The organism is Rhodococcus sp. UFZ-B548 (assembly GCF_903819475.1).
GTDB classification, from domain to species: Bacteria; Actinomycetota; Actinomycetes; order Mycobacteriales; family Mycobacteriaceae; genus Rhodococcus_F; species Rhodococcus_F erythropolis.
In genome coordinates, this window is the sequence record NZ_CAIJDS010000001.1 from 343,527 (window position 1) to 401,197 (window position 57,671).

A 57,671-nucleotide genomic window follows, 5' to 3' on the forward strand; every position below is an offset into this window, starting at 1 on the left:
GCTCGTGAACTGCCCCACGCGAAACGGCGCGCTCTGTGACGCGAGAAGCAACGCACACACGGCAGCCACCAGCAGAACCAACTGGAGTATCCGGTACGACGTCGATCCGGCGACCACTACCCGCGGTCGCCTGACTGCCTTTTCGGCGACGGTGGGTTCATTTCTCTCGGCAAGCGTCGTCATACCCGCTCCAGTTTCTTGGTACCGAACAGTCCATTGGGTCTGACGAAGAGGATCACCACGATGATCAACAGGGCGGATGTCTGCTGCAGCGAGCCGCCGATGACCGAAATGTAGCCGCTGAGCATCGATTCCAGGACACCGATCGTCAACCCGCCGACCACGGCGCCGACGAGACTGTCCAGGCCGCCGAACAGCGCTGCGGCGGATGCTGCGATGAAGATCGGGAACATGGTCGTGAGACCGAGTTGTTGCGGCGAGAGCGGAGTGACCAGGACACCGGCCAGGGCACCGATGGCAGCTGCTACTCCCCAACCGATTGCGAGTATCCGGCTGGTCGGAACTCCGGCGAGAGTGGCAGATTCGGCATTGTCCGCGACGGCGCGCATGTGCAGACCGACTCTCGTCTTGCGAAAGAGCAAGGACATCAACACAAGTAGGACAACGAGCGCCACCAGTACGCCCAGTGCGTCGCCGTAAACACGCGCACCCCCCACCGAGATGTAGTCGGTCGGACCGTTGGGGAACGGGCTCGGCATGATCTTCGTATCGCTCCCCCACAGCATTCCGGCCAACGAGTTGAGCCCGGTGAACAATCCCAGTGCCACGATCAGCACTGCCATGTCGCTTCGACGCTGAACCGGCCGGATGAGCAGACGCTCCATCAATGCTCCGAGCAGGAACCCCAAAGCCAGGGCCGCTCCGATCGCCGACCAGATCGGCCAGGACATCGTCGTCAGCCACCAGGCGACAAAGGTTGTGAACAGGGCCAACTCGCCCTGAGCGAAGTTGATCGTGCCGGTGGCGCGAAACACCACCACTAGTGCCAGCGCGAGAATTGCGTAGATCGACCCGTTGGTCAATCCGGAGATGAGTCGTTCGAGAAAGAGTGTCACCGTTTACTCCTGGTACCCGAGGTAAGCGCTGCGCACGACGTCGTCGGAACGAAATTCCTCGGGCGTTCCGGCAGCGACGATGGTGCCTACGTCGAGCAGGAAGACCTTCGACGCGAGTTTCATCGCGAGATCGGCGTTCTGTTCCACGATCAGCAGTGCAGTTCCGTCGCTGCGGTTGATCGCACCGAGCGTGTCGAACAATTCGGCAATGACGATGGGCGCCAGCCCCAGGCTCGGTTCGTCGCACAAAAGAAGGGTGGGACGGCTCATCAATGCCCGTGCGACCGCGAGCATCTGCTGTTCACCGCCTGACAGCGAACCGGCCAACTGTGTGGACCTCCTCGCGAGCACGGGGAATGTCTCACACCACCGCTCGATGTCGGCTTCGATCTCCGCTTTGTCCTTACGAAGGGCAGCGCCGACGAGCAGGTTGTCACGCACCGACAGTTGACCGAGAGTTCCGCGGCCCTGTGGGACAAGGCTGACGCCGGCGGCCACGGCGCGTTCAGGTTTGGATCCCAACGGCGAACCGTTGAAGGTGATCGTTCCCTGATGCGGGATCAATCCGGCAAGCGCGCGCATCATGGTGGTCTTGCCTGCACCGTTCGCGCCGAGGACGACAGCGACCCCGCCGGGTTCCACGTCGAGCGAAATCCCGTGCAGTACATTGCCTCGCCCGTAACCGGCGTGCAGATCGTCGACGCTCATCAGGGTCATGCGGCACGTCCCAGGTACGCGTTAATCACGGCGTCGTCCTGCTGGATCTCCGCCGGGGTTCCCTCGGCAATTTTGTGACCGAAGTTCAGGGCGACAACGTGATCGGAGATCCCGAGCACCAATCCCATGTGGTGTTCGACCAGAAGAGCGCCGAAGCCGAAGTCGTCGCGGAGCGAGACGATCAGTTCTCCCAGTTCTTTGACTTCACTGTGCGTGAGCCCGCCGGCAGGTTCGTCCAGCAGAAGCAGCGAGGGCTCGGACATCAATGCCCGTGCCAGTTCGACACGCTTGAGAGTTCCGAACGGTAGACCGGACGCGGGTGCGTTCGCGACGTCGACGAGTTCGAGACGTTCGAGCAGGTACCAGGCCTTCTCTCGAAGTTCTCGGACTCGCGCACGCGCCGGAGGCAGGCCGAGAAGCCCACTCACGAGCCCGAAGCGACCTCGCGACGATCCACCGACCATGGTGTTGTCGAAGACACTCATGCCGCCGAACAGCGCGAGATTCTGAAAAGTTCGAGCGATTCCTGCAGATGCCAACGCATACGGACGCAATCCCAACAGGTCGGTTCCTTGCCAGGTGATGACACCGCGACTCGGTTCGTAAATCCTTGTGATGCAGTTGAACAGCGTGGTCTTACCAGCGCCGTTCGGCCCGATGAGTCCGCAGATCTGTCCCGCGCGGACGTCGAATCCGACGGCGTCGAGAGCCGTGACTCCGCCGAATTCGATCGACACATCGGAAAGCGTGAGTACGACCGGTGCATTCCCAGGTTGTGCGGGTGGTGTGTTTCCAAGCATTGGTTTCACCTCCTCGTGACACTTCAATTAACAGTGTGATAGAGATTACTACAGTAAACAGAGGCACTCCGTCAACGTGCGGCCCCCGATCCGGAGCCGAGAAGGGACATCATCGTGAGGTCCAACAACATTCACGCAGTCGACAGCGGCGGGGGCCCAGACGTCAGGGACTACAGCCCGGTCGACGCTCTCGTCGCCAAGCAGGAAATCTACGAGGTTCTGGCTCGTTTCCTCCGAGCCGCAGACCGCGGCGACGTCGAGGACGCCAGGCGGTGTTATCTGCCCGGCGCAACCGAAGACCACGGGGGTGTCTTCACCGGCACCGCCGACGACTACATCGACCACATCGCCGGGGCCATCACCCACCCACGGTCACTGACCACCCACGCAATGACCAACGTCTTGGTCGAACTCGACGGGGATACAGCACACGTCGAGTCCTACGTGCTTGCCTTCGCACGAATCAAGACCGCGGACGGCATAGCCGACACACTCACCGCGGCGCGCCTGATCGATCGCTTCGGTTTCGAGGACGGCAGGTGGGGAATCCGCCACCGCGCACTGCGGTGGGACTGGAACCACGACATGGCCACAGCCGAAGGCTGGATCTTCGGGATGCTCGCGCCTGAAACGTCATTGAAGAAGAGCAAGAAATTCCCCGACGACCTCATCTACACCCGACAGACACAGGAGAACTCATGACAACCTTTCGCGGAACTCCGGTCGAGGGTGCGACCGTCCTCGTCACCGGCGCCAATCGAGGCCTCGGGTTGGCCTTCGTCCAACAGGCGAAGTTGATGGGCGCAGCCAAAATCTATGCGGGGGTGAGAAATCCCGACGAGGTGCCGGCCGAGCTCCGAGCCACCGGTGCGCACATCGTCGAACTCGACGTCACCGATCCAGGACTCGTCGACACTGCCGCCGCGGCGTGCGGTGACACCTCGGTCGTCGTCAACAACGCCGGGCTGTTCACCGGGAATCGGCTGATCGAGGCCGACGACCGAGAGGCCGCTCGAGCCGAGATGGAGGTCAACTACTTCGGACCGCTGACGATGATCCGAGCCTTCGCGCCGGTCCTCGCCGCCCGCGGCGGTGGATCGATAGTCAACGTCTTGTCAGTCGCCGCAATCGCACCAACCGCCTTCATGGGCGGCTATTCACCGGCCAAGGCGGCTGCTCTGTCGCTCGGCGGCATCGCCCGTGCCGAACTCGAACCGCACGGCATCACCGTCACCTCGTTGATCGTCGGCAGTGTCGACACCCGCATGGCTTCACACGTGCAGGGCCACAAGGAAAATCCCCTCGACATCGCCGCGACCGGACTCGCCGCCATGCAACGCGGCGAGTGGACGTGCGACACCGATTTCATGGCAATCGACGCCCGTGCGCGTCTGGCTCGAGACCCGATTCGGTACGAACGCGGACTGGGCAAGCTCCTCTTCGCCGGCGAACTGACCACTCGATCATGAGCGATCCGATTCGTGTTGCCCAGTGGGCGACCGGCGCCATCGGCAAGACCGCGCTCCGCGGAATCATCGATCGTCCCGACCTCGAGTTGGTCGGCCTGTACGTCTACAGCGATGCCAAGGTCGGGCGCGATGCCGGCGACATAGCCAGACGCGCGCCGACGGGCGTGATCGCCACACGCGACGTGGACGAGATCATCCGCTCGCGCCCCCAGGTTCTCATCCACAGTCCGCGTTTGCAGATTCCGTACGAACGCCACGACGACGATTTGTGCCGTCTGCTGCGCGCCGGGATCAACGTGATCACGACGGCCGGGCAGCACTTCCCCCGCGCACACGGCACCGAGCGCGAGCACATGTTCGCCCAAGCATGTAAGGAAGGCGATTCGACGCTCTTCGGCGTCGGAGTGAGCCCGGGCGTCATCGGTGAGCGATTGGCGTTGGCTCTGACGGGAACATCGATCGAACTGGACCGCATCACGATCGACGAGGTGCTCGACGCTCGCGGCATGCCTGACCCCGACTTCGCATTCACCGTCATGGGAATGGGCTCGCCCCCGGAGGAACTGGACGGAACCGGGCCGTTGCCCTCGCTGTACGCGTCGCTGTATCTGGAGACCATCGCGTTCATGTGCGAACGTCTGGGGATCACCTACGACGAGGTCGTATCCGATCACAGGGTCGTTGCGGCGCGAACGGATCTCGACGTGGCCGCCGGACGCATCGCCGCCGGAACCGTCGGAACCACCGAATGGCGCTGGCACGCAATGGTCGACGGAAAGCAGTTCCTCACTCTGGCCATCATCTGGACCATGGAACCCGATCGTGAGGAATACGCGGGGCGCGATCAGTGGGAAGTCCACCTGTACGGCAAACCCGAGATCGTGATGACCGTCAATCTCGTCGAACCACAAGATCCGAACAGCCGGACAACTGCCGGTCAGTTCATCACTGCGGGCCCGGCACTGCGCGCCGTCGAGCATGTACTCGCTGCTCCCACAGGCATTTTCGAACCCCCTGTCTTTGCCCCCTTCAGATTGGAGCATTCAGCATGACCACTCAGCCGACGGCCGTAGGTTCGACTGCCACCCGTGAACCCGCCACCCGCGAACCTTCTGTGAACGCACTCCTACCCGATGGTCGCCCCGTGCAGAATCTCGAAGACTTGCTGCGCAGCCGGGCGATTGCCAGTCCGGAGAGCACCGCCGTCATCTCCGATGACGGCCGTACCAGTTTCCGCGAGCTGGACATCGAAGCAAATCGTGTCGCGAATGCACTTCTACGCGATGGTGTTCGAACAGGTGACCGGGTGGCGTACATCGGCGCCAATGCACCGTCTTTCCTCTCCGTCCTGTACGGATCTTCGAAGATGGGCTCGATTCTGACGGCCGTCAACAATCGGCTGGCACCGGGCGAGGTCGACTACATCCTGAGCAACAGCGAGCCGACCGTCGTCGTACTCGGAGCAGGCGATGAGGGCCTCTCCGACGTCGCCGCGGCGGTCGGTAGCGTCCGGACCGTCGTCACGGTGGACGGTTCCGCAAACTCGGTCTCGTGGAACGACTGGCTCTCCGGTGCAGGGGACGACGACCCAGGAGTGTCACGCCTTCCCGACGATACCGCGCTGATCTTCTACTCGTCGGGAACCACCGGCCACCCCAAGGGAATCGAACTCACCGGCGCGAACCTCGGCCGCGCCCTCGCGACCATGTATCACCTGCTCGATCTCGACACCGATTCCGTGGCCATGTGCCCGGTCCCGTTCTTCCATGTGGCGGGGCTGGGTCTCGCTCTCGTCACGACGCTCGGCGGTGGCGCTCTACTTCTCAAGACCATCGCCGGTCCGCTGGAGCTGGTGGCGCTGATGCAGGAGTACCGGGTGACTCATGCGGTCGCTGTTCCCGCGGTGATCAGCGTCCTCACCTCCCTTCCTGCTGTACGCGAGGCGGATTGGAGTGCCCTGCAGTTCCTGGTCTACGGAGCGGCGCCCATGCCGCTACCCCTGTTACAGGACGCCACCAAGGTTTTCGGATGCAGTTTCCTGCAGGCCTACGGACTCACCGAGTCGACTGGCGGCGTCACCATGCTGACCCCCGAAGATCATCGGGCGACCGACGAGTCGACCGCGCATCGGTTGAAGTCCGTCGGGCAACCGATGTTCGGCGTACCCATCCGCATCGTCGATCCCGTGACGCTCGAAGACGTCCCGGTCGGTACTCGCGGCGAGGTGGTCATCGGCGGCGCTCATGTCATGAGGCGCTACTGGCGCAACGAGGCAGCCACTGCGGCCACCATGTTGGACGGCGACTGGCTCCGAACAGGAGACGGCGGATCGTTCGACGAGGACGGGTATCTCTACCTCCACGACCGCCTCAAGGACATGATCGTCTCCGGCGGTGAGAACGTCTATCCCGCCGAGGTGGAGAGCGTTCTCTCCGGCCACCCCGGCATTCGGGAGGTCGCGGTAGTCGGCGTTCACTCCGATCGGTGGGGTGAGACTCCCATTGCGGTGGTCGTTCGTTCCGGCGATTCGGCTGTCACCGAAGCGGAGATCATCGAGTGGTCACGCGAGCGACTGGCACACTTCAAGTGCCCCAGTGCAGTTCAGTTCATCGAGGAACTGCCACGCAACGCGAGTGGGAAGCTTCTCAAGACTCGTCTGCGACAGGACTTCGCTTGAGTCCATGACAAGAATTCGGGGCCGGTCGCTTTGAGCGATCGGCCCCGATTTCTGTCGTTCGATGTGAAGCTCGCTCAGCCTGGGTGAATCCGGAATTCGACGCCGCCGACGATCAGGCCGGGCTCGACGGTGTTCGCTCCGATCGACGCCGCCAGATCGACCGCACTGAGCATCGACCGCTCGCCCGGAACGAACGACACGGCGCGCGACCCCAGCGCAATCGAGAGTGATTGCGCCGAATCCAGTTTCTTGCCGAACACTTCGGCCCACAGCGCCGCCGTCTTGGCCGGATCGGGAGAGGACACGTCGACGCCGAGAATGTCGTCGACCCGTGGATCGAGGGAAACCTCCTTCTCCGTCTGGTCCCAGAACCACTCGTCGGCGTCGGGAATCTCGTCGAGTTCTACGAGAAGTCCGAGATCACCGGGATGAAGTTGGACGATCCGGTGACCGTAGGCCTCGAGATCTGCCACCGTCCGAACACCGGCCGCAGCTGCACGTTCCAGATAGGGCTCGATGTTCGAAACCTGGATCGAGAGTGCATAGCCGCCCTCCCCTCCGCCCTTGCGGATCCATCTCGCCAGCGAGACCGTCTCGTCGACCGGTGCGACGATCTCGAGAAATGCCTGCGGCCCGACGGCCAAGGTCTCGTCGGCCAAACCGATGTCTTCGAGCAGTGGATCCGCGAATCCTGATGCCAGACTAAACGCTTCACGTAATTGTTGACCGGTCTTGTCCAGGTCTCGTGCACCGATCACCACCTGCCGCAGGATCTCCCAGGTGCCCGCGTCGTGCGTGCCCGTCACAGTCCGACCGCTTCGGCGGCGGTGTCGGCACTCTGCCAGCGTCGGAGCTCGGCACCCGGCGCCCACGTCGAGTGGGTGCCACTCGAAATCCGTTCGGGAAGGCGAAGTTTGCACAATGGTCCGTCTCCGACGCGGGCAGCGTCGAAGATCAGGCAGAAGGACGCGTCCTCGTTCATGTCGGTGGTCAACGTGATGAGATAGCCGTCGTCTTCGGCGGTACCACCCACGCGTGGTGCCATCGAGGTCTCGCTTCCATACACGCCGTCACCGAAGGAGAATCGTTCCTCGTTCCCCGTCAGCAGGTCGTGTTTGACCAAGCCGTCGAACAGGAACCACGACGGCTTACCAGAAGCCGCATAGGCGTATCGGTACTTCTCACCCGCGAAATTGCCGTTCATCATGCCGAATTCGGTGATCGAGTCACTGAGTTGCTCTTCACGCGTGGCTCCGGTGACCAGGTTCAAACGCCAGCGGTGAAGCCGGGTCTGCATGCGATCGAGAGCGAGGAAACGGAAGGCGCGCTCCCACTGATTGCCCATACCGTTGTCCGACGGCTCCGGATCACCCTGGTAGAAACCGTCCAGAACAATCTCGTCCCCCTCTTCGTAGGCGTTCACGAAGTGCAGGACGTAGGTCGGATCGGCCTCGAACCACTTGATGTCAGCGGTGTTTCCGCGGCGTGGGATGACTCCGAGACGGAGCGGGATATCGGGATGGAAATTCGCGACGTGCGCGCCCTTCTGCAGTAGAACCGGATCCCAGAACAAGGGGCAGTCGTTGAGGATCGCGTAGTTCTCCGTGAAGGCCATGTCGTGTGGCAACCGCGGACCGGGAAGCGGGACGTCGACGTAGTGGACCAACTCGTTGGCCGAGTCCACGACGCCGTAGTGCATGTACGGCGCTTCCTTGCTGTAGTTGAAGAACAGCATTTCTCCGGTCTTGTCGTCCACCTTCGGATGCGCGGACACACCCCATTCGAAGGGGAACTTGCCGTTCCAGCTTTCCTTTCCAAGTGTCTCCGCCGACATCGGATCGAGACGATACAGATCTCCGCACTGGTAGAAGCTGGTGAGAGCAGTCCCCCGGTGAACGACGACGTCGGTGCTGGACGCGTCCTTCATCCGGGTGCGCGCACCCTTGCCGCCCTCGGGGCGACTGAGTTTGGGAGACTCGGCGAGTCCGGCCCACAAGGCGCCGCCGGCATCCTGCTCGGCCGCCAACCCGTCAGTCCGTACGAATCGATTGCGGTAGAATGACTCTCCGTCACGAAAGCCCACGATGTGAATCATTCCGTCGCCGTCGAAGGGATGATAAGCCTTCATCGAGGGATGGAGCGGATTCTCGGTGTTGCGCAGGTAGACACCGTCGAGGTCTTTCGGAACCTCACCGAATACGACTTCGAGGTTGTCCGCTTTGAACTCGGTGGTCTGGGGTTGCCACGGGCCGGTGCGATACGGGTGATCGTCATCGGCGGGAAGGGTGGACAACAACTTGCCTACGATTTCGACGTCCATGGAATTCTCTTTTCGACTGATGGGGAAAGGCTGGGCTGCACTTTCAGGAAACTGCGTCGACGACAAAACTGACGGTGGTGGCCGTACTTCCACCGAAGTTGAGCGTCGCAAAGCGGCTCGCACCCTCGACTTGGAAACCGCCGGCCGTTCCCGTCACCTGATGGGCCGCGTCGAGAAGCATTCGAACACCACTGGCACCCACCGGATGACCACCGCCGATCAGACCGCCGCTGGGGTTGATCGGTAGCTTGCCGCCCATGGCGATGTCACCACTCTCGATGGCTTTCCACGACTCGCCGGGCGCGGTCAGACCGATGTGGTCGATCGCGAGATACTCACTCGCCGTGAAACAATCGTGTGTTTCGATCCCGTCTATCCCGGCCAGGTCGACTCCGGCCCGGGAGAAGGCACCCATCACCGCATCCCGAACGTGTGGCATCACGTAGGGATTATCGGCGTCGCGTGCCAGCTTCTGCTCGAGACCTAAACCAACAGTCCGGTGACCCCAGCCCGCGATCTGGGCAAGCGGAGTCGCCGCGGCATCAGGATGCTCACGGAGGTACTTGTCCGTCACCAGCACAACCCCGGCGCCACCGTCGGTCACCTGGCTGCAATCGAATCGTCGAACACCGCCTTCCACAACAGGATTGGTGGCGTCGTCGCCGCCTGCATTCCCGAGTAGATCGGGTACCGCCCAACCGCGTGTCTGCGCATTGGGGTTGTTCTTCGCGTTCGCGAAATTGATCTGCGAGATCGCGCGAAGGTGAGATTCGTCGATCCCGTAGCGCCGTCCGTACTCCTTCGACACACGATCGAACATGTACGGCCACATGAATTTTGCTTCCCGACCTTCGTGTCCGACCCAGGCTGCAGCGCCCAGATGTCCGGCCGCGTCATCACCCGGAACCGTCTTCTCCAGTTCGATACCCATCACCAGAGCCGCGTCGTAGTTGCCGGCGCGCAGGTCTGCCATCGCGGCGAGTACGGCGATACTGCCCGATGCGCACGCCGCCTCGTGCCGGGACGAGGGCACGCCCCATAGATCTGGATGCACGGTGGCGGGCATCGCACCCAGCTGACCTTGGCCGGCAAACAATTGACCGAAGGCGTTACCGACGTGGATCACCTCGATGTCGGTGGCAGGAACCTTCGCCGCGGCCAGGGTGTGGTTCACCACCTCTTCGGCAAGGTTCGCGAAATCGAGTTCCTCACGGGTGAAGTTCCGTGCGAAGTCGGATTGGTACCCGCCGAGAATCCAAATGTTCGAAACAGTCATGACCTCTCCCCTTGCCGATCCGGCATCGGTGACGTCACCGAGATACCCGTGCATCGGCGGTTGTAATTTCATCGCAACCGTACTACAACTAGCAGAGTAACTCTACTAATTGAAGGGTTGAAAATGACTGATGCTTTTGTCCTCGACTACGTGCGCACACCGCGCGGCCGAGCATCGACGCGAGGTGCCCTCCACGAACACAGCCCAGTCGATCTTGTCGTCCACCTGGCCAAGGCTTTGCAGGGTCGAACGAACCTCGCCGCAGAGCAGATCGACGACGTCGTTCTCGGTTGCGCATCGCAGGTGGACGAGCAGGGCGCGAACATCGCGAGAACTGCCGCACTCCTTGCCGGTTGGGGCGATTCCGTTCCCGGCGCGACCCTCAATCGTTTCTGCGCATCCGGCGTCGACGCAGTCGGCCAGAGCGCAGCCCGCATTCGCAGCGACGACGTCTCCCTCGTCGTGGCCGGTGGCGTCGAAAGCGTCTCCCGCACTCCGATGTTCAGTGATCGCGGACCGCTGTGGATCGACCCGGCAACCATCGCGCAGATCGGCTCCATCCATATGGGTGTTGCCGCCGACTTGAATGCCACGATCGAGGGGTACTCCCGCGACGAGTTGGATGCGTACGGCGTCGAAACCCAGCACAAGGCTGCCGAGGCCTGGCGCAACGGCGCATTCGAGCGGTCCGTTGTGCCCGTTCCCGGCAGAAATGGTGAGGCCGGAATCGCGCACGACGAACTGGTCAGGGCAGAGACGACGGCAGAGGGACTCGCCGCGCTGCCTCCTGCCTTCGAAGGGCTCGGCGCCGCCGGTCAGGATGCACTCGCGCTCGCCGCCTACCCTGAGGTCGGCAAGATCGAACACCTGCACACCGTCGGATCCTCTCCCGCCATGGCCGACGGCGCAGCACTACTACTCCTCGGATCCGAGAAAGCCGCGGCCAGAGCCGGCCTGACCCCTCGCGCACGGATCATCGGATCCGCCTCGACTTCGGTGAATCCAGTTCTCATGCTCACTGCGGGTCAGAGCGCCGTGGAGGCAGTCATCGCTCGAGCCGGGCTTCGTCCACAGGACATCGACGTGTTCGAGTTCGCAGAGGCCTTCTCCGCGCTCTGCCTACGGTTCCGCCGCGATCTTGACGCCGGGCCGGACCGCATGAACCCCAACGGAGGCACGATGGCGATGGGCCATGCATTCGGCGCCACCGGAGCAATTCTCGTCGGCGCGTGCGTCGACGAACTGGTACGGAGCGACGGACGCTACGGTGTGGCCGCGGTCAGCGGCGCCGCCGGTGTCGGAGTCGCGGTGCTCGTCGAACGGATCGCCTCGTGACCGCCAGTTCACTCTCGGGCCGCATTGCCGTCGTCACGGGAGGGGGTAAGGGCCTCGGCCGTTCCGTCGCACTGCATCTCGCGAGCCGAGGGGTCACGGTGATCGTCAACAATCGAAATCGCACCGTCGACGCGAGCGGCCGGGGCCCTGCAGATCAGGTCGTCGACGAAATCCTCGAAGCCGGTGGCCACGCCGTCGCCAACCACGACGACGTCACCGACCCCGAGGTCGGTCGAAAGTTGGTGGACGACGCTCTCACTCGGTTCGGACGACTCGACTTCTGCATCACCAGTGCCGCGGTCAGCGGTCCACAGATGCTCCATCGCACCACCGCCGAGAACCTCAGCACCGTCATCACGACAAACGTCGTCGGGACCGCGCTGGTTGCCGCCGAAGCCTCCCGAGTGATGCGCGAGGCCGGATTCGGGCGCATCGTGATGATTGCCTCGACCGCAGGACTGCACGGCGAACCCACCGTATCCGCCTACGCCGCCAGTAAGGGTGCCGTCATCGCATTGGGCCGCACCGCGGCCGGCGAAGGCGCGAGTCGCAATGTGTTCACCAATGTCGTACTGCCCTATGCCACTACGCAGATGACCGAGTCCGGAATGGACCCACGATTCATCGACATCATGGGGGCCGACCTGGTAGCCCCGGTGGTCACTGCTCTCGTCGATCCCGAGTCCACGACCAACGGGCAGGTGATCGTCACCGCAGGTAACGGAGTGCGTTCGGCCGACGCCGTCGAGGGCTCGACCGAATTCTTGCCCACCACCACAGAACTCGATGCCAAAGCGCTCGACGCACTGCTCGTGACCAGCCGGCTCGGCACTCCTCACACCTATCCGAGCGCACAGGAAGCCTTCGCGGACTTCGCTTCCGAACTGCTCGACCACCACAATCAGAAAGCGCGCGCATGACCGACATCCCATTGGGCGACCTTGCACTGAACTTCGGTGTGAGCGCACTCGCCGTACTCGTCTTCATCGCAGTCGTGATGGCCGTAGCCATCCGGATGAACAATCACTCGATCATCGACATCTGTTGGGGGCCTGGCTTCGCCGTCGTCGCCGTCGTCTCGTACCTGACGTCCATCGGATCGGACGGCAACGATCTGCGTCGCCTCGTGGTGCTGGCACTGACCGTGGTGTGGGGAATGCGACTCGGCCTCTACATCGGTTTCCGAAACCGTGGGCACGGGCAGGACAAGCGCTACACTGCCCTGCTCAAACATCAACAGGGACCGCTGGTTCCGTTCCTGATTCGCAAAATCTACGGCCTCCAGGGCGTTCTCATTCTCGTGGTGTCGCTGTCGGTCCAGTTCGCGATGTACGAGTTTCGCGCCCTCGGAGTCCTCGGCGCGATCGGCATCGCAGTCTGGACCGTCGGCTTCGTCTTCGAATCGGTTGGTGACTACCAACTTTCCCGCTTCAAGGCAGATCCGGCCAATTCAGGAATGGTGATGGATCGTGGACTCTGGGCCTGGACCCGGCATCCCAACTACTTCGGTGACGCATGTGTCTGGGTCGGACTGTTCATCCTCGCACTTGGTGATCCATTGGCGCTGATCACGATCGTCTCGCCGATCGTCATGATCAAACTGCTGGTGAGCTACAGCGGTAAGGCCCTTCTCGAACGCGGCATGCGCAAGAGCAAGGGGCAGGCCTACGACCACTACGTCGCCCGGACCAGTGGCTTCTTTCCCCGTCCACCCCGTCCGGCACGAAACCACGCGTCGTGAGCGCCCCCACGAGTGGTCTCGCTGACGTCTTCGATCTGGAATCGACCGGCCCGGACCGGTGGCAAGGGTCGAACGACGGTGTTCGGCTACCTCAGTTGTTCGGCGGCCAACTGGTCGCCCAGTCGATTCTCGCTGCCGGGCACACGGTTACCGACGGCAAAGCGATCAGTTCCGTCCACACACACTTCCTTCGCCCCGGGTCGACGAATCGCGCGACCGAGTTCTCGGTAGATCGCCTTCGGGACGGAAAACGCCTGTCCACCAGAGGCGTCGACGTCCACCAGGACGGACGACTCGTCTGCCGTTCGACGGTATCAGCCTCCTCGATCGACGAGGGCATCACTCACAGTCGAGCCGTACCCGCCGCGCTCCCGCCCGCTGAGTGCGTGACGTTGCAGGAGTTGGCCGAGGCAGACGGTGGGCTGGGCGAGGTGTGGGAGGAGTTCTCCGCCATCGAGATTCGTGTGTCCCCCCTCGATTCGCAGTCCCCCACGACGCATTCGGCGGCGCCTCCGCGCAACATCTGGATGCGTTCGGCTCAGCGACTGAGCGACGATCCGCTGATTCACGTCGCTGCTCTCGCCTATGCCAGCGATTTGATGCTGATGGCAACCGCGCTGACTCCGCACGGCTACGACATCGGGCAGGAGCACTCGCTCGATACGGATTGGACGGGCGTGTCCCTCGATCACACGATGTGGTTTCAGCGTCCCGTGCGAGCGGACGAGTGGCTCCTCTTCGAGCATTCGACACCCACTGCTCATGCCGGCAGAGCAGTCGTGAATGCCGCGGTCTTCGATCAGTCCGGACTCCAGATCTGCCAAATCACCCAGGAAGCGTTACTCATTGCCCGTATCGAGTGATTCCCGACTCTTTCTGCAGACCACTCGGTACGGTCTCGCGGTGCCGCAGGGTTCGCGGCCTATGATTTCGGGGTGGTACGAGTGAATGCAACCGGATCTTCGGCGTCGGCCGGATCTCCGACACCCACGCCGTCGGTGGGCGTCACCGAGTTGCCTGCGGGCGGACCCAACGCACTGGCGGTCACGCTCGGGCTACTGGGAGACGAGTGGAACCTCTGGATTCTGCGGTTCGCCCTTTTGGGGTCGCGTCGATACAACGACTGGCTGGCTCTCGGGGGAATCTCCAACTCGGTGCTGTCCTCACGGTTGGCAGTCCTGACGGCCGGCGGAATGCTCGAGCGCCGGGAGTACCAGCAGAACCCGCCGAGGCACGAATACTCGGTCACTCGCAAAGGCCAGTCGATCTGGCCGGTCCTCATCACCATGTGGTCGTGGGAGAAGCAGTGGGCACCGAATGAAATCGCGCCACTACCGCCGCTGCGGCACAGCACCTGCGGAAACGATTTCACTCCGATCCTGCGTTGCAAGGAGTGCGGCGAGGACGTGGACGTGCGATCCCTGGACTCCCAAATGGGGCCGAGTGGGGACTTCTCACGCAGTGTGCCCGAAGCAACGTCGAGGCGCCGCTCCACCAAGTCCGAACGCCGACCGGAAATCCTGGCTCACACGATGGAACTCGTCGGCAATCGCTGGTCGGCAGCGATCATCGGGGCAGCTTTCCGAGGTGCCCGTCGTTACGGAGAGTTCGCCGAGATCACCGGTGCGCCGCCGGCAATCGTCGCCGATCGGTTGAAGCACCTCACCGAGATCGGTGTGATGGAAACGCGGCCGCTTCCGGATCGCCCACAGTGGTCGGAGTATCGACTCACCGACAAGGGAACCGCCTACTTCCCCGTCGTGATGTGCATGATCTCGTGGGGTCAGCGCTGGTTCAGATCCGCGGACGGTCCGGACATCGTTCTCCATCACAAGGCGTGTGGAAAGCGGTTCGAAGCAAGGCTGGGTTGTAGTGCGTGTGGTGAGGAACTGAGGTCTTCGGACATCGAGGCGATCGACCTCACCACCTCGGTGCACGTGCCGGGGTCCGGCTGGTCCTGAGATCCCCACTCAGCCGGCAGTGCGGATCCGGTCGAAGCTCCGGCCTCGGTGTTCGAGCGGCAGCCTGTCCCCTCGCCCGAACAATTTGTTGCGCAGCGTCCCCGCTTCGTAGTCGCTCTGGTAGGCGCCCCTCCTCGTCAGCTCCGGAATCACATGCTCCACAATGTCTTCGAAGGTTCCAGGAGTCACCGCGTACGCGAGATTGAAACCGTCGACGTCGGTCTCGGCGACCCACTCCTGCAACTCGTCGGCGACCTCCTCGCCGGAACCGACGACGATCGGGCCCAGCCCGCCGATACCCGCCCACTCCGCGATGTCTCCCACCGTCCACTCGCCGCCCTTCTCGTCCGCCTGACGAAACGATGCGACCGCGGATTGAATGGCGTTGCTCTCGACGTTCCCGATCGGCTCGTCCGCTCGGTATCCGGAGAGATCAATTCCCATCCACCCCGAGGTGAAAACGAGTGCGCCTTCACTACTCGCGTAGCTGCGGTAGTCCTCGAGCTTCGCCTGGGCCAACTCGGGGGTTCGGTCGGTGATGATCGTCAACAGTGTGAAGATGCGGGCCGAGTACGGATCGCGCCCGACCTTCGTCAGTTCGTTTCGGATTCGGGCAACGGTGTCTTTGAGAATCGCCTTTGTCGGTGCACCCACAAAGATCGCCTCGGCATTCTCGGCGGCGAACCGAACCCCGCGTGGCGACGCGCCGGCCTGGAAGATGACCGGCGTCCGCTGCGGAGAAGGTTCGGAGATGTGGATGCCCGGAACCGTGAAGTGCTTGCCTTCGTGCTCGATCGGATGAACCTTGGAGGGGTCCGTGTAGACCCCGGTGGTTCTGTCACGCACCACCGCGTCGTCTTCCCACGACGTTTCCCACAACTTGTAGAGAACTTCGAGGTACTCGTCCGCGTGGTCGTAGCGATCGTCGTGCTGGAGTTGGTCGTCCTCGCCCATGTTCCGTGCGGCCGACGGGAGGTATCCGGTGACCACGTTCCACCCGATTCGCCCGTTCGTCAGGTGGTCGAGGGTGCTCAAGCGCCGAGCGAACGGGTACGGATGCTCGAAAGCTGTACCTGCGGTGATACCGAAGCCCAAGTGCTCGGTCACGGCCGCCATCGCCGAGGCCAGCAGTAGCGGGTCCGAGACCGGTACCTGCGCGCCCTGCCGCAGCGCTGCGTCGTGATTGCCGCCGTACACGTCGTACGTTCCCAACACGTCGGCCAGGAACAGCCCGTCGAATCGTCCACGCTCGAGGAGTTTCGCCAATTCCGTCCAGTACCTCAGATCCGTGTACCTGGACGACTGGTCCTCCGGGTGGCGCCACAGACCTGGCGATTGGTGGGCGACGCAGTTCATGGCAAAGGCGTTGAAGCGGATTCTGCGGGTCATTCCCGCACCATGCCGTGCCTGCACCGCAGTGACCACCATTGCGATCAGTGCGATCGGTTCGGCTCCTGCTTGCACCCGGCGATACCGTCGACTTCGCGACCTCGTCGGCGGGCCGCTACACTGACTAGCGCAGCTGTGACGCCCGAGGCTTCGTGCCGACAGGTCGAGCGGATGCAACAGCAGTATCGGGAAGCGAAAACCCCGGCAGCACAGGGTTTTCAGCACTTGTCGGTACGCTCCCCGCCCTCGTAGCTCAGGGGATAGAGCATTCCTCTCCTAAAGGAAGGGTCGCAGGTTCGAATCCTGCCGAGGGCACCACACCGGTTTTCGGCCTTACGGCGCGCTCCGATTGCAAGAATTCGGACAGTCCACTAGGTTTCGGAAAGTGTCGCCCCAACTCGTTTCAGTAGTTATCCCGACCTACAACGCAATCGACACTCTCGATGCGCAGTTGCAAGCATTGGCTGCGCAAGATTATCCGAACCCGTTCGAGGTCATCGTCAGCGACAACGGTTCGACGGACCACCTCGAGGAATTTGTGGCATCACATCCATTGACAGATCATCTCGATCTCAAATGGGTATCCGCGGCGAGTGTGCAGGGCGCATCGCATGCAAGAAATGTGGGCGTCGACAACGCGCGTGGCGATTTCATCGCCTTCTGTGACGCTGACGACACGGTCCATCGCGATTGGCTGACGGGTCTGACCGAAATAGCTGCTCGATACGATCTCGTGGGTACCGCTGTCGAGACGGACTCGCTCAACGATGAAAAGACCCGAGAAGCAGCTGGGATCGCATCCGCGTCCAGCCAAGGCCAGTCGATGTTTCTACCCTACGTCAGCGGCGCCAGCATGGGGTGCAGCAAGTCTGCCTACTTGTCCGTCGGTGGGATGGACGAATCACTCTCCGCCAGTGAGGACCTCGAATTCTCCTGGAGGATGCAACAGGCGGGCCTGAGCCTCGGCTACGTCCAGAAGCCCCTCGTGTCGTATCGACTTCGGTCCGGCGTCAAGAGCGCATTCCGTCAAGCATTCAAACTCGGCGCCGGCTCCGCACGCGTGTGCTCGATGTATCGCGCCGCGGGTTGCCCCCGGATACGGATCAGGGACAGCCTTGGACCGCTTCTGGTTCTGTCTGTCGCGAATCCCGTCTTCCTCAAGCCGCTGTCACGGAATTCTGGCCAGTATTGGGCTCGCCAGGTCGGTGCACATCTAGGACTGATCTACGGAGGGCTGCGGCACGGGGCCTTTCGGCGCTCCGGGTAAATGTCCTTCGTGTAATTGTTGAGGGCACTCGGTGGGACTCTCCCCGCATCGGCGTGACCAACGTGCCATTCTTGAATTCATGACGACGCCCCACTCCACGGCAACTCCCCCGAAGAACATGTCTTTGATCCCGGGTGGGACGTACTGGATGGGCTCCGAAGACTTCTATCCGGAAGAACGCCCAGTTCACCAGGTCACCGTCGACGGATTCTGGATGGACACGACGGCGGTGACAGTCGCCGAGTTCCGACGCTTCGTGAAGGCAACCGGCCACGTCACCACTGCTGAAATCGCCCCGGATGCCGCCGACTATCCCGACGCCGATCCAGCCCTCCTCGTCCCGGGATCGTTGGTCTTCACTTCACCACCCGGCCCGGTCTCACTCGACGACTACACCCAGTGGTGGTCGTTCACCCCCGGCGCCGATTGGCGCCATCCCGAGGGCGCCGACAGCAACATCGGGGGACGTGAACGGCACCCCGTCACCCACGTGTCGTACTTCGACGCCCAGGCCTACGCCGCGTGGGCCGGCAAGGAACTCCCGACCGAGGCCGAGTGGGAGTTTGCCGCCCGCGGCGGACTCGATCGCCAGGCCTACGTGTGGGGCGATCACGACTCTCCGGGCGGGCGGCCCGGTGGCAACGTATGGCAGGGCCAGTTCCCCTGGGAGAACCTGCTCGAGGACGGGTACGAGCGCACCGCTCCGGTCGGAAAGTTCCGGCCCAACGGCTACGGACTGCTCGACATGGCCGGGAACGTGTGGGAATGGACGGCCGATCACTACACGTCCGACCACGCCCACAGTTCCAAGAACGTCGCGCCGGTCTCGTCGTGCTGCATTCCTCGCAATCCCCGCGCGGAGTTCGCCACCGAGGCCTTGGCCGGCGAACCCTACGCACGACGGGTGATCAAAGGCGGCTCACATCTGTGTGCACCGAACTACTGCTTGCGATATCGCCCCGCCGCGCGGCAGGGCGAATCCGAGGAGTCCTCGACCTGCCACGTCGGCTTCCGGTGCATCATCCGCATTCCGCAGGAGTAGATCAGAAGGGCCGGTCCCCCAGGATGGCCACCCGCTCCATGACGCGGCGATGAGGGAAGTAGTCGCTCGCAGCGTAGTGCTGGGTGGCCCGGTTGTCCCAGAAGGCAATGGAATTCGGCGCCCACTTGAAGCGGCACTGGAAGTCCGGGACCTTGACCTGCGCGAACAGCAGGTTGAGCAGATCGTTGCCTTCGACAGGATCCATATCCGGAATGTGGGTGGTGAAGAGGCTGTTGACGAACAGAGTCTTACGCCCGGTCTCCGGATGCTTACGCACCATCGGATGCAGAACCGGCGGGTACTGCTCCTTCATCTGCTCCAACTTCTCCGGACTCATGCCGCGTCCGAAGGACGGTACAAAATCGTGGATGGCGTCCTTGCCGTCGATCAAGTCCTTGATCTCGTCGGGGAGGCAGTCGAAGGCGTTACCCATATCGGCCCAGAGCGTGTCACCACCGGCAGGCGGTACGTCGATCGCCCGAAGTACTGAACCGAGCGGCGGCGTCTTCGTCCAGGTGACGTCGACGTGCCAGATGTTCTCGGTTCCTGGACTGTCCTCTCCGCGTTCGAATCTGACGACTGCCGGAACCTCTCCCTGCGGGAGAAGTGGATGAACCTCGAGTTCACCCCAATGGGCCGCGAAGTCACGATGATTCAAGCTCGAAATCGGCTGGTCCCGAAAGAACACGACCTTCCATTCGAGGAGGGCCCGGCGCACGTCCTCGATCTGCTCCTCCGACGGATCACGCAAGTCGATATCGCTGATCTCGGCACCGATGAACGGTGTGACGGGTGTCAGAGTGAACCGCTCGTACGGCCTCGATTCAACGCCTTCCGGATTGCGCCTCATTCCGCGTGGTCCGAATTCGATTGTGTGATTGCCGATTTGGACTGTTCGTGATGATGTAAGGGTAGCCATCGAATGACTCCGTCCTGTCGTGTCGTGTCGCGGGGTCACACGTCAGTCGACGCGTGCACCCGCTTTGCTCGTGTGCGTTTGTGTGCGCTTTGGGGCGCGGTCAGTGCTCCTACCGCGAGATCGACCAGATGATCCACCGTCGTATCGAAATCTGCCTGCACAACGGGGTTTTCGTCTTCGCGGCGCTGCTCGAAGATGGCCAGAGCAGAGACGCTCATGTTGAACGTCAGATCGATCCGTTCAACCGCGACGCGGCGGGGCAGATGCGGCAATGCCCGCGTCAACCTGCCGACAACCTCGTTGATTCCTTCACTGACCTCGCGAAACTCAGCACTCTGTGTATCCACTGACGGTGAAATTCTCGCGATGAACCGCGCATAGTTGGACCCGTCGACCGTCGCCATGAAATCGGCCAGCGGGTACAGGAAGGCTTCGACCAAAGCACGGACCAGATCGGTCCGCCCACTGGCGTCGACGTCGTCGAGATACGTCAGTCGCGCTGCATTGATCTGATCCATCCGATGCCGGAATACGGCCAGCACCAGACCGTCTCGCCCACCGAAGTGATACTGAACTGCAGAGTTGTTGCGCTGCCCGGCCGCAGTCGCCACGTCCCGCATGGACACTTCGTGAATACCGTGCTCGGCGAACATCCGCTCGGCGACGGCGATCATGGCGTTCTTGGCATCCAACGAGGCGGGCATATACCGACCATATAAGTCACTGACTTAATTCCGCAAGACCCACCCCTGTGCGCGGTTAGGGAGTGCAGGGACTCCTTAACCACTCACAGGGGTGATTGTCCCAGTCAGCGAGACCGAGACTGCTAGTGAAGTCGTGACCGTTACGCTCCAGATTAAGACGACTGCTTAATCGACCCGGTTTTGCATACGCCAAGGAGCCTGCTGGTGAATCGCCATTCCATCCCGATCATTCCCGAGACGCCGAACGTCGCGGCCGCCGTGTACTACCCCGATCAGAATCCCCCGTACACCCGCCCGGAACCGCTTCGCCCGCCGGCCGGGGCCCCGAACGTGCTGCTGATCATGATCGACGACGTCGGATTCGGCGCACCCTCCGCGTTCGGTGGCCCGTGCCGCACCCCCACCGCCGAGCGTTTGGCCGAAACCGGCGTGAAATACAGCCGATTCCACACCACGGCTCTGTGCTCGCCGACGCGTGCCGCCACACTGACCGGGCGCAACCACCACAGTGTCGGTATGGGTGTCATCTCCGAAATGGCCAACGCGGCACCGGGATACAACGGGACCCGCCCCGCCTCTGCCGCCACGGTCGCACGCGTCCTGCAGGGAAACGGCTATGCGACGGGCGCTTTCGGCAAGATGCACCAGACCCCGACGTGGGAGACCACCGCTGCCGGGCCGTTCGATCGGTGGCCGGTCCGTGAGGGTTTCGACAAATTCTACGGTTTTCTCGGTGCCGAGTCCGATCAGTTCACCCCGGTTCTCTACGAGGACTTCACGATGGTCGACTTACCCAAGACGCCACAGGAGGGTTACCACCTGTCCGAAGATCTCGTCGACCACGCGATCGAATGGGTCGAGGGCGTCAACACGATGGACCCGGACAAGCCGTGGTTCTGCTACCTCCCCTTCGGCGCGTGCCACGCTCCACTTCAGGTCCCGGACCGCTACCTGGACAAGTACGTCGGCGAATTCGATCACGGGTGGGATCGCCAACGTGAGATCACCCTCCACAAGCAGAAGGAACTGGGCGTCGTCGCTCCTGACACCGAGTTGGCCCCGTGGGCTCCGGGGCTCCCACACTGGGACGAACTCGACGACGACCAGAAGAAGGTCTCGGCCCGTTTGATGGAGTTGTACGCGGCATTTCTCGAGCACACCGACGACGAGGTAGGCAGGCTCGTCGACCGGTTGCAGGAAATGGGTGTACTCGACAACACTCTGGTGCTCTACATGATGGGTGACAACGGCGCCTCCGCCGAGGGCGGCATGGAGGGCTCGTTCAACTACCTCGCCGGCCTCAACGGTTACAAGAGTGCGACATCCGACGTACTGGCGCGCTACGACGAATTGGGGACCGAAACCAGCTACCCGCACTATCCGGCGTCGTGGGCTCTGGCTCTCGACACCCCGTACCAGTGGGCCAAGCAGGTTGCGTCCCACTACGGCGGTACCCGAAACGGTCTGATCGCCCACTGGCCCAAGGGGATCGACAAGCCAGGCATCAGGGAGCAATGGCATCACTGCGTCGACATCACGCCGACAATCCTGGAAGCTGCCGGCATTCCGGCACCGACCAGCGTCGACGGGGTCACCCAGAAACCGATGGAAGGCGTGGCGATGAACTACACCTTCGCCGAGCCCGACGCCGAAGAGCGCCACACCACACAGTATTTCGAGATCTTCGGCAACCGCGGAATCTACGATCACGGTTGGACCGCAGTCACGGCCCACCGCGCACCCTGGCTGATGGCCACTCACGGCCTCGAGCTCACACCGATGAGCGAAGACCGTTGGGAGCTGTACGACACCTCGGTCGACTGGTCGCAGGCCCGCGATCTCGCGGACGAGCATCCCGAGATCCTGGCCCGGCTCAAGGAAAAGTTCCTCGTCGAGGCGGCCAAATATCAGGTGTTGCCGCTGGACGACAGAACGGTCGGTCGCCACGCCACCGCGGAATCACGACCCCCGCATCCGATGATGGGCCGCAAGACCCTCACGCTGTACCCACACATGAACGGTCTGGTCGAGAAAGCCGCGCCGACGTTCTTCAACCGCTCGTACACGCTGACCGCGAGTCTGGGTAGCGTCGCCGACGGCATGCTGGTCAGCCTCGGTGGCCGGTTCGGCGGATTCGCTTTGTACATACTCGATTCCGTCCCCGTCTACTGCTACAACTTCAGCGGCGGTGGTCGGACCTTCGTGCGTGGGCGCAACCCGCTGGCACCCGATGCGCGCGAGGTGTCCGTCCACTTCGAGTACGACGGCGGCGGAATCGGCAAGGGTGGAACCGCCACCCTGAGCGTCGACGGCGAGGTGGTCTCCGAGGGCCGGATCGAGAAGACCACTCGGGCGATCTTCAGCATGAACGAACAGCTCGACGTCGGCATCAACCGGGGAAGCCCGGTCGCGGAAGAGTTAGCGGACAAGGGCACGTTCCGCTACGGCGGCAAACTCAACAGCGTGACGATCGACTTGCGCTCCACCCGCGACGTGGTGTCCGCGGAGGAACGGGAGAAAATCTCACTCGCCGTGCACTGATCGAACAGGCGACGCTCGCCGATTGTGCAGCCGCGCGCGATATCTGCCGTGCGGCTGCACAATCGCCCTGCGTCTATCCGACCGTGTACATCTGCAGGCACGGCCCCACCGGGCGAGCTTCCAGGATGTCGCGCGCCTTCTCACGCGCAGCGTTGAACTCCCAGGGCGCAGTGGTACCCGGCACTCCGAATCGATATCTGCTCAAGGCACATGAACGCTGCGGTTCCGGTATACGATCCAAGGCAGGTACCGCGTCGACAGAGAGCCCGTGCAAGTAGGAAACGTCGATGCTCTTGCCGCCCTCGAACCGCTCCACGTTCTTTTGCGCGATGTACGCATCGGGGTTGAACACCGCGAAGGCCAGCAGCGCGACGGCCGAAGTGGCGAGAACGGCTGTGGGCAGCCACTTCCCGGACATCCGAATACCTGCGACGAGCAACAACACGAACACGAAGCCCAGAAGCAGCTCTGTCGCGAAGACGCTGACCCGGAGCACCGTGAAACCGTACTGATTCTCGTACAACCACATCCGGTGCACAGCGGATGCCACGATCACCAGACTGAAGAGGCACAGTGCACCCAACAGTCCGCGGGCAAGACGCCTCGATCCAGCGTCGCGGCGGTCGATGTACCGCACTGCGACGGCGATGACGAGCAGCGTCAGCACGGTAACCGCCATGAGCTGCCAGAAACCCTCACGCGCGTAGTCCGCGTAGGTCAGTCCGTCGGTCACCTGTACGTGCTCGTCTCCCCCGAACAGCGTCTTCGTCTGTACTGCAACAAAACCGAGGAACAGCACGTTGAGCACTCCGAGCGGGACCGCCCACTCCCACATCGGCAACGGCGTCGCCGGCGCAGGTGCAAACGCGTCCACCGTCGGCGTTCTGCGACGCAGGTACACCGCAACCAGCGTGCCGAACGCCATCACGACGCCGGCAAAGATCCGTGCTCCCGGGTTCGACACCGAGATGGCAGGAGCGAAGCCGCCGAAGATCTTCGCGAACTCCGGATCCGCACTCACGAACAAAGATCCGAAAATCAGCAGGAGAAGAATCGACACTGCGCTCACGACGACAACTCGCGCCGCCGGCACCCGCGGAGCGGAGCGGGTAGCAAGTTTTCGACGACGAACGAAGTTGACCGTACGGTGGGGTGCCCGCCAGGGAGCGACCGTTCCCAGAAGTATTCCGGTCCACGTCCGCCCGCCGATCAGAGTCCACGTGAACAGAACCCACGCAGCTACGACGCAGAGGAACACCAACCACTCCGCACCCCGAACGGCGGCAACGCCCAGAAGTGCGAGCATCCCCATCGCGGCGGCCCACTGCGTCGTAGACATCCGCGGCGGCGTCAGAATCCCGAACACGATCACCACGCCGACACCGACGATCACGTACGCGATACTCACGAACCCTGGATCGAGGATCAGGGCCGCCAGCGCCCCAACGCCGCTCGCGCCGACGAGCATCGAGCGGGTGGCCATCGACGAGCGATCGGGACGCCAGAACTGGCTGGGTCGCTTGGGTTTTGCAACCGGTATCGGCGCTTTCGGCGGAATGACTATTGGAGCGCTCATGTGATCTCCCATGTTTCGGGTTCAAATTTCGGGTTCGGAACTACGGGCGAATGCCTGATGAAGGCATGCGCCATCGCGAGATCTCTCGATCTCGTTGGAAACTTTGATTCAGCTCTGCGGCAGCACTACTCGAATGCAGCAGCCCGACGGGGCATCGACGACGGCGATCCTGCCATCATGTAATTCGACCGCCCACTTCGCGATCGCGAGGCCGAGCCCGGTACCCCCGTCGGTCGATCCGCCGCGGATGAAGCGGTCGAACACTCGCTCACGGGCTTGTGGCTCGATGCCGGGGCCGTCGTCGTGGACATCGAGCACCAACTCCCCTGCACTGCCGGTACGTACTCGGATGACAACTTTCGTGTCGACGTTCCCGTGCTGAACCGCGTTGTCCACCAGGTTGGTCACCACCTGATGGAGGCGATCCGGATCGGCTACCACGGACAATTTCGGAGGCTTGACGTCTATCTCGATGTCGCCCGCACTCACACTCGACAGCTCACGTAGGAACGGCTCGACCTCGAAACGGCGGCGCTTCAACGGCATAGCGCCGCCCTCGAGTTTCGAGAGGTCGAGAAGGTCGGCCACCAGCGCTCCCAGTCGTTCCGTCTGCCGCAACGCCGATTTCATCATCGCCGGATCCGGTTCTTCGACACCGTCGACAACGTTTTCGAGCATGGCTTGCAAAGCGGTGATGGGCGTCCGTAATTCGTGGGAGACGTTGCCGATCAACTCGCGGCGGTACCGGTCGTCGGCCCCGAGGTCCTCGGCCATCCGATTGAACGCATGGGCGAGTTCGCCTACCTCGTCGCGGGAAGTCGCTCGTACCCGCCGCGAATAATCGCCGCGCGCCATCGCCTTCGCAGCGGCCGTCATCTCGCGAAGCGGTGACGTCATTCCGTGTGCGAGCACTTGTGTAACTCCGAGAGCGACAACCAGCGCCGTCAGGAGAGCAAAACGAAACGGTTGTTGCGACGTCAGCCAGAAACCGCCCGCGGCGAACAACAGCGCTGCGACAACTAGGAGGCCGACCTTCACTTTGAACGATCGCATCGGGTCCAGCGGCCGCGGCCACCGTGCAAAGAGTCGGTCGACGCCGCTCATCGCGGCACGTCCCAGGCGTACCCGACGCCGTGAACGGTCCGGATCACGGAAGGTCCGAGCTTGCGTCGTAGAGCCTTGACGTGGCTGTCGACGGTCCGACTACCCGCTCCCTCACCCCAGCCCCAGATCTCCTCGAGCAGCGACTCCCGCGGGATCGCCGCTCGCGGCCGCTCCGCCAGGTAGGCGATGAGATCGAATTCGGTGCGAGTCAGGTGGACTTCCTGCGTATCACGACGCACTCGACGTTCGGTCAGGTCGATCACGACGTCGCCGAACTCGAGCAAGTCGGCCACCGGGCGAGCAGCGTGCTCCGCACGATCAGCGCGCCGAAGCAATGCCTGAACACGGGCGACGAGGACACGCATGCTGAACGGCTTGCTCAGATAATCGTCGGCCCCGACGCCGAGACCGATCAGCATGTCGGTTTCATCGGCACGAGCGGTCAACATCAGCACGGGCACGGGGCGCACGGCCTGGATGCGGCGGCAAACTTCGAGGCCGTCGAATCCCGGCATCATCACGTCGAGCACCACTAGGTCGGCATCCATCTGCTCGCAGCGGGTCACAGCGCTGGGGCCGTCGAATGCCAACTCGACGTCGTAGCCCTCGGCACGCAGCCTCGCTGCGATGGACTCGCAGATACTGACCTCGTCGTCGACCACGAGCACTCTTCGCTGACTCATGGAACTGACTGTATTCGGCCCTCGTGGATGAACCTGGGAGGACTTGTGAAGGTTCTGTGCAGGTTCTAGAACCTGCGGATGTTGTTGATCGGCAGATCCGCCAGCGGCGTCAGTCCGGTCGGAACACCAACTCCGTAGGCGTTGAACACCATTCCGAATCCGGCGTAGATGCCGACGTGCGTCGCACCGGGGTAGAAGGTGATGACATCGCCGGGCGCGAGGGCCCACCGAGGAACCGGCTGTCCGACGTTGGCTTGCTGTTGGCTGGTCCGTGGCAGATTCACTCCTGCCTGCCGAAACGCCCATTGCACCAGCCCGGAGCAGTCCCACGAATTCGGCCCGACTCCACCCCATTGGTAGGGCTTTCCGGTCTGAGTGCTCGCTGCTGCCAGCGCGATCAGGCCTGCCGGACTCGGGATGGGGAGGGCGGCTGATCCACTGCTGATGCTTCCTGCGCTTCCCAGGCTGCCGGAGCTCCCGCTACTGCCGCCGCTGCCGAGGCTTCCCGGATCGGCCGAGGCGGGGGCAGCGGAGAGCAACAGGACACTTCCGGTCAGCAGAGCAGCGACCGTTCCCGTGCGGAGTGTCGACTTCTTCATGCATCCGTCCTTCGTGGGAGTCGTTTCGGCGCGCGGCAGCACACCTCGATAGCCGTGAACTGGTAAGACACGTGAAAACAAACACTTCGTTCGGATGTTAACGGCGTAGACGTGGTGTTCGGACAGGAATCATTGATCCCATTTGTCGGTTTTCGACAAACAGGCCTTACGTCCCGGCCTGGCAAAGATCAGGGAATGATCGGGGATTTCCTGGATCCGTCGGAGCCGGCGGATCCCTAGATTCGAAATCATGCGCTCATACCTCCTTGTCGCCGCGGTCATCATCGGAGCCACCACGGCGCTGATCGGTTGCTCGACGCTCCAGCGCGCAGTGGAGATTCAATCGGATCTCGACGGACTCACCAGGTCGGGTGTCGTCGGGTCGATCGCAACACTCGACGACGGCACCACGACGGCTGTCATGACCAGCGGCGTACCCAATCGGACCAACGGCGATTCGATCGGCAAGAATGATCGGGTCCGGATCGGAAGTGTGACAAAGACATTCACCGCTTCGCTCGTTCTGCAATTGGTCGCCGAAGGCAAGGTCGACCTCGACGCACCGATCGAGCAGTACCTCCCGGGCCTACTGCACGGCAGTGACATGGACGGCAGTGGCACAGACGGTAGCGCAATCACCGTGCGGCAACTGCTGCAACATCGCAGCGGCCTACCAGAGTTCGCCGGAGAACCCGGCGCCGACGAATGGATTGCCGCAAACGAGGACCGAACGCTGACGCCGTCCGCCGCGGTCGCCATCGCCCTCGGCAAACCGGCGCAATTCGTCCCCGGAACGTCGTTCGTCTACACCAACACCAACTACATCGTTCTCGGAATGCTCGTCGAATCGGTGACCGGCCGCAGCTACGCCGACGAACTTCAGTCTCGGATACTCGACCCGCTGGACCTGGAAGACACGTACCTCCCGGCGGCCGGTGAGCGCGATATCAGGGGCGATCACCTGACGGGCTATCAGGATCTCGATGGTGGCCTGACCGATGTTTCCCGCACGGAACCGTCGATCCCCTGGTCTGCCGGAGCGATGGTCTCGACGGGCACAGACCTGAACGCCTTCTGGCGCGCGCTACTCGACGGGCAGGTGGTGCCGGCCGAGCAGCTTGCCGAGATGACCACCCCTCAGGTCGGCGCCACCGAACTTCCCTGCGGCGTCACCTATACCGGCCACAGCGGTGGGATCTACGGGTACTACACGCTGTCCGGTGCGACGCCGGATCGTGCGTTCACCGTGACGCTGACGTCGACGCCGAAGGACCAGCCGGACACCGTCGCGATACTCTCGCACGCGCTCTGCCCCTGACGCTGTTACCAGTACTGATGACGCTGCCCGTCGGTATCCGCGACGAAGATGACCGCGTCGGCGCCGTCCAACTCCGACGGTTTCAGCGGCAGATGCCCTGGCAGGATCGCTTCTCCCGCGGTGATCGACGGGCCGAGCGCGGCTCGCAGGGCCGGAGTCGAGAACAGGGCACGCCGACCGGTCGCATCGGCCAACGCTCCCTGCAGAGTGCCCGGATCACTGTCGGGGTTGGCGTCGGTTGCCAAAAATACGTAACGCTCCCCGAGGACAAGTCCGACAAGTGAGCCGGCGCTCCCCCAACTGACCACGTTGCCGTTGACCGGCATGTCGGACGGCACTCGCAAGAGATGGGCATTGTGTGCGAACAGCAGGCTAGGCCCGCGTCGCTGCTCCTGGGCGACGAGGGCCAGCAGGTTCTCGGCCATCATCTCGGCACGCAGACTGAGCAGTGTTCCAATGCGATCAGGAGCGGAACTCGCCATCGCGGAGTGATAGCGCAAGAGCCCCAGAGCGGTGCGTGAATGTGCAAGGGCCAGATCGTACCCGGCCGGGTCGACGGGTCGCAGCACTGGTGCGGCGCGCCGCAGGACGCTGCCGAGGTCGTCCGCAATGATGCGCAGAGCGCGAGCATGATCGGAGTTGCCGACGGACGCAGCCGGATCGAACATCGCCGCCGGGTTGGTCCAGTCGGCGTCCTGCCCCAGTAAAAGGTCGGCGTCGTCGAGAGATTGTGGCCGCAACGCGGCGGGCAGGAAGTCACCTGCCGCAGACAGTGCGCGGCGCGGGCTCGGTGCACCGGAGTACTCCACCGGAGCGTCGAAGCCGTAGAAGCGAACTCGGTCAGCCGGAGCGCGGCCGTCGTTGTACTCGCGTAGCCATTCGACGAGTTCGCGGTTTCCCGGTACCGCACCGAATCCGTGGCTGAAGCCTGTGGCGAGCACCTTCTCGATGTCCGCCTCTCCCCCGTTCACGTACTCGTCGACAAGCAATGCCGCAAAGACATCTGTTTCGAGCACGATCGACCGATATCCTCGTTCGACCAGTTGGCCGAGAAGTTCGTTGCGCAGCAACGGAAAAGCCTTGATCCCATGAGTCGGCTCGCCGAGAGCGAGCAGAGCCGGCACCTCGGTTCGTGCTGCGAGCACTTCGTCGACGGCACGACCAAGACTTGCCGCGTCTTCGAGTTGGCGGCCGAGCTCACTCAGCGCTGGGGCAGTGGACATGATCATCCCTTTCGAAGGTGGACTGCCTTCGACAGTATCGTTGAAGATTCGGGTGAAACTTTTACAACAATTACCTGGGGTATACCGTGAAAAGCCTCAATCGGAGGTGATCAGTGCGGCCCATCGACCTTGCCCGTGAACACCGGTTGTCCGCACAGGCGATCCGCAATTACGACGACGCCGGCGTCCTTCCTCCGACCGATCGCAGCAACGCCGGCTACCGGCGATACACCCCAGTGCACGCGCAGGCCCTGCGAACTTTCCTCGCATTGCGCGGCGGTCACGGCCACCAGCGGGCCACGGAAATCATGCGTGCGACCAACCAGGGCGACACCGAGTCCGCCTACCGCCTGATCGACAGTGCACACGTGACACTGCTCGCCGAGCGAGGAACTCGCACCGAGGTAGCCGCAACGCTGGGGACTCTGTCCACCATGGCACCGGCGCTGGTCCACGGTCCAGCGCTGACAGTGGGTGAGCTCGCGCGCCGTCTCGGCGTTCACCCGGCGACACTGCGCACGTGGGAAGAGCACGGCATCCTGCACCCCGAGCGCGAACGAGCAACGGGTTATCGCGAATACGGTCCGGAGTGTGTGCGCGACGCCGAGATCGCGCGGCAGCTGCGGCGCGGCGGCTACCGACTGTCGCAAGTCGCCCAGTTTCTCGATTCGCTGCGCGAGGCCGGCGGAGCGGACTCATTGGCAGCGTTCCTCGAATCCTGGCAAGACCGGCTGGCCACACGCAGTCGCAACCTTCTCGCCGGCGCGGCTCAGCTCGATGCCTATCTCACGATGCTGGATCAGACCTAGCCGGGCCGTCGTCGACGCAACCTATTCTCGCCCTGTGACATCGCCCGGCTTCTTGTCCTCCCGCAGACCCCGCCAACTCGGATGGCGAAGGCGTCCGGTCCCCGTCCAATCCATGAACCGCGCCTCACCGACGAGTTCAGGCCTCACCCACACCGCACCCTTGCGGTCATCTGCTGGAAGTTCCTCCTCGAACGGACTTTCCTTCTGACGCAACGGTTCCAGCAACGCAAGCAGTGACTCCAATTCACGATCACTGAAGCCGGTACCGACGCGCCCCACGTAGGTCAATCCATCCTCACCCGGAATTCCCATGAGCAGCGCCCCGATCCCCTGCGCTCGATTGCCCTGCCCGGTGCGCCACCCACCGATCACCACCTCTTGGGTGCGCCAGTTCTTCACCTTGATCCAACTCGACCCACGCCGCCCCGGAAGGTACACCGATGCACGACGTTTGGCGACAACCCCTTCCCACCCGGCATCGGTACTCACCTCCAACGCGTTCTCCGCCGTGCCCTCGATCTGCGGTGGTACCTCGAGCTCACCGACCTTGTCCGCCAACGCATTCAACACGGTGCGGCGATCCGAATAGGACTTCCGCAGCAAAGACACTCCGTCGAGGTACAGAAGATCGAAGGCCAGGAACACCGGTTCCCCACCTCGCTGGAGGAGGCCGAAATCTGTAACTCCCGCGTCGTTGTACGCCACCACCTCACCGTCGAGAACCACGTCATGACCGTCCAGCACCTCGGCCAACCCGGCAAGAGCTGGATAGTCCCGGGTCTTGTCGTTACCCGCGCGACTGCGAAGCGACATTGTGCCCGAATGATATTCGAGAATCACTCGAATCCCGTCCCACTTTCCTTCGAAGGCCCACTCCTGCGGGTCGAGACCTTCGAGCGTTCCAGCGGTGGCAAGCATCGGCTCGAGATTCTTGGGAAACTCCGTTCCGAAACTCGCGTTCTGATCCTTCATCAGATGCATCAACCACTGATCACCCTTTGTCCGGATCAGCGCGAAGCGTCCCTGCACCCGCTCCCCACTCAAGCGCACGATCACCTCGTCTTCACGCCACTTCTCGGTCTCGTACGTCCCGGAATCCCAGATCGTCATCGAACCGCCGCCGTACTCCCCCTTCGGAATCGTGCCCGAGAATGTGGCGTATTCGAGCGGATGATCCTCGGTGTGCACGGCCAACCGATTTTCTCCGGCACTGGTCGGCACACCCTTCGGGACTGCCCAGGACACAAGCACACCATCCCGCTCGAGACGAACGTCGTAATGCAATCGTCTGGCGTGATGTTCTTGAATCACAAAGGTATTGCCCGCTGTCTCCTTGTCCACTGCAGCAGGGATCGGCTCCGGAGTCCGGTCGGCCGACCTCTTGTTGCGGTAGTGCGTCAACGTATCGGCTACAGACGCCGAGACCGGCGGATCCAGATCGCCCAGCAGATCACCGTCGGATTCGACGCGCTCCAGAACCTCGTCGAACAGCAGGTGACGCAGTTTCGGATCGTCGAGTTCGTCCCAACTGCGCGGCGCGGCAACATAGGGTTGATCGCGACCGCGCATCGAATACGGCGCAATGGTGGTCTTGGCTGCGTTGTTCTGACTCCAGTCAACGAAGATCTTGCCTGCCCGGACATTTCGCGCCATCGTCGCGGTGACGAGATCCGGGTGAAGCTTCTCGAGCCCGGTGGCGATCTGCTTGGCGACAGTCGACGCACCACTGCCGTCCAACGCTCGATCCAATGGAACGTAGAGGTGGATTCCCTTGCTACCACTGGTTACCGGATAGGCCGTCCACCCCAGAGTTGCGACCAGATCTCGAATCGACCTCGCCACCTCGGCGCACTCGGTCAATCCGACACCCTCACCCGGGTCGAGATCGAATACCAGTCGTGTCGCCGGACCACGCTCGGAACCGTCGAATCGCCATTGGGGAACGTGTAATTCGAGTGCCGCCTGTTGCCCCAGCCACGCCAGGGATGCAACGGAATCGAAAATCGGGTAAGTGACGACGCGATCAGAATGTTGCAGCGACGCACGCGTGAGCCACTGAGGGGCAGACGACGCCAGGTTCTTCTCGAAGAAGGACTGACCGTCCACACCGTTGGGCCAACGCTTACGAGTACCAGGTCTACCGACGACATGCGGAAGCATGACTGCGGCGATACGGGTGTAGTAGTCGATGACTTCGGCCTTCGTGGTGCCGCTCTCGGGGTAGAGGATCTTGCCCAGATTGGTCACGGACACGGTTGTGCCGTCGAGAGTGATCTGACCCCGATCCGTCGTTGCCATTTCCTCATTGTGCTGGATAGCGCTGCGTCTGGCAGTAGAAATCTGATGGATCGGAAACCTGCCGCTGCGCCAGGCCACGGGCAAGACTGGATTCTCGATGGGAGAGGAGACCACGATGACAGTTCGCAGTTCCGTGGAGCCGTTGGTGGACAACAACTGGCGGATGTTCGCCACCTGTAAAACAGTGGACCCGGCGGTGTTCTATTCGCCGGGTGAAGAGCGCGGACGCAATCGGGCTGCACGGGAGAGTTCCGCGAAGCAGGTGTGCTTCCGCTGCCCGGTCATTCGGGACTGCCTGACCTTTGCACTCGAGACCGCTGAACCGCACGGAGTCTGGGGTGGGACGACACCGTCGGAGCGCCTTGCACTGCGACGCTCAGCTGCGTGAACTCCGCTCACACGAGACCCCCGTCACGTCCAGACCGGACAAACAGGCAAGATGGCCTAGTGCCTATGACACGACGCGCAGTTGCCGTGACCGCGATCTTCGCTTCCTCGATCTTGTTGGGCTCGTGTTCGTCGCAGCCGGAGGCACCTGCGGCAGCAGATACCACCACCACGGTTCCCGAGGCGTTCACCAAACTTCCCTCGACGACCGCAGTGGACAAGTGCGGACCCCAGAGCGGGACCACCCTCGAAGACGGTGTCCTGACCATCGCCACTGACTCACCGGCGTACGCGCCGTGGTTCGTCGACAACGATCCGTCGAACGGCAAAGGCCTCGAGGGTGCGGTGGCCCGGGCGGTCGTCGACAAGCTCGGGTACAACACCGACCAGGTTCGCTTCACCACTGTCGCCTTCAACGACGCATTGAAACCAGGCCCCAAGGATTTCGACTTCGACGTCAATCAGTTCACGATTTCCGGGGATCGCCGCGCGAACGTCGACTTCAGCTCGCCGTATTACGCAGTGGCGCAGTCGGTGATCGCCTCACGCGGAAGCAAGGCCGCCGGTGCAAAGAATCTTGCGGATCTGGCCGGCTACCGTTTGGGCGCTCAGACCGGTTCCACCAGCCTCGCGGCGATCACCGACACGATTGTTCCGACCACTGCGCCACGCGAGTTCGCGACCACGGACGACGCGAAAGCTGCGCTGGCCGCGGGCGAGATCGACGCATTGGTCGTCGACATCCCGACCGGATTCCACATCACCGAGAACGAACTGCCCGGGTCGGTCATCGTGGGTCAGTTTCCGCGGCCCAACGCAGTCACCGAATTCTTCGGTTTGGTGCTCGAGAAGAACAGTCCGCTGACCGAGTGCGTCTCCGCGGCAGTCGATGCGCTCTACGCCGACGGAACCCTCGAGAAGCTCGCAACCGAATGGATTACCGACAGCGCCGACGCACCCGTTCTCGAGTAGTTCAGCCGGCGCGCCCACTGATCGCGCCGACGAAGACCTTCGGGATGTCTGCCGGTGTCGGAGCGAAGTGACTGTTACCGCCGGTGAGAGTCGAAATCTGCTCGAGCACATCGGTATCGGCATCATCGGTGACACCGATGGTGATGATCGGTACCGGCCGCGTCGGGTCCTGCTCGCGAGTCAGGGTGTCGAGAAGTTCCTGCAGGGCGATACCCGACGGATCGTCGTTGGCACCGTCGGTAAGCAGAATCACCGAATTGATCGAGGCCGGATCGTAGGACTGTTGCATGGACCGATACGCGGCGAGAACGCTGTCGTACAAACCTGTTCCGCCGCCGACGATCGAAGAGAGGTTGTCGATCCGAGACAGCAGTTTGCTCCGATGATCCGTGCCACCTTCAGTTGCATCCATACGGGCGACAGGTTCGAGTTCGCGGTAGTCCGTCCCGTCACCGAGGTCTACGGAGAACGCCCAGAGACCCAATTGTGCGTTGGCAGGAAACATTCGGATCGCGATGTCACCGGCCTGCGCCGTCGCGGCCATTCGAGTGACCCCGTCCTGCATGTAGTCCATGGACCCCGAGACGTCGACAACTGCCAGCGCGCGGGAAGGCCTGGACAGAATCTCGTACCGCGCAAGCGCTTTGGTGACCACGGACGGATCGGACGGCACCAGCGAGCCAACCTTTCCCACTCCACCGGCTACCGGTGGGGCCTGATCCGCGCCGCGGAACCCGAGGCCGGCAAGTACGGAACGTCCGGTGTCCGATGCCAGCGCTGCCGCCAGCAGTTTGCCGGCGTCGTCCGCCGCCGACGAGTCTGCACCCACGCTTGCCAACGGGTAGTCCATGAAGACCGAACCGGACGACGGTACCGACGCGGTGAGTCGACTGTCCGCATGTGCGGCGAGATAAGCCTCGAAGGTCTGCTCGGTAGTCACCGCGGTTCCACCGGACGCGTCCACGGTTTGGATGCGCCCGGTCGAACCGGTTTCCTTCAGATTTCCGTACTGCGCTTGTGCTACCGGGACCAGGGCTGCCGAGATGGATGTGAGGTCCCCGCCCCGCGACTGGGTCTCGGCAAAGGCCGCCACGATCGGCGCGCTGGAGACGGCACTGGTCAGGGGATCGCCGATGTGCAGCGATGGAGCGCCGAGGACATCCGTCCATGCGCCGGGTGCCTCGGCATCCGGCGCATGGACGGCGACAACCGGGGTGGAGGCGACCGAGTTACTGATCCGGCGAATCTCCTGCCCGCTCGCCGAAACCTTGTCCAGCCATTCGCTCGAATCAGGGATCCACAGTGCGGGCGCTGTACCGTCGGCGATCGCCGCGACGGTGAGCACGGGATCTTGCGGCCTCACGCTGAGCGAGCTGCATCCGAGATCCGCGGCGGGGATGGCAGCGGCGACAGCCTCGAGTCCCGAGGCGATCGACGGATCGGCCGCCACGGTCACGGTTTCCGGGTTGTCACAGTTGGTTGCCGTCGCAGCTGCAGCGGCGCCCGCACCGAGTTCTCCCTTGTCGCTGACGCTTTTGAACGTCACGGCGAATGCTGCGGTTCCACCGACTGCAACTACCGCCAAGAGTCCGATCAGAACCTGCACGGATCGAGGCATGGACGCAGGTGGTGCGCCGTACCCATGACGAGACGACATTGATCGAATCCTTTCCGGCGGGACCCGCATCAATAACCAACCGATGCCCGGTTTATCCCGCCGAAAAGAATCCTAACTCATGTTAGCGGTGAAGTAGCTATATGTGGAAATCTCTACAACCTAGGTGTAGATCTGGACAAACTGGGCCAGTGACTTCTCCACATCGCCTTTGAGCGCCCGCGCCACACTCGAACCGATCGGGCCGAACAAGGGCGCGCCGCCCAACTCGACTGTCAGCGCGAGTTCCGATCCGTCACCCTTTGCCTTCACGTCGAGTTCGAGACCGAGCTTGACCCCGCCCTTGCCGTCTCCCTTGAGCGAGATCGCCTTCGGGACGTCGTACTTCTTGATGGTCCACCGAACGCGGTTGCGCAGGCCTTTCACGGTCACGACCGAGCTGATCTCGGTGCCGACACCCAATTGCTCGGGAAGTTCACTGCGCCATCCGTCGTGAACCACGAGCCAGTTTTCGTAGCCGCTGAGATCGGAGGCCTTGTCCCACACTTCTTGAGGAGGAAGCGGAACGTCGATTTTCACTGTGAGCTTTGCCATGGCAGAACAATAAGCCCCGTGCGCCTTTTCCGTAACCAGAGGTACCAGAAAGACACACGGGGCTTTGCCCCTCTTAGTGGCTGACGGCCTTTTCGACGCCGACGCCGGTGAGGGAGCGAACTTCCATCTCCGCCTGCTTTGCCGGATCTTCGATCTTGTTGCGTCCGATGTACGTACCGACGATGCCGAGGACGAATGCCAGCGGGATCGAGACGATGCCGGGGTTCGAGAGCGGGAACCAGGCGAAGTCGGAGTTCGGGAACATCGACGACGGCTTGCCCGACACTGCCGGGGAGAACACGATCAGCGTCAAGCAGCTGACCAAACCGCCGTAGATGCTGAAGAGCGCACCGGTGGTGTTGAACTTCTTCCAGAACAGCGAGTACAGCAGGGTGGGTAGGTTCGCCGAGGCCGCCACTGCAAAGGCGAGGGCCACCAGGAAGGCGATGTTCTGCCCCATCGCCATGATGCCGAGAACGATGGAGACGAGTCCGATGACCACGACGGTGATTCGAGAAACTCGAACCTGCTGCTCCTCGGTTGCGTTGCCGCGCTTGATGACACTGGCGTAGATGTCGTGAGCGAACGACGCCGAAGCAGTGATCGCGAGACCGGCAACGACGGCGAGGATGGTCGCGAACGCCACCGCGGAGATGATGCCGAGGAAGATGGTGCCACCGAGCTCGAAGGCGAGCAACGGAGCGGCCGCGTTCTCTTTACCGGGTGCTGCCAAGATCTTGTCCGGTCCGACCATGCTGGCCGCGCCGTAACCGAGAACCAGTGTGAACAGGTAGAAGGCACCGATGAGCGCGATCGCCCAGGTCACCGAGCGGCGAGCTTCCTTGGCAGTGGGCACCGTGTAGAAGCGCATCAGCACGTGCGGCAGGCCCGCAGTGCCGAGCACCAAAGCGATTCCGAGAGAGATGAAGTCGAGCTTCGTCATTCCGGAAAGACCGTACTTGGCACCGGGTCCGAGGATGTCTCGTCCCTGCACACCCTTGGTGGTGGAACTGTTGACCATGTCCTGCGCATTGGCTAGCAACTGAGAGAAGTTGCCGCGCACTGCCCACAGAACGAGTACGAACATGATTCCGGCTCCGGCAACCAGCAGAACTGCCTTGACCATCTGTACGTAGGTGGTGCCCTTCATGCCGCCGACCAAGACGTACACGATCATCAGCACACCCACGATCGCGACGACGATCGACTGTCCCACCTTGCCGTCGATGTTGAGCAGCAGGGCGACAAGTCCGCCGGCGCCGGCCATCTGGGCAAGAAGGTAGAAGAGGGAAACGGCCAGGGTGGACAGGGCTGCCGCCATGCGCACCGGACGCTGCTTGAGCCTGAAGCTCAGGACGTCGGCCATCGTGAATCTGCCGGTGTTCCTGAGCAATTCGGCGACCAGGAGCAATGCAACCAACCAGGCGACAAGGAATCCGATGGAGTACAGAAATCCGTCGTAGCCGTACACGGCGATCGCACCTGCGATACCGAGGAACGATGCCGCCGAGAGATAGTCGCCGGCGATGGCGAACCCGTTCTGCGGGCCGGTGAACTGCCCACCGCCGGTGTAGAAGTCGGATGCCTTCTTGGTGGTCCGGCTGGCGCGGATGACCAGCGTCATGGTCACGACGACAAACGCGAGGAAGATCGCGATGTTGAAGGCGGGGTTTCCTACGTCCGTTCCGGACGCGGCGAGTGTGGTGATCACTGTGCGGGACCTTCCAGTTCTTCACGGATGGCGGCGGAGCGGGGATCGAGCTCACGACCGGCGAACTTCACGTACCACGCGGTGATGGCGAAGGTCGTGACGAACTGCCCGAGGCCGAGGAAGATGCCGAGATTGATGTTGCCGAGGACCTTGGTGGCCATGAAGTCGTGGGCATAGGTAGCCAGGACGACGTACACCGCATACCAGAGCAGGAAGAATGCAGTGATGGGGAAAACGAACTTGCGCAGACGCGTTCGGAGTTCCTGGAATTCGGGACTCGCTTGCATGTCTATGAATGCCTGGGCATCCGGGGTACGTCGCTCTTGCGGCGACCCCTCACTGATTTCTGCTGTGGACACTGCCGGCTCCTCGCCTCGCGTGTGAAGTGAACTACGCACAGACGTTAGTGAGATCGGAGTCACATGAAGATGCTGTGGCGCCAGTCACACGGTGAGCAGTCGCGCGCTGCGCCGAACGGTCAGGCAGGCGCGACCAACGGCAGAGGGTTCGGGCGGTGAAAGTCAGGGTTGGCGGAGATCGTCTTCGCGATCGGAGCCCATTCCGAGCCGTTCCGGGGCGTGCATCCGCGTGAAGATTCGCGCAATATCTGCCGGTATCTGCTTCGACGACACCTTGCTCACGACGATCATCGTGAGGAACGCCAGCGGCACGCTCACCGCGGCCGGGAACGCGAAAATGGCTGCCGGCCAGCCACCGAGGACGTCCTCCGACAAACCACCCAGGACGGCGACAGTGGCGGCAGTGCCCGCAACACATCCACCGACAACCATCCCCGCCCCCGCGCCGACGGCAGTCAGACCGCGCCACCAGATACCCAACACGAGCAGTGGGCAGAGCGTCGACGCGGCGACCGCGAACACCAACCCGACGGTTCTCGAGAGGTCGACCGACACCACCGCCAGCGACAGCACGAGCGGAACGAGCCCGGCCAGGAGCGCTGCAATACGGAAGTCTCGAACTCGTCCACGGAGAACATCGGTACTGACGACGCCCGCGATGCTGACGAGCAATCCGGACGACGTCGACAAGAAGGCGGCAATGGCACCGGACGCGACGAGGGCTGCCAGCAGTTGTCCGCCCCACCCCGAGAACACCGAGCCCGGCAGCAGCAGCACCGCCGCGTCGGAGGTGCCGGTGATCAGAAGTTGCGGAACGTACAGGCGAGCGAAGACGCCGAGGAGTGTCGGAAACAGGTAGAACACACTGACCAGACCGACAACTGCAAGCGAGGTCAGACGAGCGGCCCGGCCGTCGGGGTTGGTGTAGAACCGGACGAGAACGTGAGGCAGGCCGAGCGTTCCGAGGAAGGTCGCGAGCATCAGCGAGTACACCTGATACATCGGGTGCGGCCCACCGAAACCCCAACCCGGGGTGATCCAATCCGAGTTCTGCGCGGGCGCTCCGGCGACGACGGGAACCGCGGCTCCCGCGTCGAGAACCATGGACATGCCTTCACCGAGGGTGTGCTCCCCCGGGCCCAGTGTCACGGTTCCTTCGACCACTCGCCCGTCGACTGTGCCGCCGCTGACCGCCACCGGCTCGGATACCTGGACGACGACGTCGGTGGTGATGTCGACGGTCGTCGCAGTGGTGACCGTCGGCGGCATCGACGCGCCGACGTCATGATGATCGCCGAAGAAGTAGAAGGTCAGTGCCACAGCGGGAATCGCGACGGCAGTCAGTTTCAGCCAGTACTGGAAGGCCTGAACGAAGGTGATCGAGCGCATCCCGCCACCGACGACGTTGGCGATGACGATGACCCCGACCGCAACGCCGCCGATCCAGCTGGGAACCCCGAGCAGAATGTTGAGCGTCAGTCCCGCGCCTTGGAACTGTGGAATCAGATACAGGATGCACACCATCGCGACGACGAGCATTGCGAGCTTGCGCAATCGCGGTGAGCCGAGACGGAATTCGGCGAAATCGGGGACGGTATATGCACCGGAACGCCGAAGCGGTGCTGCGACGAACAGCAGCAGGGCGAGGTATCCGGCGGTGAATCCGATGGGATACCAGAGGGCGTCGGCGCCGTATTTCGCGACCAGCCCGGCCACGCCGAGAAACGAAGCAGCAGAGAGGTACTCACCGGAGATGGCCGTCGCATTCCACCGCGCGCTGACGGTTCTGGACGCGACGAGAAAGTCCGAGGTGGTACGAGCGAGCCGAACGCCGTAGATTCCGATAGCCACGGTTGCCACGGCCGCCGCAACGATGCCGAGCACCGTCAGCACCGGGATAGGTTGTCCTCCCACAGCGCCGCGCTCAGTCGTCCACGATGTCGTTGAAGTCCTGCTCGTTTCGCTCCGCACGACGCACGAACACCCAGCCTGTGGTCAACAGCAAGGGATACACGGCGCCGCCCATCACGAGCCACGGCAACCGGATGCCCAGGACTGCGACCTCCGACAGTGTCGGGAAGAGATGCGTCAGAAGCGGTACCGCACACAGGAGCCCGGCTGCGACGACGGCAAGGCGAATCGCCAGTCCCAACTGCGCGCGAACGAGACCGCGGATCATGGCGTCACCGACTTCGGTCTGTTCCTGCACCTCCACCCGCGTACGGACGATCCGTGCGCCACTACGTTGCGCCAACACAACGCGCTCACGCTGCGGAGGATCGGACTGCGACGTCACCGTGACAACCAGCTCTGCTTGGGCGCACGAACCAGTCGATCCTTGAGTTCGCGGGTGTGTCTGCGGCTGACCGGAAGTTCGACGGGAGGCTTGTCTCCGTGCGGGCGCAGACAGACCACCAATCCGCTGCCTACTGTGCGGATGCCGGTGACCAGCGCCAAAGACACCAGGTAGGAGCGGTGCACGCGCAAGAAGCCCGCGTCGGCCCAGCGTGATTCGAGTGTCGAGATCGGGATGCGTACCAGGTGCGACTTCCCGGCGGTGTGCAAACGCGCGTAGTCCCCGTCGGCTTCCACCCACTCCACCGAGGAGCGTTGAACGAGCGTCGTGACGCCGCCCAGTTCCACCGGGATCACCTCGTCGGTGGACGCAGATTCGGGCTTGTTCTCGCTCTTGGTGCGCCCGGCCAACCCCACGATCCGTTGAACGGCCTGAGCGAGACGCTCCTCTCGGAGCGGTTTGAGTAGGTAGTCGACGGCACCGAGGTCGAATGCATCAACCGCTCGATCGTCGTGCGCTGTCACGAACACCACGGGTGGTGGCGTCGCGAAATTGGAGAGGATGCCGGCCAGTTCGAGACCGTCGAGTCCGGGCATGTTGATGTCGAGAAATACCGCGTCGATGCTTCCACTGCGCAGTATCCGCAACGCAGTCGTCGCATCCGATGCCGTGTGAACGTGCGCCACCGAGTCCTCGGCGCGCAGCAAGAAGGCCAGCTCGTCGAGGGCTGGTTTCTCGTCGTCGACGGCAAGGACGGTCAGCTGGGCATCAGTGTCAGTCTCGTTCACAACAGGTCCATGTTCCCACGACGGTTTCAGCCTGATCATCGAAGGCGAGAATCAGACGTGAATACCCTGCTTGAACTTGGGAACACGCATGCTGACCTTCGTACCGGCACCCGGCGCTGTCTCCACCACGAGTCCGTAGTCGTTGCCGAACGCGGCACGAAGTCTGTCGTCGACGTTGGCCAAACCGACGTGAGCAGCTTCGCGTGCGCTGGGTCGTCCCGATCCCGACTCGATGGCGTCAAGTGAGCCGGAACGCAGTAGTTCAGGGTCCATCCCCACACCGTCGTCCTCGACGCTGATGATGCAGTCAGGTCCCTCGTCCGCGGCCACGATGCTCACGGTCCCGCCCTCCGGCTTACTCGAAATGCCGTGACGAACCGCGTTCTCGACCAGCGGCTGGAGAGCCAGGAAGGGAAGAACCACGTTGAGCACTTCGGGTGCTATCTGAAGGCGGACGTTCAGCGCCTCCCCGAATCGCGCGCGTTCGAGGGTCAGGTAACGATCGATGTTGCGTAGCTCGTCGGCAAGCAGGGTGAACTCACCCGCAGATCGGAACGAGTAGCGGGTGAAGTCCGCGAACTCGAGGATCAGTTCTCTGGCCCGGGCTGGGTCGGTTCGAACGAACGACGCGACCGTGTTGAGCGCGTTGTAGATGAAATGGGGACTGATCTGCGCGCGGAGGGCACGCACTTCGGCGCGATCCAACAGGGCTCTGGACGCGTCGAGGTCGGCGAGTTCGATCTGGCTGCAGGCGTATCGAGCCACCTCGGTGACCGCTCCGAGCATTCCAGGCCACGGGTCTTCGCTGGTGACGATTCCCAGCACGCCGACCACGCCGATGTCCTCGATCAGCAGGGGCTGAGCGATCAGCGCTCGCACATGGTGATCGCTCGGTCCGCGCACCAGGTCCGAGTGGGTGACGAGCACCCGGCGTTCGCCTTCGATCGCGCGAATGGCGGCGTCGTGGAATTGATCGGACAACGCTTCGTGACGGCCGTCCCACGCCAGCAGATTTCCCGACGCGTCTGCGAGGCCCAGACCGGAACCGCCGGTCAGCTCGCGTAGGTGAGGCGCCGCCTCGGCGGCCGAATTCTTGTCGAGTCCACGCCGAAGTGGCCGCGCGGCAAGTGAAGCCGTATGGAGCGCGGCATGGACGGCACGTTCGGTGGGGGTGGTCACCTCACGTCTGGTGCGCATCCACACCGCTGTCAGTGCCCCGGCCACTGCGAGAATCAGCACGCTGAGAAGCGCGACCACGGCCGGACTCAACGCGAATCCTCGTCCAGTTTCCGGATCAGTGTTTTCGGAGCCACCGTGCGGTACGCATCTTCGACGACGTCGGCTACGTCGTTCCAGAATTTCTCGTCCTCGGTCTCGTCGGCACTCGGAACGTCGAGGTACACACCGATCCATCCCCGGCCACCCACGTACGGGGGGACGAAGAACCTCGTCGGATCGCGACTGACCCAATCTGCCTGCGCCCCAGGTGGGGCCGCGGCCCAGATCGCGAGGCGATCGTCGTGGTGGTGATCTGCCATGGTGACGAACTGCGGCGCTTTGCGCACGAACCACGACGATTCACCGTGGCTGACCCGCTCGGTTGCCTCTGGCAATGCCAGTGCAAGAGCGCGGATTCGTGCCGACGCCGTCATCGATTCACGACCCGCAGGTATTCGGTGCCGGAACACCTGCAAATCGATCCTTCACCCACGCAACAGCTCCCGGCACAGCGGCGCCGTCCGCGTGACCTTCGCCCGGTCGCGCCTGGAATTCGATGACGTCACCCTCGGCGCAGGCACGTTCGACGGCCGCCTCGGTCCATTGCGGACGGATGAGGTTGTCATTGGTACCGACGACTACGTACATCGGACCGCTCGCGCGTTGACGTGGGAGAGCAACGTCGCTGAGCCACGCGTGAATTCGGTCCGCGTCCTCGGCGGTAGCTGGCCGGGTGTCGGCGGGCGTCACCTTTCCGACAAGACCCAACTTCTCCGTCGCGCGAGAGGTCAGGCACGAGGTGAGCAGGTCGTAGTTCTGCTCGAATGCGCCGCGCACGTAGTCGGTTCGTTCGAGCTCCGGATGGGTGAGGGACAGCCCTTCGAGTACATAGGGCAGCAGCAGTTGCTGAGGCAGTGACAGATTCACCTCGGAATCACTCGAGATGATCGGCGAGATGTCCGCTGCCGGGGACAGGTTTGCTGCACCGACGAATTCCAGTCCGTCGCCGTAGGTGTCGGCTTCCTCGGCCGCTGCCCAGGAAGCCTGCCCGCCTTGGGAAAGCCCCAGAGTTGCCCACCGAGTCGAGGTGTCCGGAACGACGTTGCGCGCCGCTCGAACCGCGTCGATGACGTTGAACGCCGCGGTGTCCGGTTGCAGGTAAGGATGCGGGTCCGGAGTGCCGAGGCCCTCGAAGTCGGATACAGCGACCACGTATCCCGAGTCGAGGAACGGCGCGACCAGGCCGATCGTGCCGAAGAGGGTCGGCGAGGTCGACGGCGCACAGTCGTCCGAAATACCCGTCGTGCCATGGCCGATGGAGACGATCGGCCAACCGCCCTCCGGCGGCGTTCCAGGCGGTGTGAACACGGTTCCCGATACCTGGGTCTCCCGGCCGTCGATACCGGAGGTGGAGCCGTACAGGATTTTCACCGCGCTCGCTCCGGACGCCGCCACTTCGGCTGTGCTGGTGAAGGGTTCACTGTCGAACACGACGCCGCGTTGCGCACTGCTCTCGACCGGCGGGGTCGTCGTGGTTGCGTTGTCGGTGACAGAGACATCTGGCGAGGCATCCGATCCGCAGCCGACGCTCACGAGGAGCGCGCTCGCCACCACGACTCCCCAGCCTGCGTGAACCCTCGAACTCCGAACCGTCATACGCAGTGTTCCCCTCTATTTGCCCGCGCTGCCTGCTCGGCGACGCCTGACACGTTCCTCGGCTGCGGCCTCTTCGATGTCGAGTCCTTCCAATACGGTACGCAATACCTCGTCGTCGAGATCTCCGTCGTCGCGCGCGGCGATCAGTGCGACTCGCTGCGAGCGAAGGGATTGATGCCGGAATTTGTCGAAGAGCGCTCCCGCATTCCACAGGGCGGCCTCGCGATCGGCGTCCTCGTCGACCTCTTGGAGTTGAAGCCTCGCCTGCATCGAGCGGCGTACGCGCTCGACGATTGCCTGCAATTCCTTTCCGTCGATCCCGGATGGAGGGTGCGCGGCCGCGTCGGCCAACGCCTTCTCACCGGCCTTGCGAGAAATGTTGCGTGCCAACTCCATCTGTTCCTGGGTACGCAATTGTTCATAGGGATCCGCGACGTCGAGACGACGAATGAGGAACGGCAAGGTCGATCCCTGGATGAGCAGTGTCCCGACCGCGACGATGAACGCGATCGCCTGAATGACGCCGCGTCCGGGGAACGGCTCGCCGGACGAGAGCGCGAACGGGATACCGCCGGCCGCAGCAAGAGTGACGACACCGCGCATTCCCGCCCACGAGACCACCAGATTCTGTTTCCACGTCAGTTGATTCTCGCGATCACGGCGCAGAGTTACACCGAATCGCACACGGGAGTAGCTCAGGAACAGCCACACCGGCCGAATCACGATGACCACGGCCAGGACTGCCAGACCGTACGCGAACACGTGAAGCACCGGAAGCCCGTCGGCGACAACATCGTCGATCACGAAGCTCAGTTGCAGCCCCATGTACGCGAAGACGAACATCTCGAGGAGCGTGTCCAGGCTCGACCACACCGAGCGCTCCTGCAGCCTGGTCATGATCGACGCGTCCGTCGAATAGTGTCCGATCACCAGACCAGCAACCACGACGGCCAGAACACCGGACGCATGTAGTTCTTCAGCGGCCAGGTAGGCAGCGAACGGAAGGACCAGCCCCAAGCCGGTTTCGAGTGGAGAGTCGTACATGCGGGCGCGAACGAACTTGACGACAAACGCGAGCACCAAGCCGACGACAACGCCGCCGATTACTTCGTACGCGAAGAACAACAGGGGCGAATCCGTCGCAATTCGCGTTCCGGTCACGGCAGCGACCGCGACGGTGAAGAGGGTCAGCGCGGTCGCGTCGTTGACGAGCCCTTCGCCCGTGAGGATGGCGATGACTCGTTTCGGGAGCCCGAGTTTCTGACCGACCGCCACCGCGCTGACGGCATCGGTCGGCGCGATCACAGCTCCGAGCACGAGGGCGGCGCCGATAGTGAACTCGGGAACCATCCATTCGGCGAAGAAGGCAACCACGAACGCCGTCACCAGCACCATTCCGACGCCGAGACGCAGAATGGGCGCAAGGTTGCGTTTGAAGGTCGCGACCGAGAACTTGAGAGCGGCCGAGTAGAGAAGCGGCGGCAGGACCACACCGAGAATGACGTGGGGGTCCAGTTCGGGCCGCGGCATACCGGGGATGAAGGAGGCGACCGAGCCCACGGTCACCAGGACCAGCGGGGCCTGCAGGTTTCGTCGATTGGACAGCCCGGTGACTGCAATGGCGGCAATGACAACCAGCAGAATCCAGGTGAAGTTCACGCGTTCATTCTGCCCGCCGACCCTGGGAGTTCACCCAGCGGACGCACAGAAGCCCGCAACCTTTTCGGTTACGGGCCCCTGAGCAACGGTATGGCCGAATCCGGTTTTACTGCTTTTCGGGAACAGCCTTCTTGGCGGCCTCGGCTGCCTTGTCGATCTGATCGCCGTACTTGTTGCCGGTCTTGTCGTCGGCGATGTCGGCCACCTTGTCGATCGCGTCGTGAACCTTGTCGGAGTTCTCCGCTGCGAGCTCCTGGCCCTTTTCGACCAATCCCTTGACGTTGTCCAAGAAACCCATGTCCGTGTCCTCTCCCGGTGCTGACGCACATCCTTCGGCGGAATCGTTCCTCCGCGCCCTTCGATTCTCACAGGTCGACGGCCTCTACGCCAGAAAGCAGGTCCGTGCGTTCGAGCCGCGCGCAACTCGAGGTAGCGTTAACCCGCCAATAGCTGATTGATCACCCATCGACATCGACAGGTGCCCGGATTGAATGCAGGACTGCGCGGGACGGGGAGCGACCCCCACCCCACGCGTGAACTGCTGTCCCGGTGGTGGTCGGATCGCACCGATTACACCTGGCTCCCCCGATTCCTCGACACTCGCGGACTGACCGTTCCCGGACGCAAATTAGTCGCGGTGTGGTGTTTTCTCTTCGCGCTGATCGCGGCGACCATGCAGTTGAGCCGCTTCGGTTCCGATTCCGCCCTTGCACGGTCCATCCTCGCAGTCGGGACCATCAGCGGGGTCTATGCCGGTTGCCGTTGGGTGCGAAACGAATCGTGGCCCACCTGGCGCCAATCCGTGGCCTTTGTCGTCTGGGCCGACCTCTGGCTCGCCGTCACGCTCTTCTTCGCGGTTCGCACAGCGTTCGTCGGAACGCTGGGTTGCGTCCTGTTCATCATGATCGGCTTCTACGCGGCGATAGTTCACAGTCCGCGTGTTGCCGTGACCCACATCGGCTGGGCTCTTGCTGTCTGCACGACGCTCGCTGCCATGGCGATGTCCGAGCCGGTCAACGACGACTGGGTGGTCGTGAATCTCTATCTGATGGTTGCCGGTGTGGTTTTCTCCACCGCGTGGATTCTGCAGATCGTCTGGCTGCGCCTGACCGACGACGCACGAAACGCTCACCGGGACTACCTCACCGCGACACTCAATCGCCGCGGACTCCAGGACGAGGCACAGCATCTGCTGCGCAGTGATCGAACGCAGGCTCTGATCGCACTGCTCATCGACGTCGACTCGTTCAAAATCCTCAACGACACGCACGGTCACGTAGCAGGTGACGACGGTTGACCGCTGTCGCCGACCGCCTCATCGCTGCCGCCGGGCCCGAGGCAGTGGTGGCGCGAATCGGCGGCGACGAGTTCGTCGTCCTGCGCGGAGTCGATCGAGGAGATATCGAACAGGTCGCCACCGAGATACATTCGGCGGTCTCGTCCGACTCCGATCCCTATCCCGTATCCGCCAGTACCGGCGTCAGCGTCTACCTCTGTCCCGAGACGGACTTACCGGATCGGGCTGTCAACGAACTGATCGAGCACGCAGACAATGCGATGTACCGGGCCAAGAAGCGCGGCGGCGATCGCATTGCCTGGGTGCAGATGTTCAGGCGCTGAAACTACTTACTCACTGTGGGCGTGGTGATGCTCGCCGGGCAGGTCGTCGGGCGTCGCGAAAATCTTCCGCTTCTCCCCGTGCAGGCGTGCGCTGATCCACCACGAGAGTTCCACGAGCACAACGCCGATAGCGCCGAGGGTGATCGCGAGCGTCGTCGCAGCGACGTTGCTCGGATCAAGCTTGAAGAACTCACGAGTGAACGGCAGCGCGAACAGGATGAGGTACCCGGCAACCGAACCGCCGATCAGAACGAGCTTCCACCACACGTACGGCCGAGCAACGACGGCCAGGACCCACACGGCGATCATGATCAACGTGATGAGTGCACTGGTTCCGGCCTGGATCTTCTGGGTCTCCGTCTGGTCGGGGCCTTGGTAAGCCAACACGTAGGAGATGAACGTGGTGATGCCGATGATCAGGCCCGACGGCAACGCCAGACGCATCACGCGGGAGACGAAACCGGTTCGGGCGCGCTCGTTGTTGGGGGCGAGAGACAAGATGAAGGCCGGGATACCGATCGTGAACCACGCCGCGATCGTGACGTGGCGGGGCAGGAACGGGTACGGCAGCGGTTCGAAGTCGAAGACCTGGGACAGGACGCCGGTGATGCCGATCAGGAACGCAAGCACCACCGAGTAGACGGTCTTGGTCAGGAACAGATTCGACACACGCTCGATGTTGCCGATCACTCGGCGGCCTTCCGCGACGACGTACGGGAGCGTCGCGAACTTGTTGTCCAGCAGCACGATCTGGGCCACGGCTCGGGTCGCCGGACTGCCCGAACCCATCGAGACTCCGATGTCGGCGTCCTTGAGGGCGAGCACGTCGTTGACGCCGTCACCGGTCATCGCGACGGTATGTCCGCGAGACTGCAAGGCAGCGACCATTTCCCGCTTCTGATCCGGTCGTACTCGACCGAACGTCGTTGCTCCGTCGAGAGTGTCCGCCAGCTTTTCCTGATCGCTGGGAAGATCCCGCGCGTCGATGGGACGGTCACCACCCTCGAGCCCGAGGGAACCGGCAACGGCGCCGACGGAAACCGCGTTGTCGCCGGAAATGACCTTGACCGCGACCTTCTGGCTCGCGAAGTACTCCAACGTCTCCTGTGCGTCCGGACGCACCTTCTGCTCGAGTACGACCAGAGCCTCAGGGGTGACGGTGCCCGGCGCGTCGGCGTCGTCGACGGGAAGGTTGCTGCTGCCGAGCATGAGGACACGAAGCCCGCTCGAACCCACTTCTTCTGCCTTGCGGGCCATCTCCGAGTCTGGATCGAGCAGCACGTCCGGGGCACCGAGCACCCAGTTGCCGTGACTGCCGTACGACTGGCCACTCCACTTCTTCGCCGAGGAGAACGGCGCGAGCGCGGTGGCTTCGCCCCAGCCGGAATCGTCGGAGAGAGACTCGCGAATCGCCAGAACGCTCGCGTTGGGGCGAGGGTCGGACGCAGCCATCGCGCTCAACGCTGACTTGACTGCAGACTCCCCTGATCCACCCGGCGCCACGTCGACCTCGGACAGGCGCATGCCGTTCTCGGTCAGCGTTCCGGTCTTGTCCGCGCACACCACGTCGACACGGGCCAAGCCTTCGATCGCCGGCAACTCCTGAACGAGGCACTGGCGCTTGCCCAATCGGATGACACCGACCGCAAAAGCAATGGACGTCATGAGCACAAGGCCTTCGGGAACCATCGGAACCAGCGCTGCCACCATGCCGTTGAGCGCGGGTCGGATCGGCAAGCCGATCGTGAAGAGCTGATTGAAGATGATCAGCGCTCCCGCCGGAATCATCAGATAGGTGATGAATTTCAGGATCTTGTCGATACCGCTGCGCAGTTCCGAATGCACGAGGGTGAACTTGCTCGCCTCTTCGGCCAGCTTGGCCGCGTATGCATCTCCACCGACCTTGGTGGCGCGGTACGCGCCGCTGCCTGCGGCAACGAAACTGCCCGACAGCACTTGCTGGCCGCTCGCCTTGTGAACCGGATCAGCCTCACCGGTGAGCAGCGATTCGTCGACCTCGAGTGCGGCAGAACTGACCACCTCACCGTCGACGACTATCTGGTCACCGGATCCGAGTTCGATAATGTCATCGAGCACAACATCTTTGGGCGCCATTGCCACGGCAACGCCATCACGCCTGACCATGGGCTTGGCCTGACTCACGATGGCCAGAGCGTCGAGCGTGCGCTTGGCGCGGATCTCCTGGATGATGCCGATACCGCTGTTCGCGATGATCAACAACCCGAACATGCCGTCGATGATCGAACCCGTCGCGAGCACGATCACCAACAACACGGTCAGGATCGCATTGATGCGAGTGAAGACGTTGCCGCGAATGATGTCCTTGACCGAGCGGGACGCCCGGTCCGGTACATCATTGGTTTGTCCCGACGCGATCCTTGCTGCAACCTGATCGGCGGTCAGACCGCGGGCGACGTCGACGTTGTCCGGCAATCGCTCAGGCGCTACCGCCACTGCTGTCTCTTCTGAACTGGTGTGCTCGTGAGCCATGGTCAAAGATTACGCACCCGGAGCAACTAATCAGGGTTCGACTCGACCGGCAACCACGTCCGCGGCACTTCTCCGCTCAGCCCAGTGGTATCCACCACTTCGACGGCGGTGTCGGTGACAACGCGTCGATCCTGCCGCCAGGCATCGGGACCGACACTGTTGTGCCCGCCTCTGCGGCCGACTCGTTGAGGCGAATGATCGGCTCCGACCACGAGTGAAACGCGAGGTTGAAGGTCGCCCAGTGGATCGGGACGAAGACACCGCGCGATCCGTCGCCCTTGTTGAGGTCGATGTGTGTCTGCACTGCCTCTTCCGGATTCATGTGAATGTCCGGCCAGCGCACGTCGTACGCGCCCACGGGGAGAAGCGTCAGATCGAAAGGCCCATAGGTTTCACCCAACTGTTCGAAACGTGATGTGTATCCGCTGTCTCCGCCGAAGAACACCCGGTGCTTCGGACCGGCGAATACCCACGACGCCCACTGCGTCGTGTTCCGGACGAGGCCACGACCGGAGAAGTGACGAGCCTCGGTGCACGTGAGGACCAGGTCGTCGATTTTTGTCGACTCGTCCCAGTCCAATTCCACGATCCGGTTCTCGGGCACCTTCCAGTGCCGCAGGTGAGCCCCGATACCGATCGGAACGACAAACGGAGCGGTCTGGGTGCGAGTCAGAATCTTGACCGTCGCCATGTCGAGGTGGTCGTAATGATCATGCGAGATGACTATCGCATCTACCGTCGGTAGATCAGCCAAGGCCACCGGAGTGGGATGCATCCGTGCGGGACCTACTGTGGCCGAGGGTGATACGCGTTCGCTCCACACCGGATCGGCGAGAACGCGGTAACCGTCGACCTCGACGAGGACGCTCGAATGGCCGTACCACGTCACGGCCGCGTCACCCGCTACCGACGGCGCCAGCGGAGTGGCCAACGGAATCGGCTGACGCGGCCGACCCGTCGACCCCCGTGTAGCCATCGACTTGAACATCCCGGCATCGGTGCCCGGAACCAGAGTGCTGCTGGGCTCCGAGTTGTGGAACTGGCGATCCCGGTATCGCGGGGACATCGCCGCGTACGGTTGCACTGTGTTTCGCGACGCCCCGATCTGCGTCGGGATTCCCCATGCGGCTCGCGCCACCCACCCTGTCGCCGCGGCAACAGCCGCAACTCCGAGAACCGTCGTCTTCTTCATTCAGACGAGCGTAGCCACTATCTGTCCCGCGTGCCTGGTGCCTGTTTTCCCTGCAACGAGCTTTACTTTCCCTTGAATACGGGAGGGCGGTTCTCGATGCGGGCGGCGCGGGCTTCCTGGACGTCCTCGCTGAGCCAGGCGGCGTGGAGGGCGTCGAGTTGCTCGGGAGACTGTTCCTCCATGGTGCCGTCGTCGTTGAGAACCATCTTCATGTGCCGCAACGACAGCGGTGCGAGATTGGCGATGCGGTGCGCCCATTCCTGAGCGTCGTCGAGGGTTCCGAGCTTGTTGGCGAGACCGCGCGTGAAAGCTTCCTCGGCGCCGATCTGTTCGATGCCGAGCAGAATGGTACGCGCCGGACCGCCGCCGACCAGCGACGCGAGCCGACGCATGGTCCACTTGTCCACCGAGACTCCGAGGGTGGCCGCGGGGATTCCGAAGCGAGCGGTCGGTGCCACGACGCGCAGATCCGACGCGATGGCCAGCTGGGTACCGGCGCCGATGGCCGGACCGTTGACAGCGGCAATGACGGGGATGGGCGCCGTGTCGATCGACCGGAGCATTTCGAACAAGCGGTCGGTGAAGCCCTCCATGTAGACGTCGCCGGACAGGTCCGCGCCTGCACAGAACGCCGATCCCTCACCGGTGATGACGACAACGTGCGCATGCTCGGCGACTGCCGCGTTCATCGCGTCCCGTATTGCGATGCAGAGTTCGGCGCTGAGCGCATTACGACGCTCGTGACGCTGCAACTCGATGGTCACGACGTTGCCGTCACGGGAGAACCCGATCATGTCCGCTCACTTTCGTTTCTGGAAGGCTCGACACACGGGAGTTCCGAGGCGCCGCTACCGTCCGCATACTTCTCTGCAGCTAAGTTCTGTACATCAGGAGGTTAGATTACCGATGAGTACAGACGACCTTGCCGCACAGCAACCACACCCGGTTGACGTGGTGGTGATCGGCGCGGGACAGGCCGGACTCTCCGCCGCGTACTACCTGCGCAAGTTCGGAATCGAACCCGAATCGGGGTTCGTGGTGCTCGATCATGCGTCCGGTCCGGGTGGAGCGTGGCAGTTCCGCTGGCCGAGCCTGACACTGAGCACCGACAACGGTGTGCACGACCTCCCGGGGATGTCCTTTGCGGAAACCACCGGTACAGACGCCGAACAAGTGCCTGCATCGGTGGCGGTCCCCCATTACTTCGAACTGTACGAAAAGCAATTCGAACTTCCCGTCCACCGCCCGGTACACACACGGGTGGTGTGTCCGAGGGAAGAGCGACTGCGAATCGAAACCGACCAGGGGGTGTTCGCGGCGCGAGGCTTGATCAACGCGACGGGAACCTGGGAGCGCCCCTTCATCCCCCACTATCGCGGGGCCGAGTCCTTCCGTGGCCGACAGCTCCATACGAAGGACTATCGAACCGCTGCGGAGTTCGAAGGCAAACATGTTGTGGTGGTCGGCGGCGGTATCTCGGCCGTCCAACTGCTCGACGAGATCTCACGCGTCACGACCACTACCTGGGTGACGCGGCGCGAACCCGAGTTCCGCGACGAGCCGTTCACGCCGGACATCGGCCGCGATGCGGTTGCCATGGTCGAAGATCGTGTACGACGCGGCCTGCCACCGGGATCCGTTGTCTCGGTGACCGGCCTCCCCGTGACGCCTGCCATCCGGGCAGCGCGAGAGCGTGGTGTGATGAATCGACTGCCGATGTTCTCCGAAATTCTTCCGAACGGCGTGAAGTGGGCCGACGGTACCGTCGTCGACGCCGATGTCATCTTGTGGTGCACCGGTTTTCGTAGCTCACTCGATCACCTGGCGCCGTTGCACCTGCGCGGACCGGGTGGCGGAATCCCGATGACCGGGCGCCTCGCCACGCAGGTCGAAGCCGACCCTCGCGTGCACCTGGTGGGATACGGACCGTCGTCGTCGACGATCGGAGCCAACCGCGCCGGCCAAGCGGCAGCGCGCGAACTGACCGCGTACCTGGGAATCGGCGAATGAACAGAATACTGATTCCGGGCGAAACCTGCTGGCGCATCGAACCGGCGGACAATCTTGCCTGCATCGTCGACGCCGCTGACTACTTTCATCATGCGAAGTCCGCAATGCTGCAAGCGGAAAAGCGAATCATGTTGATCGGCTGGGACTTCGACACGCGCATCAAACTCGAACCAGGCAAGCAGACGCTCGACGGCCCCAACCGATTGGGAATGTTCCTCCGCTGGCTGGTCCGCGAGAAACCCGACCTCGAAATCCTCGTACTCAAATGGAACATCGGCGCGTTCACCGCAATTGGGCGCGGCATGACTCCCGTCTTCGTGTCCAACTGGCTGACCGACGAGCGCCTGCGGTTCGAGATCGACGGCGCCCATCCCGTGGGTGCGGCGCACCATCAGAAAATCATCGTCATCGACGACGCTCTGGCGTTCTGCGGCGGCATCGACATGACGGTGGACCGCTGGGACACCTCGGATCACGTCGACCGCAACGACTACCGGATCACACCGAGCGGAAGACGTTACGGCCCTTGGCATGACGCAACCACGGCGGTCGACGGCAATGCTGCCGCGGCCATCGGCGAATTAGCGCGGGCACGCTGGAAATCCGCAACCGGAGAGGACCTCCCACCGGTCCAGAGCACGGCGACGCCGTGGCCGGTCAATTTGGCTCCTACCTTGCGCGTCGTCGACGTGGCCATCGCCAGAACGCTGCCGGAACTCGGCGAACGCACAGAGGTACGCGAGATCGAGGCGCTCTATCTCGCGGCCATCGCCGGGGCAGAACACACGCTGTACATCGAAAGCCAGTACCTCGCCTCACGCACGCTGGCCGAGGCGATTGCCGCGCGTCTACGTGAGGCCGACGGGCCGGAGATCGTTCTGGTCATTCCGCGCAATGCCGATGGATGGCTCGAACAAAAGGCGATGGACGGGGCACGCCACGACCTGCTGCATTTGCTGTGGTCGGCCGATATCCACGACCGGTTCGGTGCGTTCTATCCCGTGACCTCTTCCGGTGCACCAATTTACGTGCATGCCAAGGTCCTCGTGATGGACGATCGCCTCCTGCGAATCGGGTCGTCGAACCTCAACAACCGTTCGATGGGCTTCGACACCGAGTGCGACATCGCCGTCGAATCCGACGACGACGCAGATGTCGAGTTGCGCGCCTCGATCATCGGATTGAGGCGCCGGCTACTCAGCGAGCACCTCGACGTCACCGAGGAAGAAGTCGACGACGCGTTGGGTGAGCAGTCACTGTTGTCGACGGTTCGCGCTCTCTCGACCTCCGACGCTCGCAGTCTGCGCGAATTCGACCGGAATACAGTCGACGGCGAAGACCACGTGCTCGCTGAAAATGCACTGATGGATCCCGAGCGCACGCCGCCCAGACTGAGCGATCGAATCGAAGGATTGCGCCGCCTGCTCGGCAAACGCTGAGACTCTAGAACACGCGCACGCAGTGCCCGGCTGCCAGCGCGAGTTCGACGAGTGTTGCACCGTGAACACTCGGGACGAGCGCGATGAGAAACGTATCGCTGTCGCTGTCGAGCCAGGCAAGTGAAACGCCCGTCTCGGTGATGTTGTCGCCGACTCGAGCGAGAAGCGATTCGAGTCCGGCAGCTCGATCGAAGGCCATGGCAAGACTCTGCGCCCACTCCCACGATCCTGCCGGCGCCGACTCGAGCGCTCGTAGCTGACCGAGAACCTCGGCAGCGTCCTCGTTCCAGTCCACCCAGACCAGGAGTTTTCGGTCGTGCAACGCGTCGACGAGAGCAAACCACGCCAATTCCGGGTGCGGCTTCTCGAGCGTCTGTGAGTACAGCTCGTTCTGTACTTCGACATACCGTTCCGGATAGTCGATCGCGAGAGTCACACGGTCGATGACGACAGTGCTGTCAGGGGCTAGCAGTTCGGCGATCGCGCGCAACGCGTCGCGAGCAGGTCCACCCACTATGGCTCCAAGGTTCGATTCGGTCATCGGTGCGGTTTCCACAGTCTGACATGCGAGTGCGCCTCGTTCGGACGTGTCTTCGATGTCAGGTCCTGAGTCAGATCCCTCCGGAGATTCCCGCGCGCCGCATATCAACGAGTCGACGAGTTACCGAATCGAACAACCCGGCTATCCCATTCGCCGCACTTGTCCGTTTACCCTTTCACCTGGCCTTACAATCCGGATATAGTCATCGGCGATCCATGAAGCCAACTGGGATGTAGCGAGCCAGCGAACAGTCTGTTACCGTTCAGCTAACTACCCCTTCTGGTCAAACCGGATTGAAGGGGTTCGGGCAATGACCCACGGGGGGTTGACGTGAAGGGGCCATGTTCCGCATGAAACACGATTCACACACGACAACCTCTTGGTGGTCGATCGGCGAATGGCGCCTGGGATGGAAGGTCATCGCCGTTCTCGCATTGCCGATGATCGTCGCCGTCGTCCTCGGCGCACTTCGAGTTCAGACAGAACTCGAAGAAGCCGCACAGCTGAGTTCCTCGTCCGAGCGTGCCCTCGCAGTGCCCGCGGCGATCAACCTCGAATCCGCACTGTACGAACTCGCCGAAGCCGCATCGGCACGCACTGACACCGGCCCGGCAACACAAGCAGTTTCGGACGCAATGGACCAACTGGTAGACGCCGCGCGGGCGTTCCAGTCCGACGGCGACCTCAACGACCAAGTGGCTTCGGCGCTCGCCGAGAGCCGTTCCATCACCGAGGAGATCGCCGCCGGCGCGGTGGCTCCCGCACGCTTGGTTTCGCGGGTCGGCGAAGTCTCGCGCGCACTCTCGAGCACCTTCACCAGCGTCGTCGAGCATTCTCAACGCCCTGTCCTGCGCGAACAAGGTGGTCGACTCTCCGCACTCTGGGAAGCGCGACGAGCGCTGGCCGAACAACGAATCCTCTTCGGCTCCGGTGATCCGGACCAGCAAGCTCGTACGTCGATGGTCAGTGCTGCCGGTGCCGAACTGGTCGCTCTGAACAACATTCTGGCCATCGACGGGAGTAACGACACCGTCCAGACCCTCAGCAACTCTGCTCAGAACCGGATCAACGCCCTCGGATCAACGCCGTCGACCTCTCCTCTGGGGAGTCGCGTCGGCGCCGATCTGAAATCCGGCAACGACCAGTACAACAGCCTGACCGATACCACCGTCACCGAGTTCGGCGACACCGTCACCGCCGAATCCAATGCAGCACGAACCGCAGCACTCCGTGACACTGCAATCGTGCTCGGCGCGGTTCTGCTGGCACTGGCCATCGCCCTCGTCATCAGCCGATCGCTCATCGATCCGATCCGCCGGTTGCGATTTGCCGCATTGCAGGCCGCACGACGCGGACTCCCCGACGCGATCGAACGAATTCGCGCAGGTGCCAGTACCGACGAACTCGACTTCGCCCGTGTCCCGATCCGCACCCACGAGGAAATCGGCGAGCTTGCGCGCGCGGTGGACGACATGCACGGTCAGGCCATCACGCTTGCCGGCGAGCAGGCCACCCTGCGGCGCCAGGTCAACGACATGTTCGAAACGCTGTCGAGGCGCAACAAGTCCCTCGTCGACCAGCAACTCGGTTTGATCGAACAGTTGGAGCAGGACGAAGACGACCCGCGTCGCCTCGAGAATCTGTTCCGGCTCGATCACATCGCCGCGAGAATGCGTCGAAACGGCGACAACTTGCTGGTCCTCGCCGGAACCGATGTACGCCGCGCCAGGACCGCCCCCGTCGCTCTCGGCGATACGCTTCGCGCCGCGGTATCAGGCGTCGAGGAGTATCGACGCGTCGAACTCGGGCAGATCCCGCCCGGAGTCGTCACCGGTCATGCTGCCCCGGACGTCGTTCACCTCATCGCTGAGCTGCTCGACAATTCTCTGCGGTACTCCCCACCGGAGACCACCGTCTCCATCAACGCTGCCCGCACTATCGACGGCTCCATGATCGTCGAGATCGCAGATCTCGGTATCGGCATGTCGCCTGCCGATATCCTCGATGCCAACGAGCGCCTCGCCGCCGGCGGCGAGATGAGCGCGGATACAGCGCGTCGCATGGGTTTGTTCGTCGTGAGCCGAATCAGCCGTCGCTACAACATCTCTGTGCGCCTGCGCCCGACGGCAACGTCATCGACGCACAGCGGCATCACCGCCACGGTGCTCCTACCGACGTCGATACTCGATTCGTCTCGGGGACCCGAGATCCGCACGCCGCGAACCGGACCCGTTCCCACGCTCGATCGGACTCCCCCTC

At 62.9% G+C, this 57,671-nt stretch carries 53 protein-coding genes and 1 tRNA gene (2 of these 54 cut by a window edge); 22 read left to right on the top strand and 32 right to left on the bottom strand.

Features of this window, described 5'->3' with window-relative positions; all coding sequences use genetic code 11:
* The 4 genes in view from H7C86_RS01650 to H7C86_RS01665 are tightly spaced (at most 3 nt apart) and all read right to left on the bottom strand, a layout consistent with a single transcriptional unit that may run on beyond the window.
* Nucleotides 1-183: the beginning of a branched-chain amino acid ABC transporter permease gene (locus H7C86_RS01650; RefSeq protein WP_070385535.1), read on the bottom strand. It extends 906 nt beyond the left edge of the window; 183 of the gene's 1,089 nt are visible here — the first part of the coding sequence; its start codon is at nucleotides 181-183; the stop codon falls past the left edge of the window.
* Nucleotides 180-1,076 carry a branched-chain amino acid ABC transporter permease gene (locus H7C86_RS01655; RefSeq protein WP_019744803.1) on the bottom strand — a complete coding sequence of 299 codons (897 nt, stop codon included), beginning with the start codon at nucleotides 1,074-1,076 and terminating at the stop codon, nucleotides 180-182. Before H7C86_RS01655 ends, H7C86_RS01650 begins: the two co-directional genes overlap by 4 nt.
* A 3-nt stretch (nucleotides 1,077-1,079) precedes the next feature.
* The gene (locus H7C86_RS01660) at nucleotides 1,080-1,793 is read right to left on the bottom strand and encodes an ABC transporter ATP-binding protein (RefSeq protein WP_182260987.1); all 714 of its coding nucleotides are present in this window, start codon (nucleotides 1,791-1,793) and stop codon (nucleotides 1,080-1,082) included.
* Nucleotides 1,790-2,593, bottom strand: a complete 804-nt coding sequence (locus tag H7C86_RS01665; protein WP_069146421.1) for an ABC transporter ATP-binding protein — start codon at nucleotides 2,591-2,593, stop codon at nucleotides 1,790-1,792. Before H7C86_RS01665 ends, H7C86_RS01660 begins: the two co-directional genes overlap by 4 nt.
* Before the next feature lie 114 nt (nucleotides 2,594-2,707).
* Between H7C86_RS01665 and H7C86_RS01670 the strand changes: the two genes are divergently transcribed.
* The 4 genes from H7C86_RS01670 to H7C86_RS01685 are packed head-to-tail and all read left to right on the top strand — an operon-like array spanning nucleotide 2,708 to nucleotide 6,739.
* Nucleotides 2,708-3,295, top strand: coding sequence for a nuclear transport factor 2 family protein (locus tag H7C86_RS01670; protein ID WP_182260988.1), 588 nt, complete (start codon nucleotides 2,708-2,710; stop codon nucleotides 3,293-3,295).
* A complete protein-coding gene (locus H7C86_RS01675) occupies nucleotides 3,292-4,062 on the top strand; it encodes an SDR family oxidoreductase (protein ID WP_080909148.1) in 771 nt (256 codons plus the stop codon). Before H7C86_RS01670 ends, H7C86_RS01675 begins: the two co-directional genes overlap by 4 nt.
* Nucleotides 4,059-5,114 (top strand): dihydrodipicolinate reductase, encoded by a 1,056-nt coding sequence (locus H7C86_RS01680; protein WP_097387043.1) that lies wholly within the window; start codon nucleotides 4,059-4,061, stop codon nucleotides 5,112-5,114. Before H7C86_RS01675 ends, H7C86_RS01680 begins: the two co-directional genes overlap by 4 nt.
* Nucleotides 5,111-6,739, top strand: coding sequence for a long-chain-fatty-acid--CoA ligase (locus H7C86_RS01685; RefSeq protein ID WP_020970392.1), 1,629 nt, complete (start codon nucleotides 5,111-5,113; stop codon nucleotides 6,737-6,739). Before H7C86_RS01680 ends, H7C86_RS01685 begins: the two co-directional genes overlap by 4 nt.
* 74 nt (nucleotides 6,740-6,813) lie before the next feature.
* Here the strand turns inward: H7C86_RS01685 and H7C86_RS01690 are convergent, their stop codons facing one another.
* From H7C86_RS01690 to H7C86_RS01700, 3 genes are read right to left on the bottom strand one after another with little or no spacing between them, the layout of a single operon-like run.
* The gene (locus tag H7C86_RS01690; protein ID WP_046379014.1) at nucleotides 6,814-7,545 is read right to left on the bottom strand and encodes a VOC family protein; all 732 of its coding nucleotides are present in this window, start codon (nucleotides 7,543-7,545) and stop codon (nucleotides 6,814-6,816) included.
* Complete coding sequence (locus H7C86_RS01695; RefSeq protein ID WP_182260989.1) at nucleotides 7,542-9,059, bottom strand: carotenoid oxygenase family protein; 1,518 nt, start codon at nucleotides 9,057-9,059, stop codon at nucleotides 7,542-7,544. The genes H7C86_RS01690 and H7C86_RS01695 overlap by 4 nt, the downstream gene beginning before the upstream one ends.
* A 43-nt stretch (nucleotides 9,060-9,102) precedes the next feature.
* Nucleotides 9,103-10,335 carry an acetyl-CoA acetyltransferase gene (locus tag H7C86_RS01700; protein ID WP_182260990.1) on the bottom strand — a complete coding sequence of 411 codons (1,233 nt, stop codon included), beginning with the start codon at nucleotides 10,333-10,335 and terminating at the stop codon, nucleotides 9,103-9,105.
* 123 nt (nucleotides 10,336-10,458) lie between these two features.
* On the opposite strand from H7C86_RS01700, the gene H7C86_RS01705 reads away from it, so the two are divergent.
* The 5 genes from H7C86_RS01705 (at nucleotide 10,459) to H7C86_RS01725 (ending at nucleotide 15,372) form a co-directional block, all read left to right on the top strand.
* Nucleotides 10,459-11,670 (top strand): acetyl-CoA C-acyltransferase, encoded by a 1,212-nt coding sequence (locus tag H7C86_RS01705; RefSeq protein ID WP_047890093.1) that lies wholly within the window; start codon nucleotides 10,459-10,461, stop codon nucleotides 11,668-11,670.
* Nucleotides 11,667-12,590: an SDR family NAD(P)-dependent oxidoreductase gene (locus H7C86_RS01710; protein WP_182260991.1), complete on the top strand. Its 924-nt coding sequence runs from the start codon at nucleotides 11,667-11,669 to the stop codon at nucleotides 12,588-12,590. Before H7C86_RS01705 ends, H7C86_RS01710 begins: the two co-directional genes overlap by 4 nt.
* Nucleotides 12,587-13,411, top strand: coding sequence for a DUF1295 domain-containing protein (locus H7C86_RS01715; RefSeq protein WP_182260992.1), 825 nt, complete (start codon nucleotides 12,587-12,589; stop codon nucleotides 13,409-13,411). The genes H7C86_RS01710 and H7C86_RS01715 overlap by 4 nt, the downstream gene beginning before the upstream one ends.
* Entirely contained in the window at nucleotides 13,408-14,274 is an 867-nt protein-coding gene (locus H7C86_RS01720; protein ID WP_020908689.1) for an acyl-CoA thioesterase II, read from the top strand. The genes H7C86_RS01715 and H7C86_RS01720 overlap by 4 nt, the downstream gene beginning before the upstream one ends.
* An 81-nt stretch (nucleotides 14,275-14,355) precedes the next feature.
* A complete protein-coding gene (locus tag H7C86_RS01725; protein ID WP_081329017.1) occupies nucleotides 14,356-15,372 on the top strand; it encodes a helix-turn-helix domain-containing protein in 1,017 nt (338 codons plus the stop codon).
* Nucleotides 15,373-15,381: 9 nt separating this feature from the next.
* Here the strand turns inward: H7C86_RS01725 and H7C86_RS01730 are convergent, their stop codons facing one another.
* Nucleotides 15,382-16,761: an LLM class flavin-dependent oxidoreductase gene (locus tag H7C86_RS01730; protein WP_182261058.1), complete on the bottom strand. Its 1,380-nt coding sequence runs from the start codon at nucleotides 16,759-16,761 to the stop codon at nucleotides 15,382-15,384.
* A 242-nt stretch (nucleotides 16,762-17,003) separates the two neighbouring features.
* Here H7C86_RS01730 and H7C86_RS01735 point away from each other — a divergent pair.
* From H7C86_RS01735 to H7C86_RS01745, 3 genes are all read left to right on the top strand, one after another.
* Nucleotides 17,004-17,079 (top strand) — tRNA-Arg (locus tag H7C86_RS01735).
* A 67-nt stretch (nucleotides 17,080-17,146) separates the two neighbouring features.
* A complete protein-coding gene (locus H7C86_RS01740) occupies nucleotides 17,147-18,028 on the top strand; it encodes a glycosyltransferase family 2 protein (protein ID WP_182260993.1) in 882 nt (293 codons plus the stop codon).
* 79 nt (nucleotides 18,029-18,107) lie between these two features.
* Nucleotides 18,108-19,070, top strand: coding sequence for a formylglycine-generating enzyme family protein (locus H7C86_RS01745; RefSeq protein ID WP_182260994.1), 963 nt, complete (start codon nucleotides 18,108-18,110; stop codon nucleotides 19,068-19,070).
* 1 nt (nucleotide 19,071) lies between these two features.
* Here H7C86_RS01745 and H7C86_RS01750 read toward each other — a convergent pair whose 3' ends face one another.
* Together H7C86_RS01750 and H7C86_RS01755 are read right to left on the bottom strand one after the other, a co-directional pair.
* Nucleotides 19,072-19,989: a TauD/TfdA family dioxygenase gene (locus H7C86_RS01750; RefSeq protein ID WP_029255969.1), complete on the bottom strand. Its 918-nt coding sequence runs from the start codon at nucleotides 19,987-19,989 to the stop codon at nucleotides 19,072-19,074.
* A 35-nt stretch (nucleotides 19,990-20,024) separates the two neighbouring features.
* On the bottom strand, nucleotides 20,025-20,693 hold the full coding sequence (locus H7C86_RS01755; RefSeq protein WP_021332258.1) for a TetR family transcriptional regulator: 669 nt from the start codon (nucleotides 20,691-20,693) through the stop codon (nucleotides 20,025-20,027).
* A gap of 204 nt (nucleotides 20,694-20,897) precedes the next feature.
* On the opposite strand from H7C86_RS01755, the gene H7C86_RS01760 reads away from it, so the two are divergent.
* The gene (locus H7C86_RS01760; RefSeq protein ID WP_042952632.1) at nucleotides 20,898-23,234 is read left to right on the top strand and encodes an arylsulfatase; all 2,337 of its coding nucleotides are present in this window, start codon (nucleotides 20,898-20,900) and stop codon (nucleotides 23,232-23,234) included.
* Nucleotides 23,235-23,307: 73 nt separating this feature from the next.
* Here H7C86_RS01760 and H7C86_RS01765 read toward each other — a convergent pair whose 3' ends face one another.
* The 4 genes from H7C86_RS01765 to H7C86_RS01780 form a co-directional block, all read right to left on the bottom strand.
* Nucleotides 23,308-24,810 carry a DUF4153 domain-containing protein gene (locus H7C86_RS01765; protein WP_259349018.1) on the bottom strand — a complete coding sequence of 501 codons (1,503 nt, stop codon included), beginning with the start codon at nucleotides 24,808-24,810 and terminating at the stop codon, nucleotides 23,308-23,310.
* Nucleotides 24,811-24,918: 108 nt separating this feature from the next.
* A complete protein-coding gene (locus H7C86_RS01770) occupies nucleotides 24,919-25,914 on the bottom strand; it encodes a HAMP domain-containing sensor histidine kinase (RefSeq protein WP_020908707.1) in 996 nt (331 codons plus the stop codon).
* Complete coding sequence (locus tag H7C86_RS01775; protein WP_020908708.1) at nucleotides 25,911-26,597, bottom strand: response regulator transcription factor; 687 nt, start codon at nucleotides 26,595-26,597, stop codon at nucleotides 25,911-25,913. Before H7C86_RS01775 ends, H7C86_RS01770 begins: the two co-directional genes overlap by 4 nt.
* Before the next feature lie 65 nt (nucleotides 26,598-26,662).
* Entirely contained in the window at nucleotides 26,663-27,196 is a 534-nt protein-coding gene (locus H7C86_RS01780) for an NlpC/P60 family protein (protein ID WP_029255974.1), read from the bottom strand.
* A gap of 250 nt (nucleotides 27,197-27,446) precedes the next feature.
* Between H7C86_RS01780 and H7C86_RS01785 the strand changes: the two genes are divergently transcribed.
* On the top strand, nucleotides 27,447-28,514 hold the full coding sequence (locus H7C86_RS01785) for a serine hydrolase (protein ID WP_182260996.1): 1,068 nt from the start codon (nucleotides 27,447-27,449) through the stop codon (nucleotides 28,512-28,514).
* A gap of 5 nt (nucleotides 28,515-28,519) precedes the next feature.
* Here H7C86_RS01785 and H7C86_RS01790 read toward each other — a convergent pair whose 3' ends face one another.
* Nucleotides 28,520-29,743 (bottom strand): erythromycin esterase family protein, encoded by a 1,224-nt coding sequence (locus H7C86_RS01790; protein WP_182260997.1) that lies wholly within the window; start codon nucleotides 29,741-29,743, stop codon nucleotides 28,520-28,522.
* A gap of 107 nt (nucleotides 29,744-29,850) precedes the next feature.
* Here H7C86_RS01790 and H7C86_RS01795 point away from each other — a divergent pair, with 107 nt between their 5' ends.
* Complete coding sequence (locus H7C86_RS01795; protein WP_182260998.1) at nucleotides 29,851-30,546, top strand: MerR family transcriptional regulator; 696 nt, start codon at nucleotides 29,851-29,853, stop codon at nucleotides 30,544-30,546.
* A gap of 21 nt (nucleotides 30,547-30,567) precedes the next feature.
* Here the strand turns inward: H7C86_RS01795 and H7C86_RS01800 are convergent, their stop codons facing one another.
* Entirely contained in the window at nucleotides 30,568-32,844 is a 2,277-nt protein-coding gene (locus H7C86_RS01800; RefSeq protein ID WP_182260999.1) for an ATP-dependent DNA ligase, read from the bottom strand.
* Nucleotides 32,845-32,959: 115 nt separating this feature from the next.
* Between H7C86_RS01800 and H7C86_RS01805 the strand changes: the two genes are divergently transcribed.
* Entirely contained in the window at nucleotides 32,960-33,232 is a 273-nt protein-coding gene (locus H7C86_RS01805) for a WhiB family transcriptional regulator (protein WP_019744832.1), read from the top strand.
* Nucleotides 33,233-33,297: 65 nt separating this feature from the next.
* Entirely contained in the window at nucleotides 33,298-34,203 is a 906-nt protein-coding gene (locus H7C86_RS01810; protein WP_020970424.1) for a transporter substrate-binding domain-containing protein, read from the top strand.
* 1 nt (nucleotide 34,204) lies between these two features.
* On the opposite strand, the gene H7C86_RS01815 is transcribed toward H7C86_RS01810, so the two are convergent.
* The 12 genes from H7C86_RS01815 to H7C86_RS01870 all read right to left on the bottom strand — a co-directional run bounded on the left by H7C86_RS01815 (nucleotide 34,205) and on the right by H7C86_RS01870 (nucleotide 46,397).
* Nucleotides 34,205-35,860, bottom strand: coding sequence for a substrate-binding domain-containing protein (locus H7C86_RS01815; protein ID WP_182261000.1), 1,656 nt, complete (start codon nucleotides 35,858-35,860; stop codon nucleotides 34,205-34,207).
* 120 nt (nucleotides 35,861-35,980) lie between these two features.
* Nucleotides 35,981-36,412, bottom strand: a complete 432-nt coding sequence (locus tag H7C86_RS01820; protein WP_003939735.1) for an SRPBCC family protein — start codon at nucleotides 36,410-36,412, stop codon at nucleotides 35,981-35,983.
* A gap of 73 nt (nucleotides 36,413-36,485) precedes the next feature.
* Nucleotides 36,486-38,123 carry a cation acetate symporter gene (locus H7C86_RS01825; RefSeq protein WP_003939876.1) on the bottom strand — a complete coding sequence of 546 codons (1,638 nt, stop codon included), beginning with the start codon at nucleotides 38,121-38,123 and terminating at the stop codon, nucleotides 36,486-36,488.
* Nucleotides 38,120-38,482, bottom strand: a complete 363-nt coding sequence (locus tag H7C86_RS01830) for a DUF485 domain-containing protein (protein ID WP_182261001.1) — start codon at nucleotides 38,480-38,482, stop codon at nucleotides 38,120-38,122. The genes H7C86_RS01825 and H7C86_RS01830 overlap by 4 nt, the downstream gene beginning before the upstream one ends.
* A gap of 162 nt (nucleotides 38,483-38,644) precedes the next feature.
* A complete protein-coding gene (locus tag H7C86_RS01835) occupies nucleotides 38,645-40,396 on the bottom strand; it encodes a cation acetate symporter (RefSeq protein ID WP_020970427.1) in 1,752 nt (583 codons plus the stop codon).
* A 10-nt stretch (nucleotides 40,397-40,406) separates the two neighbouring features.
* A complete protein-coding gene (locus H7C86_RS01840) occupies nucleotides 40,407-40,778 on the bottom strand; it encodes a membrane protein (protein ID WP_003939880.1) in 372 nt (123 codons plus the stop codon).
* Nucleotides 40,775-41,566 carry a LytTR family DNA-binding domain-containing protein gene (locus tag H7C86_RS01845; protein ID WP_021332251.1) on the bottom strand — a complete coding sequence of 264 codons (792 nt, stop codon included), beginning with the start codon at nucleotides 41,564-41,566 and terminating at the stop codon, nucleotides 40,775-40,777. Before H7C86_RS01845 ends, H7C86_RS01840 begins: the two co-directional genes overlap by 4 nt.
* A gap of 51 nt (nucleotides 41,567-41,617) precedes the next feature.
* On the bottom strand, nucleotides 41,618-42,835 hold the full coding sequence (locus H7C86_RS01850) for a sensor histidine kinase (RefSeq protein ID WP_019744838.1): 1,218 nt from the start codon (nucleotides 42,833-42,835) through the stop codon (nucleotides 41,618-41,620).
* Nucleotides 42,832-43,218, bottom strand: a complete 387-nt coding sequence (locus H7C86_RS01855) for an MmcQ/YjbR family DNA-binding protein (RefSeq protein WP_020970430.1) — start codon at nucleotides 43,216-43,218, stop codon at nucleotides 42,832-42,834. The genes H7C86_RS01850 and H7C86_RS01855 overlap by 4 nt, the downstream gene beginning before the upstream one ends.
* Nucleotides 43,219-43,222: 4 nt before the next feature.
* Nucleotides 43,223-44,440, bottom strand: coding sequence for a lipase family protein (locus tag H7C86_RS01860; protein WP_182261002.1), 1,218 nt, complete (start codon nucleotides 44,438-44,440; stop codon nucleotides 43,223-43,225).
* A gap of 15 nt (nucleotides 44,441-44,455) precedes the next feature.
* Nucleotides 44,456-46,099, bottom strand: a complete 1,644-nt coding sequence (locus H7C86_RS01865; protein WP_019744841.1) for a Na+/H+ antiporter — start codon at nucleotides 46,097-46,099, stop codon at nucleotides 44,456-44,458.
* 106 nt (nucleotides 46,100-46,205) lie between these two features.
* Entirely contained in the window at nucleotides 46,206-46,397 is a 192-nt protein-coding gene (locus H7C86_RS01870) for an antitoxin (RefSeq protein ID WP_003940164.1), read from the bottom strand.
* 189 nt (nucleotides 46,398-46,586) lie between these two features.
* Here H7C86_RS01870 and H7C86_RS01875 point away from each other — a divergent pair, with 189 nt between their 5' ends.
* Together H7C86_RS01875 and H7C86_RS37125 are read left to right on the top strand one after the other, a co-directional pair.
* Complete coding sequence (locus H7C86_RS01875; protein WP_259349019.1) at nucleotides 46,587-47,396, top strand: diguanylate cyclase domain-containing protein; 810 nt, start codon at nucleotides 46,587-46,589, stop codon at nucleotides 47,394-47,396.
* On the top strand, nucleotides 47,393-47,719 hold the full coding sequence (locus tag H7C86_RS37125; RefSeq protein WP_259349020.1) for a GGDEF domain-containing protein: 327 nt from the start codon (nucleotides 47,393-47,395) through the stop codon (nucleotides 47,717-47,719). Before H7C86_RS01875 ends, H7C86_RS37125 begins: the two co-directional genes overlap by 4 nt.
* Nucleotides 47,720-47,725: 6 nt before the next feature.
* On the opposite strand, the gene H7C86_RS01880 is transcribed toward H7C86_RS37125, so the two are convergent.
* From H7C86_RS01880 to H7C86_RS01890, 3 genes are all read right to left on the bottom strand, one after another.
* Entirely contained in the window at nucleotides 47,726-50,230 is a 2,505-nt protein-coding gene (locus H7C86_RS01880; RefSeq protein ID WP_182261003.1) for an HAD-IC family P-type ATPase, read from the bottom strand.
* 76 nt (nucleotides 50,231-50,306) lie between these two features.
* Nucleotides 50,307-51,422, bottom strand: a complete 1,116-nt coding sequence (locus H7C86_RS01885) for an MBL fold metallo-hydrolase (RefSeq protein ID WP_019744844.1) — start codon at nucleotides 51,420-51,422, stop codon at nucleotides 50,307-50,309.
* 62 nt (nucleotides 51,423-51,484) lie between these two features.
* Nucleotides 51,485-52,216: an enoyl-CoA hydratase gene (locus H7C86_RS01890; RefSeq protein WP_019744845.1), complete on the bottom strand. Its 732-nt coding sequence runs from the start codon at nucleotides 52,214-52,216 to the stop codon at nucleotides 51,485-51,487.
* A 112-nt stretch (nucleotides 52,217-52,328) separates the two neighbouring features.
* Between H7C86_RS01890 and H7C86_RS01895 the strand changes: the two genes are divergently transcribed.
* Nucleotides 52,329-53,432 (top strand): NAD(P)-binding domain-containing protein, encoded by a 1,104-nt coding sequence (locus tag H7C86_RS01895; RefSeq protein ID WP_182261004.1) that lies wholly within the window; start codon nucleotides 52,329-52,331, stop codon nucleotides 53,430-53,432.
* Nucleotides 53,429-54,871, top strand: coding sequence for a phospholipase D-like domain-containing protein (locus tag H7C86_RS01900; RefSeq protein WP_060938182.1), 1,443 nt, complete (start codon nucleotides 53,429-53,431; stop codon nucleotides 54,869-54,871). The genes H7C86_RS01895 and H7C86_RS01900 overlap by 4 nt, the downstream gene beginning before the upstream one ends.
* 4 nt (nucleotides 54,872-54,875) lie before the next feature.
* Here H7C86_RS01900 and H7C86_RS01905 read toward each other — a convergent pair whose 3' ends face one another.
* Nucleotides 54,876-55,412 carry a hypothetical protein gene (locus H7C86_RS01905; protein WP_202022970.1) on the bottom strand — a complete coding sequence of 179 codons (537 nt, stop codon included), beginning with the start codon at nucleotides 55,410-55,412 and terminating at the stop codon, nucleotides 54,876-54,878.
* A gap of 350 nt (nucleotides 55,413-55,762) precedes the next feature.
* Between H7C86_RS01905 and H7C86_RS01910 the strand changes: the two genes are divergently transcribed.
* Nucleotides 55,763-57,671 carry the 5' portion of an ATP-binding protein gene (locus tag H7C86_RS01910; RefSeq protein ID WP_259349021.1) on the top strand. Its footprint extends 938 nt past the window's final position, so the window shows 1,909 of its 2,847 coding nt (coding positions 1-1,909); it begins with the start codon at nucleotides 55,763-55,765; its stop codon lies off the right edge, out of view.

What these genes read in the sequence shown, in the direction of transcription:
- H7C86_RS01660 (WP_182260987.1), bottom strand. Translation starts at nt 1,793, where the DNA reads ATGACCCTGATGAGCGTCGACGATCTGCACGCCGGTTACGGGCGAGGC.
- H7C86_RS01665 (WP_069146421.1), bottom strand. Translation starts at nt 2,593, where the DNA reads ATGCTTGGAAACACACCACCCGCACAACCTGGGAATGCACCGGTCGTA.
- H7C86_RS01675 (WP_080909148.1), top strand. Translation starts at nt 3,292, where the DNA reads ATGACAACCTTTCGCGGAACTCCGGTCGAGGGTGCGACCGTCCTCGTC.
- H7C86_RS01680 (WP_097387043.1), top strand. Translation starts at nt 4,059, where the DNA reads ATGAGCGATCCGATTCGTGTTGCCCAGTGGGCGACCGGCGCCATCGGC.
- H7C86_RS01685 (WP_020970392.1), top strand. Translation starts at nt 5,111, where the DNA reads ATGACCACTCAGCCGACGGCCGTAGGTTCGACTGCCACCCGTGAACCC.
- H7C86_RS01695 (WP_182260989.1), bottom strand. Translation starts at nt 9,059, where the DNA reads ATGGACGTCGAAATCGTAGGCAAGTTGTTGTCCACCCTTCCCGCCGAT.
- H7C86_RS01700 (WP_182260990.1), bottom strand. Translation starts at nt 10,335, where the DNA reads ATGACTGTTTCGAACATTTGGATTCTCGGCGGGTACCAATCCGACTTC.
- H7C86_RS01705 (WP_047890093.1), top strand. Translation starts at nt 10,459, where the DNA reads ATGACTGATGCTTTTGTCCTCGACTACGTGCGCACACCGCGCGGCCGA.
- H7C86_RS01715 (WP_182260992.1), top strand. Translation starts at nt 12,587, where the DNA reads ATGACCGACATCCCATTGGGCGACCTTGCACTGAACTTCGGTGTGAGC.
- H7C86_RS01730 (WP_182261058.1), bottom strand. Translation starts at nt 16,761, where the DNA reads ATGACCCGCAGAATCCGCTTCAACGCCTTTGCCATGAACTGCGTCGCC.
- H7C86_RS01745 (WP_182260994.1), top strand. Translation starts at nt 18,108, where the DNA reads ATGACGACGCCCCACTCCACGGCAACTCCCCCGAAGAACATGTCTTTG.
- H7C86_RS01750 (WP_029255969.1), bottom strand. Translation starts at nt 19,989, where the DNA reads ATGGCTACCCTTACATCATCACGAACAGTCCAAATCGGCAATCACACA.
- H7C86_RS01755 (WP_021332258.1), bottom strand. Translation starts at nt 20,693, where the DNA reads ATGCCCGCCTCGTTGGATGCCAAGAACGCCATGATCGCCGTCGCCGAG.
- H7C86_RS01765 (WP_259349018.1), bottom strand. Translation starts at nt 24,810, where the DNA reads ATGAGCGCTCCAATAGTCATTCCGCCGAAAGCGCCGATACCGGTTGCA.
- H7C86_RS01770 (WP_020908707.1), bottom strand. Translation starts at nt 25,914, where the DNA reads ATGAGCGGCGTCGACCGACTCTTTGCACGGTGGCCGCGGCCGCTGGAC.
- H7C86_RS01775 (WP_020908708.1), bottom strand. Translation starts at nt 26,597, where the DNA reads ATGAGTCAGCGAAGAGTGCTCGTGGTCGACGACGAGGTCAGTATCTGC.
- H7C86_RS01780 (WP_029255974.1), bottom strand. Translation starts at nt 27,196, where the DNA reads ATGAAGAAGTCGACACTCCGCACGGGAACGGTCGCTGCTCTGCTGACC.
- H7C86_RS01785 (WP_182260996.1), top strand. Translation starts at nt 27,447, where the DNA reads ATGCGCTCATACCTCCTTGTCGCCGCGGTCATCATCGGAGCCACCACG.
- H7C86_RS01790 (WP_182260997.1), bottom strand. Translation starts at nt 29,743, where the DNA reads ATGATCATGTCCACTGCCCCAGCGCTGAGTGAGCTCGGCCGCCAACTC.
- H7C86_RS01800 (WP_182260999.1), bottom strand. Translation starts at nt 32,844, where the DNA reads ATGGCAACGACGGATCGGGGTCAGATCACTCTCGACGGCACAACCGTG.
- H7C86_RS01805 (WP_019744832.1), top strand. Translation starts at nt 32,960, where the DNA reads ATGACAGTTCGCAGTTCCGTGGAGCCGTTGGTGGACAACAACTGGCGG.
- H7C86_RS01810 (WP_020970424.1), top strand. Translation starts at nt 33,298, where the DNA reads ATGACACGACGCGCAGTTGCCGTGACCGCGATCTTCGCTTCCTCGATC.
- H7C86_RS01815 (WP_182261000.1), bottom strand. Translation starts at nt 35,860, where the DNA reads ATGTCGTCTCGTCATGGGTACGGCGCACCACCTGCGTCCATGCCTCGA.
- H7C86_RS01820 (WP_003939735.1), bottom strand. Translation starts at nt 36,412, where the DNA reads ATGGCAAAGCTCACAGTGAAAATCGACGTTCCGCTTCCTCCTCAAGAA.
- H7C86_RS01855 (WP_020970430.1), bottom strand. Translation starts at nt 43,218, where the DNA reads ATGACGGCGTCGGCACGAATCCGCGCTCTTGCACTGGCATTGCCAGAG.
- H7C86_RS01860 (WP_182261002.1), bottom strand. Translation starts at nt 44,440, where the DNA reads ATGACGGTTCGGAGTTCGAGGGTTCACGCAGGCTGGGGAGTCGTGGTG.
- H7C86_RS01870 (WP_003940164.1), bottom strand. Translation starts at nt 46,397, where the DNA reads ATGGGTTTCTTGGACAACGTCAAGGGATTGGTCGAAAAGGGCCAGGAG.
- H7C86_RS01880 (WP_182261003.1), bottom strand. Translation starts at nt 50,230, where the DNA reads ATGGCTCACGAGCACACCAGTTCAGAAGAGACAGCAGTGGCGGTAGCG.
- H7C86_RS01885 (WP_019744844.1), bottom strand. Translation starts at nt 51,422, where the DNA reads ATGAAGAAGACGACGGTTCTCGGAGTTGCGGCTGTTGCCGCGGCGACA.
- H7C86_RS01890 (WP_019744845.1), bottom strand. Translation starts at nt 52,216, where the DNA reads ATGATCGGGTTCTCCCGTGACGGCAACGTCGTGACCATCGAGTTGCAG.
- H7C86_RS01895 (WP_182261004.1), top strand. Translation starts at nt 52,329, where the DNA reads ATGAGTACAGACGACCTTGCCGCACAGCAACCACACCCGGTTGACGTG.
- H7C86_RS01900 (WP_060938182.1), top strand. Translation starts at nt 53,429, where the DNA reads ATGAACAGAATACTGATTCCGGGCGAAACCTGCTGGCGCATCGAACCG.
- H7C86_RS01905 (WP_202022970.1), bottom strand. Translation starts at nt 55,412, where the DNA reads ATGACCGAATCGAACCTTGGAGCCATAGTGGGTGGACCTGCTCGCGAC.